At 71.7% G+C, this 57671-nt stretch carries 48 protein-coding genes (2 of these 48 cut by a window edge); 25 read left to right on the forward strand and 23 right to left on the reverse strand.

Going from position 1 to position 57671, the window contains the following annotated elements; all coding sequences use genetic code 11:
- Together POL25_RS36205 and POL25_RS36210 are read left to right on the forward strand one after the other, a co-directional pair.
- On the forward strand, nt 1-194 hold the final stretch of the coding sequence (locus tag POL25_RS36205; protein WP_272090920.1) for a receptor L domain-containing protein. 1270 nt of this gene lie to the left of the window's left edge; the window shows 194 of its 1464 coding nt (coding positions 1271-1464); its start codon lies off the left edge, out of view; it ends in the stop codon at nt 192-194.
- Between the two features lie 315 nt (nt 195-509).
- A complete protein-coding gene (locus tag POL25_RS36210) occupies nt 510-1505 on the forward strand; it encodes a leucine-rich repeat domain-containing protein (RefSeq protein WP_272090921.1) in 996 nt (331 codons plus the stop codon).
- Between the two features lie 51 nt (nt 1506-1556).
- On the opposite strand, the gene POL25_RS36215 is transcribed toward POL25_RS36210, so the two are convergent.
- Nucleotides 1557-2111: a hypothetical protein gene (locus tag POL25_RS36215; RefSeq protein WP_272090922.1), complete on the reverse strand. Its 555-nt coding sequence runs from the start codon at nt 2109-2111 to the stop codon at nt 1557-1559.
- Between the two features lie 186 nt (nt 2112-2297).
- Between POL25_RS36215 and POL25_RS36220 the strand changes: the two genes are divergently transcribed.
- Together POL25_RS36220 and POL25_RS36225 are read left to right on the forward strand one after the other, a co-directional pair.
- On the forward strand, nt 2298-3539 hold the full coding sequence (locus POL25_RS36220; RefSeq protein ID WP_272090923.1) for a nucleotidyl cyclase domain-containing protein: 1242 nt from the start codon (nt 2298-2300) through the stop codon (nt 3537-3539).
- Nucleotides 3540-3919: 380 nt separating this feature from the next.
- Nucleotides 3920-4777 carry a hypothetical protein gene (locus POL25_RS36225; protein WP_272090924.1) on the forward strand — a complete coding sequence of 286 codons (858 nt, stop codon included), beginning with the start codon at nt 3920-3922 and terminating at the stop codon, nt 4775-4777.
- A gap of 263 nt (nt 4778-5040) precedes the next feature.
- Here the strand turns inward: POL25_RS36225 and POL25_RS36230 are convergent, their stop codons facing one another.
- From POL25_RS36230 to POL25_RS36250, 5 genes are all read right to left on the reverse strand, one after another.
- On the reverse strand, nt 5041-6450 hold the full coding sequence (locus POL25_RS36230; protein WP_272090925.1) for a ferritin-like domain-containing protein: 1410 nt from the start codon (nt 6448-6450) through the stop codon (nt 5041-5043).
- Nucleotides 6451-6764: 314 nt separating this feature from the next.
- On the reverse strand, nt 6765-7820 hold the full coding sequence (locus tag POL25_RS36235; protein WP_272090926.1) for a DNA-methyltransferase: 1056 nt from the start codon (nt 7818-7820) through the stop codon (nt 6765-6767).
- Entirely contained in the window at nt 7817-8431 is a 615-nt protein-coding gene (locus tag POL25_RS36240) for an L-threonylcarbamoyladenylate synthase (protein ID WP_272090927.1), read from the reverse strand. The genes POL25_RS36235 and POL25_RS36240 overlap by 4 nt, the downstream gene beginning before the upstream one ends.
- Nucleotides 8432-8464: 33 nt before the next feature.
- Nucleotides 8465-9499: a class II fructose-bisphosphate aldolase gene (gene fbaA / locus POL25_RS36245; RefSeq protein ID WP_272090928.1), complete on the reverse strand. Its 1035-nt coding sequence runs from the start codon at nt 9497-9499 to the stop codon at nt 8465-8467.
- 108 nt (nt 9500-9607) lie between these two features.
- On the reverse strand, nt 9608-10981 hold the full coding sequence (locus tag POL25_RS36250) for an ArnT family glycosyltransferase (RefSeq protein ID WP_272090929.1): 1374 nt from the start codon (nt 10979-10981) through the stop codon (nt 9608-9610).
- A gap of 632 nt (nt 10982-11613) precedes the next feature.
- Here POL25_RS36250 and POL25_RS36255 point away from each other — a divergent pair.
- The 9 genes from POL25_RS36255 (at nt 11614) to POL25_RS36295 (ending at nt 29074) form a co-directional block, all read left to right on the forward strand.
- Nucleotides 11614-13047, forward strand: a complete 1434-nt coding sequence (locus POL25_RS36255; RefSeq protein WP_272090930.1) for an aminopeptidase P family protein — start codon at nt 11614-11616, stop codon at nt 13045-13047.
- A gap of 208 nt (nt 13048-13255) precedes the next feature.
- On the forward strand, nt 13256-14746 hold the full coding sequence (locus POL25_RS36260) for an Ig domain-containing protein (RefSeq protein ID WP_272090931.1): 1491 nt from the start codon (nt 13256-13258) through the stop codon (nt 14744-14746).
- A 90-nt stretch (nt 14747-14836) separates the two neighbouring features.
- On the forward strand, nt 14837-17455 hold the full coding sequence (locus tag POL25_RS36265; protein ID WP_272090932.1) for a methyltransferase domain-containing protein: 2619 nt from the start codon (nt 14837-14839) through the stop codon (nt 17453-17455).
- A complete protein-coding gene (locus POL25_RS36270; protein ID WP_272090933.1) occupies nt 17452-18591 on the forward strand; it encodes an FAD:protein FMN transferase in 1140 nt (379 codons plus the stop codon). The genes POL25_RS36265 and POL25_RS36270 overlap by 4 nt, the downstream gene beginning before the upstream one ends.
- 261 nt (nt 18592-18852) lie before the next feature.
- A complete protein-coding gene (locus POL25_RS36275) occupies nt 18853-21210 on the forward strand; it encodes a serine/threonine-protein kinase (protein ID WP_272090934.1) in 2358 nt (785 codons plus the stop codon).
- The gene (locus POL25_RS36280; protein ID WP_272090935.1) at nt 21207-23036 is read left to right on the forward strand and encodes an ATP-binding protein; all 1830 of its coding nucleotides are present in this window, start codon (nt 21207-21209) and stop codon (nt 23034-23036) included. Before POL25_RS36275 ends, POL25_RS36280 begins: the two co-directional genes overlap by 4 nt.
- 15 nt (nt 23037-23051) lie before the next feature.
- A complete protein-coding gene (locus POL25_RS36285; RefSeq protein WP_272090936.1) occupies nt 23052-23726 on the forward strand; it encodes a hypothetical protein in 675 nt (224 codons plus the stop codon).
- A 10-nt stretch (nt 23727-23736) separates the two neighbouring features.
- The gene (locus POL25_RS36290) at nt 23737-26325 is read left to right on the forward strand and encodes a hypothetical protein (RefSeq protein WP_272090937.1); all 2589 of its coding nucleotides are present in this window, start codon (nt 23737-23739) and stop codon (nt 26323-26325) included.
- Nucleotides 26326-26620: 295 nt separating this feature from the next.
- Nucleotides 26621-29074 carry an FG-GAP-like repeat-containing protein gene (locus POL25_RS36295; RefSeq protein ID WP_272090938.1) on the forward strand — a complete coding sequence of 818 codons (2454 nt, stop codon included), beginning with the start codon at nt 26621-26623 and terminating at the stop codon, nt 29072-29074.
- A gap of 79 nt (nt 29075-29153) precedes the next feature.
- Here the strand turns inward: POL25_RS36295 and POL25_RS36300 are convergent, their stop codons facing one another.
- Entirely contained in the window at nt 29154-30500 is a 1347-nt protein-coding gene (locus tag POL25_RS36300; protein WP_272090939.1) for a serine/threonine-protein kinase, read from the reverse strand.
- Nucleotides 30501-30579: 79 nt separating this feature from the next.
- On the opposite strand from POL25_RS36300, the gene POL25_RS36305 reads away from it, so the two are divergent.
- Nucleotides 30580-31197: an RNA polymerase sigma factor gene (locus POL25_RS36305; protein ID WP_272090940.1), complete on the forward strand. Its 618-nt coding sequence runs from the start codon at nt 30580-30582 to the stop codon at nt 31195-31197.
- Between the two features lie 13 nt (nt 31198-31210).
- Here the strand turns inward: POL25_RS36305 and POL25_RS36310 are convergent, their stop codons facing one another.
- Entirely contained in the window at nt 31211-31927 is a 717-nt protein-coding gene (locus POL25_RS36310; RefSeq protein WP_272090941.1) for a methyltransferase domain-containing protein, read from the reverse strand.
- Between the two features lie 147 nt (nt 31928-32074).
- On the opposite strand from POL25_RS36310, the gene POL25_RS36315 reads away from it, so the two are divergent.
- The gene (locus POL25_RS36315) at nt 32075-32491 is read left to right on the forward strand and encodes a hypothetical protein (RefSeq protein ID WP_272090942.1); all 417 of its coding nucleotides are present in this window, start codon (nt 32075-32077) and stop codon (nt 32489-32491) included.
- Nucleotides 32492-32606: 115 nt separating this feature from the next.
- On the forward strand, nt 32607-32825 hold the full coding sequence (locus tag POL25_RS36320; protein WP_272090943.1) for a hypothetical protein: 219 nt from the start codon (nt 32607-32609) through the stop codon (nt 32823-32825).
- Nucleotides 32826-33041: 216 nt separating this feature from the next.
- Here POL25_RS36320 and POL25_RS36325 read toward each other — a convergent pair whose 3' ends face one another.
- From POL25_RS36325 to POL25_RS36335, 3 genes are all read right to left on the reverse strand, one after another.
- A complete protein-coding gene (locus POL25_RS36325) occupies nt 33042-33764 on the reverse strand; it encodes a hypothetical protein (protein WP_272090944.1) in 723 nt (240 codons plus the stop codon).
- 183 nt (nt 33765-33947) lie between these two features.
- Entirely contained in the window at nt 33948-34838 is an 891-nt protein-coding gene (locus tag POL25_RS36330; protein WP_272090945.1) for a ribosomal protein L7/L12, read from the reverse strand.
- Between the two features lie 499 nt (nt 34839-35337).
- Nucleotides 35338-36348, reverse strand: a complete 1011-nt coding sequence (locus POL25_RS36335; RefSeq protein ID WP_272090946.1) for an AraC family transcriptional regulator — start codon at nt 36346-36348, stop codon at nt 35338-35340.
- A 91-nt stretch (nt 36349-36439) separates the two neighbouring features.
- On the opposite strand from POL25_RS36335, the gene POL25_RS36340 reads away from it, so the two are divergent.
- Complete coding sequence (locus POL25_RS36340; RefSeq protein WP_272090947.1) at nt 36440-37597, forward strand: FAD-dependent oxidoreductase; 1158 nt, start codon at nt 36440-36442, stop codon at nt 37595-37597.
- Nucleotides 37598-37811: 214 nt separating this feature from the next.
- On the opposite strand, the gene POL25_RS36345 is transcribed toward POL25_RS36340, so the two are convergent.
- Entirely contained in the window at nt 37812-38657 is an 846-nt protein-coding gene (locus POL25_RS36345; RefSeq protein WP_272090948.1) for a hypothetical protein, read from the reverse strand.
- A 188-nt stretch (nt 38658-38845) separates the two neighbouring features.
- Here POL25_RS36345 and POL25_RS36350 point away from each other — a divergent pair, with 188 nt between their 5' ends.
- Together POL25_RS36350 and POL25_RS36355 are read left to right on the forward strand one after the other, a co-directional pair.
- The gene (locus POL25_RS36350) at nt 38846-39871 is read left to right on the forward strand and encodes an aldo/keto reductase (protein WP_272090949.1); all 1026 of its coding nucleotides are present in this window, start codon (nt 38846-38848) and stop codon (nt 39869-39871) included.
- A 65-nt stretch (nt 39872-39936) separates the two neighbouring features.
- Nucleotides 39937-40383 carry a hypothetical protein gene (locus POL25_RS36355; RefSeq protein WP_272090950.1) on the forward strand — a complete coding sequence of 149 codons (447 nt, stop codon included), beginning with the start codon at nt 39937-39939 and terminating at the stop codon, nt 40381-40383.
- A gap of 54 nt (nt 40384-40437) precedes the next feature.
- On the opposite strand, the gene POL25_RS36360 is transcribed toward POL25_RS36355, so the two are convergent.
- On the reverse strand, nt 40438-40872 hold the full coding sequence (locus POL25_RS36360) for a hypothetical protein (RefSeq protein WP_272090951.1): 435 nt from the start codon (nt 40870-40872) through the stop codon (nt 40438-40440).
- Nucleotides 40873-41074: 202 nt separating this feature from the next.
- Between POL25_RS36360 and POL25_RS36365 the strand changes: the two genes are divergently transcribed.
- A complete protein-coding gene (locus tag POL25_RS36365) occupies nt 41075-41557 on the forward strand; it encodes a hypothetical protein (RefSeq protein ID WP_272090952.1) in 483 nt (160 codons plus the stop codon).
- A 267-nt stretch (nt 41558-41824) separates the two neighbouring features.
- Here the strand turns inward: POL25_RS36365 and POL25_RS36370 are convergent, their stop codons facing one another.
- From POL25_RS36370 to POL25_RS36380, 3 genes are all read right to left on the reverse strand, one after another.
- Entirely contained in the window at nt 41825-42421 is a 597-nt protein-coding gene (locus tag POL25_RS36370; RefSeq protein WP_444547410.1) for a class I SAM-dependent methyltransferase, read from the reverse strand.
- A 134-nt stretch (nt 42422-42555) separates the two neighbouring features.
- On the reverse strand, nt 42556-43272 hold the full coding sequence (locus POL25_RS36375; RefSeq protein ID WP_272090954.1) for a hypothetical protein: 717 nt from the start codon (nt 43270-43272) through the stop codon (nt 42556-42558).
- A gap of 163 nt (nt 43273-43435) precedes the next feature.
- Complete coding sequence (locus POL25_RS36380; protein WP_272090955.1) at nt 43436-43642, reverse strand: hypothetical protein; 207 nt, start codon at nt 43640-43642, stop codon at nt 43436-43438.
- A gap of 299 nt (nt 43643-43941) precedes the next feature.
- On the opposite strand from POL25_RS36380, the gene POL25_RS36385 reads away from it, so the two are divergent.
- The 4 genes from POL25_RS36385 to rbp all read left to right on the forward strand — a co-directional run bounded on the left by POL25_RS36385 (nt 43942) and on the right by rbp (nt 48513).
- Nucleotides 43942-45630, forward strand: a complete 1689-nt coding sequence (locus POL25_RS36385; protein WP_272090956.1) for a DUF1592 domain-containing protein — start codon at nt 43942-43944, stop codon at nt 45628-45630.
- A 2-nt stretch (nt 45631-45632) separates the two neighbouring features.
- A complete protein-coding gene (locus tag POL25_RS36390) occupies nt 45633-46994 on the forward strand; it encodes a DUF1552 domain-containing protein (protein WP_272090957.1) in 1362 nt (453 codons plus the stop codon).
- A gap of 402 nt (nt 46995-47396) precedes the next feature.
- Entirely contained in the window at nt 47397-47837 is a 441-nt protein-coding gene (locus POL25_RS36395; protein ID WP_272090958.1) for a hypothetical protein, read from the forward strand.
- A 292-nt stretch (nt 47838-48129) separates the two neighbouring features.
- Nucleotides 48130-48513, forward strand: a complete 384-nt coding sequence (gene rbp / locus POL25_RS36400; protein WP_272090959.1) for an RNA-binding regulator — start codon at nt 48130-48132, stop codon at nt 48511-48513.
- A gap of 138 nt (nt 48514-48651) precedes the next feature.
- Here the strand turns inward: rbp and POL25_RS36405 are convergent, their stop codons facing one another.
- The 6 genes from POL25_RS36405 to POL25_RS36430 all read right to left on the reverse strand — a co-directional run bounded on the left by POL25_RS36405 (nt 48652) and on the right by POL25_RS36430 (nt 55358).
- The gene (locus POL25_RS36405) at nt 48652-49833 is read right to left on the reverse strand and encodes a hypothetical protein (RefSeq protein ID WP_272090960.1); all 1182 of its coding nucleotides are present in this window, start codon (nt 49831-49833) and stop codon (nt 48652-48654) included.
- A 135-nt stretch (nt 49834-49968) separates the two neighbouring features.
- The gene (locus tag POL25_RS36410; protein ID WP_272090961.1) at nt 49969-51321 is read right to left on the reverse strand and encodes a lamin tail domain-containing protein; all 1353 of its coding nucleotides are present in this window, start codon (nt 51319-51321) and stop codon (nt 49969-49971) included.
- 50 nt (nt 51322-51371) lie between these two features.
- Nucleotides 51372-52676 carry a TolC family protein gene (locus tag POL25_RS36415; RefSeq protein ID WP_272090962.1) on the reverse strand — a complete coding sequence of 435 codons (1305 nt, stop codon included), beginning with the start codon at nt 52674-52676 and terminating at the stop codon, nt 51372-51374.
- Between the two features lie 29 nt (nt 52677-52705).
- Entirely contained in the window at nt 52706-53902 is a 1197-nt protein-coding gene (locus POL25_RS36420) for an HlyD family secretion protein (RefSeq protein ID WP_272090963.1), read from the reverse strand.
- Between the two features lie 2 nt (nt 53903-53904).
- Nucleotides 53905-54588, reverse strand: a complete 684-nt coding sequence (locus POL25_RS36425; protein ID WP_272090964.1) for a DUF4956 domain-containing protein — start codon at nt 54586-54588, stop codon at nt 53905-53907.
- Nucleotides 54585-55358, reverse strand: a complete 774-nt coding sequence (locus POL25_RS36430; protein WP_272090965.1) for a polyphosphate polymerase domain-containing protein — start codon at nt 55356-55358, stop codon at nt 54585-54587. Before POL25_RS36430 ends, POL25_RS36425 begins: the two co-directional genes overlap by 4 nt.
- 711 nt (nt 55359-56069) lie before the next feature.
- On the opposite strand from POL25_RS36430, the gene POL25_RS36435 reads away from it, so the two are divergent.
- Entirely contained in the window at nt 56070-57347 is a 1278-nt protein-coding gene (locus POL25_RS36435; RefSeq protein WP_272090966.1) for a CotH kinase family protein, read from the forward strand.
- A gap of 3 nt (nt 57348-57350) precedes the next feature.
- Here the strand turns inward: POL25_RS36435 and POL25_RS36440 are convergent, their stop codons facing one another.
- Nucleotides 57351-57671, reverse strand: partial view of an alpha/beta fold hydrolase gene (locus tag POL25_RS36440; RefSeq protein ID WP_272090967.1) — the 3' end only. It continues 813 nt past the right edge of the window; 321 of the gene's 1134 nt are visible here — the last part of the coding sequence; its start codon lies beyond the right edge, outside the window; the stop codon is at nt 57351-57353.

Raw genomic sequence — 57671 nt, forward strand, 5'->3', positions numbered from 1 at the left:
AAAACGACGCCCTGCAGTCGATCGGCGCGCTCCCGCAGGGCATCGGGCTCGAGTTCCTGTGGGCGTTCAACAACCCGATGCTGCCGACTCCCATGCTGGAGGACTACGCCGCGGAGACCATGTCCGACCCATCCTTCTCCCTGTGCAACAACGGCGGCGCGCCGGCGGCCTGCTTCTGCGTCATCCCCCCGTGACGGCCGCGCTGGGCCGAGCCGCACCCGACGCAGAGCGCTCCGACCCCGGCATCGCACTCGCCTTCACCGCATCCCCGCCCCGCGTCAGGTCCGCCGTACACGAGGAGCGCCGGTGCGTGCGCGCCACCGTGACCGAGCTCGACGCGTTCGCTCGCGACGACCCTCTCGGTGAGACCGAGCCCGCCGGCCTGCGACGGGTCGACCGCGAGACCCTTCGCACTCGCGCTCGCGCGTGCCGGTCTGCGGGCCCGCGGCGGCATCCGCCCCCCCCGACGCCGCTGGCCTCCCACGCGCCGATGCACCATCCTCGAGCGAATGGCGACCCCGCGCGCGCTCCTTGGTTTGGGACTGTTTTTGTTCGGCTGCCAGAACCCCGGCGGCGAGACGGGCACCGGAGACACGGACGCCACGACTTCGACCTCGACGGTCCCCGGCACCGAGTCGGGCTCGCAGACCGGCGCCTCCGCGTCGGAGACCAGCGCTCCGACCAGCAGCACTTCGACCAGCGAAGACCCGACCCCCACGAGCGGCGAGGTCTCGACCACCCTGGTCTCGACCACCGTCGACACCTCCACCACCTTCGCCTCCACCACCGACGACACCTCCACCACCGAGCCGGGCACCACCGGCACCATGATGGGCTGTGACGAGCCGGTCGTGTTCGAGGGCACCCTCACCATCACCGAGGCCACCGATTTGGCCGGCCTCGAGTGCATCGTCGAGATCACCGGCGACCTGCATGTCCAACACACCCTGACGCTGGCCTCGTTCGCCGAGCTGGGCAACTTGAAGCTCGTCGGCGGTTTGATCGTGTTCGAGTCGAACGCCCTGCTCCCCAACCTCGACGGCCTCAAGAGCCTGGAGAGAGCCCAGGGGCTGATCTTGATCAACAACCCGCAGCTCACCAGCTTCGACGGGCTGGAGTCGCTGACGCAGCTCGGCAACCTGAAACTCGAGTCCAACCATGCGCTGACGAACGTCAAGGCGCTGACCAACCTCGAGATCCTCGAGAGCCTCGAGGTCGGCGTATGCGGGGGTGATGGCAACGACGCGCTGGTCGATCTCCAGGGCCTCGAGAACCTCACCGCGCTCGACTCCTTGACCTTCGACAGCAACGACGGCCTGAAGTCGATCGACGCCCTGCCGCACGACATCGGCCTCACCTGGCTCGCGGCCCACAACAACCCGCAGCTGCCGGCGGCGATGCTCGAGGCGTACCTCGCGGAGACCATGCTGGACCCGGAGGATCAGCTCTGCGGCAACGCCGACATGCCGCCGCCGGGCCTGTGCGGCTGCACCATCCCGCCGTGAGCCGCGCGCGGGCGACGGACGCGAGGCTTCCCCGCGTCCGCGTCCCCCGAATCACGGCACCTGCACGTATACGTAGTCGTGCCCCGGATGGTCGGCGTCGCTGCCGGCCGCCTGATGGCAGGTGACGCACACGCTCATCGCCGGTCCGGCGTCGCCGAGGCCGTCGGCCACGATCCCGTCGGCGTCGTGAGGCGCCGGATGATCGGACGGTACCTCCTCATACCAGTACCAGCTGCCGCCGTCGGTCCCTGGTTTCACGTGGCGGTAGACCGCGTAGCCGATGATCGCGGCCCCGTCGGCGTCGTACAGCTCCTTCACCGCCGCCGACCCGACCGGGTACTCGCCGTCGCCGTGCATCGCCAGCGCGTCGTTGCTGCAGATCCGCTGCTTTCCGTGCGGCGACACCCCGATCGTCGCGTCGTGGGCGCTGGCCTCGCAGGCCGCCCATTGTTTGTAGTGGCCCTCCGCCAACCATTCGCGCATCGCCACCTTCCCGCTGGTCGGCGGCACCTGGGCCGTGTCGTCGGGGCTGTCGGTCGTGCTGCTGCCGTCGTCGCCGCAGCCGGCGAGCAGCGCGAAGGCGATGAGACATGTCCAGATCTTCATGAAGTCCTCCTGTCGAGATTGCCGCGCGACCTCCGGGTCGCCGAGCACCAACGGGGAGCCGCGCCTGGTGTTACGCGAATTCTCCGGCGCCAGAAGAAATCACGGCCGGATGCGCCGGCGCGACCGCGCCCCCTTCGAGCGCTTGTCAACCTCGCGCCGCCTTGCTAACCCACCAGGCGGTCCGCCTTGGTCACCCCGATCGCCCGCTACGCGCCTGCCCTCTTCGACCTCGCCCAGGACATCGTCGGCGGCCTCCCGCTGCGCCTGCTCGAGCAGTGGTGGGCCAGCGAGCAGACCGAGGCCGACGCGCTGCGCCTGCTCGCCGCCTGCAGGGTCACCGGCTACAACGTCGTCTCCGACGCCGCCGGCCTGACGCGCCTGACCGCCGAGCGCGGGTTGATGGAGATCCTCGCCATCATCGATCAGCCCAAGGCGATCGTCCACGATCACGGACTCGCGCTCGGCGGCGAGAGCGTCGGGATCTGGGCCGCCGACAACACCCAGATGTTCTACCCCGCCGCGCTCGCGCCCGAGCGCCTGCTCGCCTCGCTGCTCGCCGTGCAGGACCAGGTCGCCCGCCGCTGCGCCATCAAGATCGGCCTCGCCGCCCACTTCGGCGAGTTCTACGGCGCCGGCGGCGGCCTGTACGGCGACGCCTCCGACGCGATCGAGGCGTTCGCCGAGGACCACGTCGCCGGCGGCGAGATCGTCGTCAGCCAGGCCGTCGTCGCTCGCCTGCCGCCCGCGCACGGCTTCACCCTCGCGCCCATCGGCGACACCGCCGCGCTCGAGCGGCTGTGGCGCGTCGTCGACGGTCCGCGCCTGTCCCTCGAGACAGCAACGACTCGGCGCTACCCGATCCCCTACTCGGACGCTTTTTATGCCGACCTCGTGCGCTTCGAGGGTCGCCTCGGCGATCCGGAGCTCGCGCGCGAGATGACCGCCAAGTACACCCGGCACAAGGTCGTGGTCCTGATCGAGCGTCACGCCCAGGACGCCGAGAGCCAGGCGATCGCGCTGTTCACCAACCTCTCGCTGTCGGCGCGGATGAAGGACGTCGGCCTGCGTCACCTCGACGGCGACCACGGGGCCGAGGTCAAGGTCAGCGGGCCGCTCGGGATCTACACCTTCGACGATCCGGCGCGCGCCCTGGCGTTCGCCCGCGGCTTCCGCGGCGAGCTCGCGGACGCCGGCATCGATTGCCGGATCGGCGTCGACCAGGGCCCCGTGCTGGTGTTCGACCTCGCCGGCGGCGGCAAGGACATCGCCGGCATGCCGGTCAACATCGCCTCGAAAATGGCCCAGGACTGCGGCGAGTGGGGCAAGCTGTACCTCAGCGATCGCGTGCACGCCGGCCTCGAAGTCCCCGAGTTCCGCGAGCGCCGCTTCACCGTCTCGGGCCTGCAGCTGCGCGCCTTCGAGGGCTGACGGGCCGCGCCGCGCGGTCGCCGATCTCACCCGCCTGCTCGGCGACGCCGACCCCCCCGTCCGCCGCCAGGCCGCGCTCGCGCTCGGCAATTGCGGCGCCGCTGCGTAATGTGCAGTGCCCGCATTGACCGACCTCGCCGCCGATCTCGATCCGCAAGGCCGACGAAGCGGTCGCCAAAACCGCAGCGTCACAACTGTCACGATAGCGGTCACCACAATCGCCGCGGCCGTGCGCAGCGTGCTCCCCGCCACGCCGCAGACCCGCCTCAAACAGCCCTATTCTCCGGATTTGCGGCCTTCCAGCGCCGACGTCCGATCGCGGTCCGATGGGCCGAAGCGGGTCCGATCGAACAATCCAAGCCCATGCTATTCAATATTCCATGTTCATCTCGACACGTATTCACCTCTGCATCGTCGCCTCGACGCTCCTGGCGTGCACGTTCCAGAGCAAGCTCTACGACAGCGCGAGCGACCCTGCGAGCTCCGACACCGAAGGCGAGTCCTCGCAATCGCCGGGCGGCTCCGACGGCGAGAGCACCTATCAAGGTACCACCGACGAACCGGCCGCGACGGAGCCCGAGCCGGCCACGGCCACGTCGTGGGTCGGGACCACCGACGCGGGCTGGACCTCCACCACCGACCCGACTTGGACCTCCACCACCGGCTTCTCGACCGACAGCCACGGCGAGACCACCGCCGCCGTGACCACCGAATGGGAGACCGGCACCACCGGCGTCTCCTCCTCGTACACCACCTCAGCGCCGGAGGAGCCCGTGCCGTGCGAGGGCGAGGCCGAGCCGATCGACGCCGAGGTGCTGGCCTACCTCGAGTCGCAGATCGCCGCCGACCCGGACAGCGCCGGCACCACCGGCGAGGACGACGACCCGAACCTGCTTTACGTCCGCTTCTCGAGCGAGACCCACAGTTGCGCCGACCCACACGACCGCATCGGCTGCGGCCAACAATGGGAGCTGTCTGTGCGGATCCCCAGCGCCTTCCAGGCCCCGGGCCTCTATGCCCTCTCGTGGCCCGGCGTGTACGCCTTCGGCCTCGAGACCGACACTGACCAGGGCGGCGACAACTGTAGCAGCGGCGGCAGCGAGGCCAAGGGCACGCTCGAGATCATCGCCATCGACGGGGACAAGGTCGTCGGCCGCCTGTGCCACGTGAAGTGGTCGGGCTTCGGCAATGACTTCGCGCTCGACGGCAAGTTCATCGCCCCGCGCTGCCCCGAGTGAGACGCGGCGACCTGCGGGCACGCGATCCTGTGATTCGCGTGTCCGCGCCGATGGCCGTGTGGGCATCCAGACCGCGCAAGATCTGGCGTTGGTGGCTCTCGAAGAGGCGCGGCGCTCCACGGCAGCGAATCACGGCACGCTCGTCAGGCCGTGGGCCTCGCCTGCCGGTCCCGGGACGGTGAGGCCGTGGCCATCGAGCGCAGCTGCTCGCCAGGTGTTGACGCTGCGCGTCAACGAGCAGCGGCTCTGACGTGAGCGCGGCTTCAGGCCGCCGCTGCTGCTGCCTGATCGGCGCGGCCGAGCAGCGCGTCTGCGGCCGGACCGATCACCCCGATCAGCGCGTCGCGGCACAGCGTCACCTGCTCGTCGGGCATCAGCCGCCCGTGCGCGCGCAGCAGCTCCGGATCGGCGTCTGCCGGCCACGGGCGGACGCCGACCGGCTCGCGCAGGGCCGCGGCGAACGCCTCGCGCACCGCCTCGCGCACCGCGGGCGAGCGGCCGAGGGCCCACTGCACGAACCGCCAGGCCAGCTGCGAGTGGCGGCCCTCGTCGACGGCGATCTGCCGCAGCACGCTGCGGACCACGTAGTCGCTGGTCTGGAACGCGGCGACCTGGGCCAGCAGGGCCGCCAGCGTCTCGCCGACGCAGCCCTCGCGCACCGCCGCGGCGGCCAGCGCCGGCAGGTCGCTGTCGCCGAGCGCATCGGACATGTCCAAACGGCCAGGTCCCATCGGGCTGCCCGCGTACGCGCCCGCCAGCGCGTAGCAGGCGCGCGCGTGTGCGATCTCGTCGGCCATCGCCCGCTGCGCCCCGTCGACCAGCGACGCCGGCGCGCCGATGGCCAGCAGCTGCAGCGCGAAGCGGGCGAACGAGGCCACCGACGCGTGCTCCTCGGCCGCCGTCGCGCCCCACAGCTCGGCCAGCGCGGCGCGGGTCGGCTCGTCGAGGCCCGTGAGCGACGGCAAGATCTGACCCTGCCAGTCGCTGCGGCGCAGGCTCGGCGCCACCCGGCCCGCGCCCTCGACCATGAACGGCCGGCCCTCGCACACCATCCCGTCGCCGTGGGCGACGAAGTAGCAGCACTGGTCCGGAGCGGCCGGCATCGGGTCCGGCCCGCACTGCACGGTCAGATCGGTGTAACTGCAGAACGGGTCGCCGGTGGCCGCCGCGTTGGCCCAGCTCTGGCTGCACGCCTCGTCGCAGGCGGCGCAGTCGGCCAGGCCGTCGGGCACCGGGAAGCACACGTACTTCTGCATCAGCCCCGGCGGCGGCGGCTCGCACGTGAACTCGCCCGGCTCGTCGGTGGTCCCGGGCTCGCCCGTCGTCGTCGTCGTGCTCGTCGTCGTGCCGCTGGTCTCGCCGGTCGTGCTGGTGGTCTCCTCGCCGGTGATCGTGTTCGGCGTCGTCGTCGTGCCCGGCGCGGTCGTGGCCTCGCTCGTCGAGGTCGTCACGCCCTCCGTGGTGGCCGTCAATTCGCCCGGGTCATCGGTCGTGCCGGTGAGCGGCCCCGACGTCACTGCGCCGGTGGTCGAAGTGGTCGAGCTGGTCGAGGTCGATTCGGGTTCGGTCCCCGCGTTCGTCTCGCTGCTCGCGCCCCCGCAGGCGGCCACCAGCCCCAGCGCCGCCATCAGCTCGACATAGAAGGCGCGGGTCACGGCAAAGTGGGAGCGCATGCGGGAAACCTAGCCAAGCCCTGCCGGGCACGCCACCGGGCTCATGCGATTCGCGCCACCACCCGCGCCCCGTGTTCGCCCGCCCTCCGTCGATCACATCCGGTGCCGTGAAGCAGGCCCACGAAATGCGGCGCTCGTCACCAGTTCGCGCAGTTGCGCGCACCTGTCCCTTCGGACATCCGAGTGGGCCCGATCGCAACGCTCGCATGGGTAAAAGCAACGTGTTTCAACCGACCTCGTCGGCAGTCGCCGGGGCCGGCACCCACGTTCGCGGGCCCGATCTCTCCGGCACCTCGCTCGTCGCCGCCAGCGAGCTACGCGGTCGCGTCCGTCGTCTCGCACGCGGACGGCGTCGCGTCCGGCGCTCGGATAGCTCTCGTCGCTGCGCTCGCGTCACTCGCCTCGTCCGTCGCGGATGTCGCGGCCGTCACATCCGTCGCGGCGATCGTCTCCGTCGTGGCGAGCACCTCCGTCGCGGCGATCGTCTCCGTCATCGCCTCGCTCGCGACGCCGGACCCGATCGTCTCGAACGTCGGCGCAGCGAACGCCAGGCGACGGCGCATCACCTCGATCGCCTCCGGGTTCTGGTCGACCAGCACCACGTCGCGACCGTGGCGCAGCGCCGCCTCGCCGAAGCTGCCGCTGCCGGCGAAGAAATCGAGCAGCAGCTCGCCCGGGCGCGAGTGCACCTGGACGATGCGCTCGAGGATCTTGAGCGGCTTCTGCGTCGGATAGCCCGTCTTCTCGCGGCCTTGCGGGCTGACGATGGTCTGCCACCACACGTCGGTCGGCGTCTTGCCGCGGGCCGCCTTCTCCGGCCCGACCAGGCCCGGGGCCATGTACGGGATGCGGTCGATCGCCTCGTACTCGAACGTGTAGCGCGCGGGATCGCGGGCGTACCACAGGATGTTGTCGTGCTTGGCCGACCAGCGGGACTTCGAGCGGCCGCCGTAGTCGTACGACCACACGATCTCGTTCATGAAGCACTCGCGGCCGAAGATCTGGTCGCAGGCGATCTTCGCGTAGTGGACCTCGCGATAGTCGAGGTGGAGGAAGAAGCTGCCGTCGGCCGTCAGCAGCCGGTGCGCCTGCTCGAGGCGGGGCCACAGGAACTCGAGGTAGTCGTCGAACACGTCGGCGTAGCGGCGCTCGCCGAGCTTGATCGTGCGGTAGCGCTGGCCCTTGAAGCCGGTGCGGTCACCCTCGGCGTCGCGCACCGTCTTGAGCTGCGCCCGCCGCTGGGTCTGGCCGGTGTTGAACGGCGGGTCGATGTAGATCAACGAGAACCCGCCCGCGGGCAGGTCCGGCAGCACTTCCATGTTGTCCGCGAGCACGACCCGCGCGCGCGGTCGCGCCGCCGCGTCGCTCACGGACGGAAGTCCCCTTTGCCCTCGCGCAGCACCTCGATGTCGTCGCCGATCATGCGCAACACCGTCGACGGGTCGGGCCACTGGGGGCCGACGTCGACCGCCACCGCGATTTCGCGGGAGTAGCGGTTCTCGAGCTCCTCCGCGTCCTCGAGCTCGGGCGCGGTGTTCTCGCCCGGCGTCACCGAGCCGTTCAGCAGCGGCTCGCCGAGCTCGCCGATCAGCATGCGGCACACCAGGTGGTCGGGCACGCGCAGGCCGACCTCGTGGTGGCGGTTGTGCATGCTCTTCGGCACCTCCGACGTCGCCTGCAGCACCAGCGTGTACGGCCCCGGCAGCAGGCGGCGGACCAGGCGGAAGTGCGAGTTGCCGAGCACGCCGAAGCGGCCGACATCGGCCAGCCCGGACACGATCATCGTCAGCGGCTTGTGCGAGCGCTCGTCGAGCCCCTTGAGCCGGCGGATCGCCGCGATGCCCTTCACGCTCGACATGGCGCAGCCGAACGCGTACCCCGTGTCGGTCGGGTACACGATCACTTGCCCCTTCTTCAGGGCATCGACCGCGGGCTGCAGCTTGCGCGGGTTTGGGCGCTCGGCGTCGACATGTACCCGCATCGTTCGGTCCTGCAGCTCCTCGGTGGTGGAGGTCTAGCGCCCAAACAGCGACGTGCCAGTCGAGCGGAGATCCGCGCACGCCTGCTTGATGCGCGCCTGCATGCTCTTCTCGGCCGCCTTGAGGTACGAGCGCGGGTCGTAGTGCTTCTTGTTGCCGACCTCGCCGTCGATCTTGAGCACGCCGTCGTAGTTCTTCAGCATGTGGTCGGCGATGGGCCGGGTATAGGTGTACTGGGTGTCGGTGTCGATGTTCATCTTGACGACGCCGTACTCGAGGGTCTCGTGGATCTCGCTGAGCTCGCTGCCGGAGCCGCCGTGGAACACGAGGTCGAAGCGGGCCGCCTCGCCGAATTCGCGCGCCACCGCCCCCTGACCGTCCCGAAGGATAGTCGGCTTGAGCTTGACGTTGCCCGGCTTGTACACGCCGTGGACGTTGCCGAAGGTGGCGGCGAACATATAGCGGCCGCCCTTGACCTCGCGCAGCGCCCGCGCCACCGCGACCATGTCTTCGGGGGTGGTGTAGAGCTTCTCCGCCGGCGCGTGCTCGTTGTTGACCCCGTCCTCTTCGCCGCCGACCACACCGGCCTCGACCTCGAGGATGACGTCGAGCTCGGCGCACTCCTGCAGCAGCCCGTGCGCGACCTTCATGTTCTCGCCGAGCGGCAGCTCCGAGCCGTCGAACATGTGCGACGAGAACAGGTTGGGCAGCCCGGCCGCGCGCCGGCGGCGGGTCTCGGCCAGCAGCGGGCGCAGGAACTTGTCGACCTTGTCGGCCGGGCAGTGGTCGGTGTGGATCGCCACGTAGTGCGGGTGACGCTCGGCGACCCGGTGGATGAATTCGGCCAGCGCGATGGCGCCGAAGGCCATGTCCTTGACGCCCTGCCCCGACGCGAACTCGCCGCCGCCGGTGCTCACCTGCAGGATGCCGTCGCTCTTGGCCTCGCTGAACGCCGCCAGCGCGGCGTTGATCGTGCTCGACGAGGTGATGTTGATCGCCGGATAGGCGAATTTGTTCGCCCTGGCGTTGTCGAGCATGCGGCAGTAGGTGGCGTAGTCGGCGACGGGCATGGTTCCTCCGGGCGTGGCGCGGCCAAGGGGTAACACACTCTCGCGCCGCGGCACCGCGAAAACCGCCGCCGCCGCTCGCCCGCGCCCGTGAGCGGGCCTTCGCCCCCCTTACGTTGCCGCCCTGGCCGAACGTCGGGCACGCCACGCTCGCCACGCCGGCAGCGCCACCGCGACCGCGTAGAGCGCGAGGATGATCGACACCGGGTCGTACGGCGTGCGCAGACGCGGGTCGCCGAAGAAGATCGCCGCGATGATCATCGCCCCTACCAGGCAAGCCGCCAGCACCGCCAGCGCCGGGTCGCGCCGGATCCCCCGCAGCGCCAGCCCGATCCCCACCAGCGACGGCAGCAGCACCACCGTGTTGAAGAAGTAGCGGTACACCTCCGCCACCACCAGCGTGCGCGCGTGGCCCTTGCTGGTCTCGGGCCACTGCCCGGCGATGAACCACTGCAGCATCATGTTGACGAAGCTGTAGCGGGCCTGCTCGAGCACCCCGGTGGCCGCGTAGCACTTGCGCTGGATCTCGCGGTGCACGAACGGGTCGCCGATGTAGCCGACGAAGCGGATGCTGTCGCCGCCGAGCGCCGGTCGCAGCGCCAGCGGCGACCACTCGGGGACCCAGTTCTTGAGCGTGCGGAAGCCCGGCAGCGTCACGCGACGGCCATTGCTCTGGTCGTCCTTGCGGTCCGCGGCCTTCTTCTCCTTCTCGGTGCGATACGCCTGGGTGTTGATGTTGTGGCATCGCCCGGCGGTGAGGTTCATGTTGGCGTTCTCGGCGATCCCGCCCCAATAGCCGGTGTGATAGTGGAAGCGCCACAGGCTGAAGCCGAGCGCCAGCACCAGCGGCGTGCCGACGCCGACCAGGTGGTGCCAGCGGACGTGCTTCAGCCGCCGCGCGTTGACCAGCCACACCAGCAGCACGAACACGTAGAACACCGCCGCTTGCGGCCGCAGCATGAACGCCAGCGCCGAGGCCACCCCCGCCGGCCAGGCGCGCTTCCCCTCCTGGAAGCACACCACCAGCCAGTACAGCGACAGCAGCTGGAAGCACAAAAACGGCGTCTCCGACAGGAAGAAGCCGGTCGTCGAGAGGTTGGGGAACCACAGCAGCGCCGCGATCCCGGCCGTGCGTGCCTGCCAGCGCTCGCGCAGCACCCGGCACGCCAGCAGGTACGCCAGCGGCACCGACACCGCCCCGAGCAGCCCCCACAGCAGCGCCCCCGAGACCATCGGCGCCGCGGTGCCGAACAGCCGCAGCGGCGCCGCCAGCAGCATGTGCGTCCCGTACGCCTGCCACGCCAGCGTCCGCGTCGGCGCCGGGATGCCCTTGTCCGCCAGCGCTACGGCTCGCTCCATGTACAGCCGCATGTCGCTGTACAGGTAATTCCCCGGCGGATGCACCCACAGCACCCAGACCAGGCGCGACAGCAGCGCCAGGCCGAACAAGATCCACAACAGACGCCGCTCCGGGGGTTGGCCCACGCGCGCGAGGGTACTGGCCGGCGGGGCCCACGGGAAGAGGCCGACGGACGATGCCTGAATCCGCGCGACGATGACGAGACTTATCTCATGACATCGCAGTCCTAGCATTGGGGGAACGCGGCCCCGCGCGCTGCAGAGCATTGCCGGCGCGGCCACGGCACCAACCGCAGTTGGCAGCACCACATTGGAGTTGCGCCCGATCCTCACAATGGTCAGACGGGCGAAACTCCTTGAAGCCGGGATCGCCGGGTGCTTTTATGAAGACATCGCAGCAAGCGAATCATAGCAGCGCCGCATTCGTGCAATCTCGGATCACAAGAGCCTCTCGCCCCGCGATTCGGGCGCGGCCGATCGCTCGCAGTTCCGCCGCCCGCTGTCGCCACGGACCCCGATTCACCTGAGCGACGCAGACCAGGCTTCGCCCGCTATGGTCGCTCACCATCACCCCACATTTTTTAAAATACCGCGACTACGTTTGCACAAACCTCGCAGCAGCCGTCGCCTCGGCGATTCACTGCGGTGACGATCGTCCTGCAGCCTGCCGACCTCTCGGTCGGCCCGCCGATCGTTCGAGCGCACCTCGCGCGGCGCCCCACTTCATCAACCCTTTCCGCCTGAGGTAAGCTCCCCGCATGTCCGTCCTCGTCCCGCCGCAGCCGGCCGCCGTCTACGTCTCGCGGCGTGCACGACTCTCTCGCGCCCTCGCCGGCGAGCCCGCGATCTTCTTCGCCGGCGATCTCGTGCCGCGCAACTACGCCGCCAACATCTACCCGTACCGCGCGCACAGCCACTTCCTCTACTTCACCGGCGTGCACTGGCCGGGCGCGGTGCTGCTCGGCAGCGGCGACGGCTGGGAGATCTTCGCCGCGCCGCCGGCGCCCGACGATCCGCTGTGGATCGGTCCGAGCGCGACCTGGGACGACCTGCAGGCGGCCACCGGGGTGCGAAAGATCCGCCCGCTGAGCGAGCTGCGGACCGCCCTCGACGGCCTCCGCGGCGTCGCCACCCTGCCGGCGATCCATCCGCGCACGCGGGCGCGGCAGGCCTCGCTGCTCGGGCGGCCGTGGGGCGCGCACGACGAGTCCGAGGCGGGCGCCGTGGCGCTCGCGGGCAAGGACGCCGAGCTCGCCGACGCGGTGATCTCGTTGCGCCTGCAACACGACGGGCCGGCGCTCGAGCTGCTGCGGCAGTCCGCGGAGGCGGCGCGCGCGGGGCACCTCGCCGGCATGGCGGCCACCCGACCTGGGCGGCGCGAGGCCGACGTGCGGGCGGCGATCGAGGCCGAGTTCGCGGCCCGCGGCATGAGCCCGGCGTACGGCAGCATCGTCACCGTGCACGGCGAGGTCCTGCACAACGAGCACAGTCATCACCCGCTGAAGGCCGGCGATCTCCTGCTGGCCGACTGCGGCGCCGACTGCCACGGCTGGGCCAGCGACGTGACGCGGACCTGGCCGGTCTCGGGCGCGTGGAGTCCGACCCAGCGGGCGCTCTACGACGTGGTGCTGCAGGCCAACCTCGACGCGACGGCGATGGTGCGTCCGGGGGTCCGGTACCGCGACATCCACCTGCGCGCCGCGCTGACGCTGGCCCGCGGCCTGGTCGACCTGGGGATCTTCCACGGCGACCCGGAGGGTTTGGTCGAGCGGGGCGCGCACGCCCTGTTCTTCCCGCACGGCGTCGGGCATCTCCTCGGGCTCGACGTGCACGACATGGAAGATCTCGGCGACCGCGCCGGCTACGCCGCCGGTCGAGCCCGGAGCAGCCAGTTCGGCACCTGCTACCTCCGCCTCGACCGCGACCTGGCGCCCGGCATGCTCGTCACCATCGAACCGGGGTTCTACCTGGTCCCGGCGATCCTCGACGACAAGGCCCTCTGCGCCCCGTTCGAGGCCGATCTGGACCGCCAGCGTCTGGCCGCCTACGCCGACGTCCGCGGGATCCGGATCGAGGACGACGTCCTGTGCACCGAGGCCGGCCCGGACGTCCTCACGGCCGCCATCCCCCGCGACGCCGACGCCGTCGCGACCCTCGTAGGCGCCGCCGGAGCGTCCCGGGACGCCGCCTGAAATGCCGCCCCGGGCCGCTGCTCGGCCGTACGGCCGCGAATCGGCCCCGCCGCGCGCCCTCGCCCCCCGGCGGTCGCCCCCTTGCTGCCGGGCCCGCCGGAGGAGGCTGGGGAGGATGCGCGGTTTGTTTGCCCTGGCGCGTAGTCAGCGCTAACTCCTCGTGTTACTTTGCCCCGGCGCCCCTCGCAGGCGCCCCTAGGAGTCGACGATGCACCTCCGCCCCCTCGTCCTTACCACCGCCTTCGTCACCAGCGCTCTCGTCGGTTGTTCGCGCGAAGAGTTCGCCCCCTGGGGTTTTGCCGAGGACGTCTCGCTCGAGTGTTCGAGCCCGGCGCGCGGTCAGGTCGGAGTCCCGTACTCCTACACGCCCACCGTGGTGACCGGCGTCTCGCCCTTCGAGTTCTCGGTCGACCCGACCACGCCGCTGCCGGCGGGCCTGTCGATCGACGCGGCCACCGGCGCCATCACGGGCACCCCGACGGCCGAGGGCACCTTCCCGCTCAAGGTCGTCGTCGTCGACAGCCGCGAGGCCCGGTCGGTCGTCACCTGCGGCGACATCATCATCGACGCCGGCGCCGGCATCGACTGCCGTGACGAGAGCGTCGCCCCCGGCGACATCCCCGACGGCTTCGTCGGCTACGCCTACAACTTCCAGGCCACCGCAATCGGCGGCCGCGAGCCGTACGGCAGCTGGACCGACAACGGCACCCTGCCCGCGGGCCTGACGATCGACGCCGCGACCGGCCTCGTCTCGGGCACCCCCGAGGCCGCCGGCATCTCCAACGTGACGCTCACCGTCACCGACGCCGAGGGCCAGGAGATCGCCAGCGAGTGCGGCGTCCTCGAGATCCGCGACCCGATCCAGGTCGACCCGGAATCGCTGCTGGCCGCCTATCCCGACGGCTGCATCAGCTACGGCGAGGACCTCGACGGCCTGATCGCCAAGGGCATCGTCATCCCGGTCAAGGACGCCACCGCCAACCCGACCTGCGCGCTGGTCGCCGGCCGCGGCAACGGCAGCCGCAACTTCGACGCCGACGCCAACACCCCCGACAGCTTCCCGCCGGGCATCGCCGTCAGCGCCGACACCTGCGAGCTCTCGGGCACCATCGACACCAAGCTCCGCTTCGGCGCCTACGCGTGGATCACCACGATCGAGCAGTCGGGCACCAAGGCGTACCTGCCGTACTGCGCCCCGCAGGACGTCCAGGCCGGCACCGCCTACGGGGTCGAGCGCCAGGACACCGGCACCGACAAGACCCTGGCGCCGGGCCACATCGTGTTCGACGTCGACGGCAGCCCGCTCGAGTTCACCTTCGGCAGCGACGTCCCCGACCCGCAGGTCACGGTCACGTACAACGAGGCCTGCGGCGGCTCCTGCTTCTACGCCTACATCTTCTCGTACAACGCGCTGTCGGCGACCGCCCAGGTCAGCGCCGGCCCGTCGGCCAAGTTCCCGGCGATGGGCTTCGACGGCTTCACGCACGCGATCCGCGTGACCGAGAACGACGAGACCTTCCTGCGCAACTACGGCGAGCGGGCCTTCGTCGCCAACATCAGCTTCGACTACTGCATCGCGCAGAACGAAGACGACTGCGGCAACAACGAGGCCGACCCGGCCGCCAAGGCGGCGCTGATCCGGGCCAACGGCGACGGCAGCAACTACGAGTTCGGGCTGATCGTCCTGCCCAAGAACTGAGCCCCTCGCGGCCGACGCATCCATCCCTTGAGCACACAAGACAGTCGCGGCGGCGGAGCCTCGGGGCTCCGCGACCGAAGGGTCGCCCGGGTGCTCGACCGCGAGATCTCGCCGGTCTGGCACGACCGTTTCGCGCGGCTGATCGTCCGTAACCTGCCCAACCTCCCCGAGGTCCTCGCGCTCGACATCCACTGCGGGACCGGGCGCGGCACGGGCGAGCTGCTGCATCGCCTCGGCGCCGGCGCGAAGATCCTGGCGATCGACCCCGACGAGGGCGCGCTCGAGCTGGCGAAGACGCGGATCCGCGCCGAGTGGAAGAACCGGGTCTACTTCAAGTCCGGCCACTTCGACGACGTCACGGCGATGGCCGACGACAGCTACAACCTCGTCGTCGCCAATCTGGTGCTCGGCGAGTCGGTCGACCTCGAGCCGGCCCTGGGCGAGATGATCCGCGTCGGCAAGATCGGCGGCCGGATCCTCGCCACCGTGCCGCTGCACGGCACCTGGGAAGAGGTCGAGGACATCTTCGCGGAGATCTTGCGCGACGCCGGGATGACGGCGGCGCTGCGCCGCCTGGAGGCGCTGCGAGCGATCCGCCCCACCGGGCCGCAGCTCGGCAAGATGCTGCGCAACCTCGGCGCGGTCGAGGACGACTACGTCATCGAGCACGAGCGCTTCCAGCTGCTGTTCCCGAGCGGCCGTGAGTTCCTGTTCGCGCCGGTGATCGAGCACGGTCCGCTGCAGATGTGGAAGGCCGTGATCGGCAAGGACGGCGCCCCGCAGGAGCTGTTCTGGCGCCTCAAGGAGGCGATCGACACCTACTACGCCGGCCACGTCCTGGCGGTCACGGTGCACGCGGGACTCATCCACGTCGAGGTCGCCAAGGGCACCGCGCGGCCGGGTCCGCGGCTCGCGGCGCGGTTCTGGCGGCACTACCCCGAGCTCGACAAGCTGTGGGGCGGCCTCGCCGTCGGCTACGCCCGCGTCTCCGACCCGATCCTCCCGTTCAGCGACGCCGACGTCAGCGACTTCGACCTCGACATCGACATCGACGAGTCCGACCCGCGGCGGCGCACCGGCGCCATGCGGGCCCTGCGGCAGACCGGCCGTCAGGCGGCCGTCGAGACCCCGTCGCCGGAGGACTTCGGCCTGCGCTTCCGCCCGCGCGACCCGACCGAGGCCTCCGAGATCCGGGCGCTCGACGCCGAGACCTCGGGCCTGCGCGCCCGCGTGCCCGGCTCCGAGGCCTCGGGTCTGCGCGCGCTGTCGCAGCTGCGCGACACCGAGATCTCGGCGGTCCGCCCCGCCAGCTCCTTCCGCCGGATCCCCGTCGCCGCCGACGAGGACGATTTCTCCGAGCTCAACAGCTTCGACACCCGCTCGCACAAGGCTGTCCCGGCGGCCAGGTCGCCCGCGCCCGCCGCCGAGCCCGACGAGGACCTGTCGCGCCTCGCCGAGACCGAGGACGACTTCTCCAACCTCAACGACAGCCCGCTGCTGCCGCGGCGCCCGATCTCCTCGAGCTGGCGCCGCTCCTCCGAGTCGTCCTCCAGCCGCCCCGTCCCCACCGACCTCCGCGGCGACAGCGAGAGCAGCGCCCACCGGGCCCTCGCCGAGCTGTCCCTTCGGCCAGGTGACTCCGCCACCGCCGGCCGGCGCCCGAGCGGCCCGATCCCCGTGGCTCGCCGCGCCGAGGCCTCAGCCAGCCAGGCCCGCCGCCCGACCTCCGGCCCCTCGGCCGAGGCCTCCGGCAGGCGCCCGCTCGGCAACACCGAGTCCTCCGTCTCTAGCCGCTTGCCCGACGCCGCCGAATCCGGCAGGCGCCCGCTCGGCAACACCGAGTCCTCCGTCTCGAGCCGCCTGCCCGACGCCTCCGGCTCCGGCAAGCGCCCCCTCGGTCCCACCGAGACCTCCGTCTCGAGCCGCCTGCCCGACGCCTCCGGTTCCGGCAAGCGCGCCCTCGGTCCCACCGAGACCTCCGTCTCCAGCCGCCTGCCCGACGCCTCGAGCTCCGGCAAGCGCCCCCTCGGCACCACCGAGACCTCTGGCCTGCTCGCCGGCGCCTCCGGTTCCGGCAAGCGCCCGCTCGGTCCCACCGAGACCTCCGTCGCCAGCCGTCTGCCTGACGCCTCCGGCTCCGGCAAGCGCCCCCTCGGCACCACCGAGACCTCCGGCCTGCTCGCTGGCGCCTCCGGCTCCGGCAAGCGACCCCTCGGCACCACCGAGACCTCCGGCGCCAACCTGCTGGCCGACGCTGCCGCTTCCGGCAAGCGCCTGCTCTCCGACTCCGCCTCCGGCAAGCGCCCCTTGCCGGACCTGCGCAAGCCGGAAGCCGAGGCCGCCGATAGCGAGACCAGCGGCTCGCGCCCTGCCGCCCGGCCGACGGCCCCGCCCGAGGCGAGCCGGCCTGCGCTGCCCTCGTTGCGCCTGCCCGACCCCAAGCCGACCAGCGCCAGCTCGAGCGGCAGCATGTTCCGCCCGCCGACCTTCAAGTCGCCGGGCGAGGAGAGCCTGCCGCCGGTCAAGCACGCCTTCCGCCCGCCGGGCCCGGAGAGCGTCGACGAGGAGGAGCCGGAGGAGATCGACGAGCTCGAGCCGGTCGACGAGTTCGAGCCCGACGACGAGCCGGTTTTCGCGGCCCCGCGCCCGCCGCCGCCCAAGGCCCCGCCGCCGCGCCCGCCGAGCCTCAGCCCGGACAAGAAGAAGTGACGCGGCGAGCGCTGGTGGCCCTCGCCGCCCTGCTCGCCTGCGGCCAGCCTCAAGGGACAGGTCCCAACAAACCTGCCCCGAGCGACATGTCCTCAAAGACAGCCCCGGAGCCGGCCCCCGCGCCGGAGCCGGAGCCCGAGCGCGCGGCCCCGCCGGTGCGCAAGGACGGCACGATCTACGCCGAGACCCAGCAGATGGGCACCCGCGTCTCGATCAACGTCCACGTCGGCGAGCGCGCCCCGGCCGAGGCGGGCGCGGCGATCGAGGCCGCGTTCGCGGAGATCGAGCGTGTCGAGCAGATCATGAGCGAGTGGCGGCCGAGCAGCGAGCTGTCACAGCTCAACGACGGCGCCGGCGGCCCGCTGCGCCCGCTGAGCGTCGATCTCTTCGACATCCTGCAGCGCAGCAAAGAGATCGCCCAGGCCACCGGTGGCGCCTTCGATCCGACCTTCTACAGCGTCGGCCAGCTGTGGAAATACGACCCCGGCAGCCGCCCGCCGACGCGCGAGGCGATCCTCGAGAAGCTGCCGCTGGTCGACTGGCGCTCGATCGAGCTCGACCCCGCCACCCGCAGCGGTCGCCTCGCCAAGCCCGGCATGAAGATGGGCCTCGGCGCGATCGCCAAGGGCTACGCGGTCGACCGCGCCTCGACCATCCTGCGCGAGCGCGGCTTCCCCGATCACATCGTCGAGGGCGGCGGCGACACCTTCGTCTCCGGCACCAAGGCCGGCAAGACCTGGATGGTCGGCATCCAGCGCCCCGACGGCCCCGGCTCGATCGCCGCCATCCCGGCCCGCGACCGCGCCGTCGTCACCTCGGGCGACTACCAGCGCTTCATCGAGTTCGAGGGCGTCCGTTACTCGCACATCCTCGACCCGCGCACCGGCTTCCCCGTGCCCGAGGATCGCAGCCTGCAGAGCATCACGATCCTCGCGCCCAACGCCACCGACGGCGACGCCTACGCCACCGCCGTCGCAGTCATGGGCGTCGACGCCGGCCTCGAGTTCATCACCTCGCACCCTGGCCTCGACGCCGCGCTCATCACTCGCACCGGCGAGCTCCGCGTCACGCCCGAGCTGGCGAAGATCCTCGTCTACCCGCAAGACAAGCCCGCTCCGCCGCCGCCGGCCCCGTGATCGCCCGCGCCGGTCATGCCGGCCCGGCGATCTCCCGCGAGCGCCCGCGACTCGTATCGCTGTCATCCTCCGGCTCCGCCCAAAGCCCCGAACTCGCGCGGGCCGGACCTGCCGCAGCGACAGCATTTTCGCGCCGGCGAGCCTGCGCCCGTGGCCGCCGCGGGCTCGCCCGTCGCACCCGCGCGAAACCGCACAGGCCATCGCACCTTCGATCGACGGCACCTCCGTCGGCGCCGGCAAACTGGCCTAGACTCGTATCCAGTGACCGAGCACGGCCGTCGCAGCGAGTCCGACGGGGTCGACGAACCCCCGGCCGGCGCGCGTCCGGGCGCAGCGGGCTCGGCCGCCACCGCACCTGTCTCTTCGGCCAGCCCCGTCCACGCCGGCACCGATCCTGTCCTTTCGGCCAGCTCCTCCGACATCACCGAACCTGTCCCGGCGGCCAGCTCGATCGACGCCACCGTCGGCACCATGCTCGAGCCGGAGCAGGACCCTGGCGGCGGCGAGCGCACGCGCGTGCGCCTCGTCAGCGGCCGCGTCGTGCCCGGCACTCGCTATCGCCTGGTCCGCTGGCTCGGCGAGGGCGGCATGGGCGTCGTCTACGAGGCCGAGCACGTCGACATCGAGCGCAAGGTGGCGCTCAAGGTCCTGCGCTACGACCTCAGCCGGCGCGCCGAGATGGCCGCCGTGTTCCGCGCCGAGGCCCGCGCCGCCAGCCGCACCGGCCACCCCAACATCGTCGAGATCTACGACTTCGGCGAGCTCCCCGACGGGCGGCTCTTCATCTGCATGGAGCTGCTCGACGGCAAGGACCTCGTGCCCGCCACCGAGTCCGAGGTGCGCCCGCCGGCCGAGGTCCTCGCCATCTTCCGTCAGCTCTGCAAGGCCCTGGGCGCCGCCCACAAGGCCGGCATCGTCCACCGCGACATCAAGCCCGAGAACATCATCCTCGTGCGCAAGGCCGGGCGCGACGGCGTCGTCAAGGTCGTCGACTTCGGCATCAGCGCCGTGCTCGGTCAGGAGCGGCGCGGCAAGATCGCCGGCACCCCGCACTACATGGCACCCGAGCAGATCCGCGGCCTCGCGTTCGACGGTCGCCTCGACATGTACGCGGCCGGCTGCGTCGCCTTCGAGCTGCTCACCGGCAGCCCGCCGTTCCCCAACGAGGCGCTCGAGGAGGTCCTGAACGCCCACGTGCACCAGCCGCCGCCCTCCTTCCGCCAGGCCCGGCCCGACCTCCAGCTGCCCGCCGCGCTCGAGCAGGTCGTCCTGCGCTGCCTGTCCAAACAGCCAGACGAGCGCTACGCCGACATGCACGAGCTCGAGGCCGCCCTGTGCGAGGCGCAGATCGCCTGCGGCATGCGGACCGCCTGGGACGACCTGCCGCTGCCCGAGTGCGCCCCCGAAAGGCTCGAGCGCCTGCGCGCCCGCATGCCGAGCCCGCAGGCCGTCCCGCGCCGGTGGCTGTGGCCCATCGTCGCGGGCGCCTCGCTCGTCGCCGCCGGCGTCGCCATCGCCGTCGCCCTGCGCACCCCCGACCCGCCCGCGGCCGAGCGCTCGCGCATCGACGCCCTCGCCGAGGAGGCCCTCGTCGCCGCCAGCCAGACCCTCTACGTCGCCCCGCCGCCGGACCAGCCCGACGTCCCGACCGCCTACACCAAGGTCCTCGAGCTCGAGGCCATCGGCGGCCCCGCTGCCGGCCTCGCCGACGCTCGCGCCGGCGAGCTGCGCGGCCAGTTCGCCGCCGGCCTCGTCAACCTCGGCGACAAGTACTGGGAGGTCGCCGGCGCCCGCCCGTTCGCCGTCGAGTATTACATCTGGGCCCGCGCCTTCGACCCCGATCATCGGCGGGCCATCGAGCGCAGCGGCATGACCCCCGGCGCCTTCACCCTGTTTCAGGAGAAGGCCCGCAGCGGCAGCTGGTCGCTCGGCGAATTGCAGGCCCTCGGACTCGTCAGCGCCCTCGCCGACGACGACGCCGAGCGCCGGCAGAAGCGCACCCTCGTCGCCCACCAGAGCGCCTCGCAGCTGTCGATCAGCCAGCACCTCGACCTCGACGCCGGCCTCCGCGGCGCCGGCATCGAGCTGCCGCAGAAGCCCGCCGCCAAGCGCTCCGAGCCCGAGCCGCCGCCCGTCGAGCCGCCGCCGCAGCCCGAGCCCGCACCTGTCCTCGAGGACAGCCCCGCCGAGATCGCCGACGCCCCACCCGTCGCCGACGTCGAGCGGCCGAAGAAGGCCACCCTCAAGTCGAACCGCGACCCAGCCAAGGCCAAGCGGCTGGCCGACGACGGGGTCATCGCCCTCAAGGCCGGCCGGCGCAACGACGCCGAGAGCCTGTTCCACCAGGCCATCTTCTACGACAACCGCAACGCCCGCGCGCTGATGGGCCTGTCGGACATCTACTTCGACACCGGCGCCAAACAAAAGGCCGTGCAGTTCGCCGAGCTCGCCGTCGAGGCCGCGCCGCAGTCGAAGTCGTACCACCTCAAGCTCGGCGACGCCTACTTCGTCGTCCTGCGCTACCGCGACGCCCTGACCCATTACGAAAAGGCGCGCGACCTCGGCGAGGACGGCGCTCAGGGCCGCATCGACAAGGTCAAGAAGCTGATCGCACCATGAGCACCCCCGAGATCCTCGCCACCCAGGTCGACCTCTTCGGCCTCATGACGGTGCTCGGCGAGCACCTCTATTCGACCCCTTTCGTCGCCCTGCGCGAGCTGGTCCAGAACGCCCACGACTCGTGCGTGCGCCGCCGCCTCGAGGACCCCGCGCCGTTCACCCCCGAGATCCGCGTCACCTGCGATCCGGCCGCCGGCACCCTCTCCGTCAGCGACACCGGGGCCGGCCTCACGCGCGACGAGATCGTCCGCTACCTCGCCACCATCGGCGCCGGCTACACCCGCAAGCTGCGCGAGCAGCACGGCAGCGACGACCTGATCGGCCTGTTCGGCCTCGGCTTCCTCTCGGCCTTCGTCATCGCCACCCGCGTCGCCGTCACCACCTCCTCCTATCAATCGCCGGACACCACCCTCCTCTATCAATCGCGCAGCGGCGAGCGCTTCAGCATCGAGCAGGCCCCCGCGCGGCAGGTCGGCACCACCGTCACCCTGCACCTCAAGGACAACTTCCGCGAGCTCGGCGACGAATCGGCCCTGCGCGCCCGCCTGCTGCACTACTGCGCCCTCCTGCCGCTGCCCGTCTTCGTCGGCGACGACGAAGTCGCCGTCAACGCCCAGCCCGCCCCGTGGCGCGCCGGCGATGCGCACCCGGCCCGCGCCCGCGCCCTCCGCCTCGAATTCGCCCGCCGCCTCGAGCGCCGCTTCGAGCCGCTGTGCACCCTCGACGTCGGCCCGCGCGAGGGCACCGACGTCCGCGGCCTGTTGTGGATCCACGACGCCGCCACCTACGGCACCTCCGACAACCGCAACCTCCACGTCTACGTCCGCGGCATGCTGCTCGACGACGACGCGCGCGAGCTGTTGCCCCCATGGGCCGGCTTCGTCAGCGGCGCGATCGAGTCGGCCAAGCTGACCCCGACCGCCTCGCGCGAGGACCTCCAGCGCGACCCCGCCTATCGGGCCGTCGCCGCCGCGATCGCCGAGGCCCTCGTCGACGGCCTCAAGCACATCGCCGAGCACGAGCCCGAGGCCTGGCGCCGCGTCCTCCTCCGCCACAACGAGGCCCTGCTCGGCGCCGCCCTGTGCGACGACCGCTTGTTCGAATTGCTCGCCGACGAGCTCACCGTCCCCACCAGCGAGGGTGACCTGCCCGTCGCCCTCGTCCAGCGGCGCGGCCAGGGCAAGCTGTACGCCAGCCTCAGCCCGCGCGGCGGCTTCGAGGAGGTCCTGTTCCGTGCTCTCCGCGTCCCCGTCGTCGTCGGCACCCGCTACGGCGCCCTCCCGTTCGCGCGTCGCCACGCCGAGCGCCGCGGCGGCGCCGTCATCGAGCTCGGCACCGCCGCCGGCAACCGCCGCGTGTTCCCCCCGGCCGACCTCTCCGCCGACCAGCAAGCTTTCCTTTCGAACATGCTCACAAGGCCAGGTCAACGCCTGATCGCCGCCCGCTTCGCCCCCGCCGAGCTCCCGCTCGTGCTCGTGCCCGACCGCGAAGCCGAGCTCAAGCGCCGCGTCGAGAGCGACGAGGCCGCCGGCCGGATCGCCAGCGGCGCGCTCGGCCTCATGCGCATGTTCACCGCCAAGATCGACGCCAGCGTCGACGCCGACCTCTACGTCAACCTCGACAACCCCGCGATCGCTCGCCTGCTCGAGCAGCGCGCCGGCATCGACGCCGGTCACCCCGGCGTCAAGCTCCTGCGCGCCCTCGTCGCCTTCGTCGCCGGCGCCAGCGAAGCCGCCGCCAACGAGGCCGACGGCCTCCACACCGCCCTCGCCGAGTACGGCCGCGCCGTCTGCGAGCTCCTCGACACCCCCCGCCCCGCACGCTAACCTGCGCAGCGGACGATGCAGCCGCATCCGCAACAATCGCCGCGCAGCAGCGACGCCTGGACCGCGGACGACGCCAAGCCGAAGCGGCAGCCCAAGCCGGCGCCCACCAAGAAAAAGTCGTCCGCCAAGCAGACCGCCGCGAAGAAGACGACCCGCGGCAAGAAGCCGGCCTCGAGCAAGAAGAAGAAGTCGGCCGCCAAGCGATCGAGCAAGCCGACCGCGACCCAATCCCGCGGCGCCAAACAGCCCCAGGCGCCCCTCCCCGGGCAACTCTCGAGCAAGCCGGCCACCGAGCCCCGTCGCCCCCGCGAGGCGACCCAAGTCGCCGCTCTCGAGCACAAGCTCGGCGAGCTCGAACGCCAACTCGCCGAGCTCGAGCCGCTGCGTCGGCACCTGGAGAACCTCGAGCACCAGCTCGCCGAGCTCTCGACCCGCGTCGCCGAAATGTCCGCGGCTCGTGCCGAGCCGTCGCTCGGCGGTGGCGAAGAGATCCAAGAAGAAGACCCGTATCTCCGCTGGCTGGGGCATCCCTCCATCGAGCAGTACATCGGCCAGCACGTCGCGCTCCACGCCACGCGCGGCGTCGTCGCTCATGCCGACTCGGTCGCCGCCGTCGTCGAGTCGGTGCGCGCCCAGGGCATCCCTCTCGACGACGTGTGCCTTGCGACCGTCCCGGCGCTACCTTTTTAGTTCTGCGCTCATGGATCCCCGCCACGGTACCGCCCACCGGTTCACGACCCGTTCCTACGGCGGCTTCGGCCGCATCGCGCAGCCGCTGATCCGGGTCCGCTTGCGCCGGGACGCCTCTCGCGGCTGGTCCAGCGCCATCGAGGCGCTCGTCGATACTGGCGCCACCATCACGCTCGTGAGCAGCGACTTCCTCGCTGCCGTCCCCGATCTCGGGCCGGCCATTTTCGGCCCCGAGTTGGCGTGGCAGACCGCCGTTCACGAGCGCGAGAGCTGCCGCGCCATCTCACTCGACCTGCAGCTCGGCCACGAGCGCGACCACCCGTCGCTCGTGCTCGAGCGGGCTCACGTGTACGTCACCTCGAGCCGGCTCGTCGCCCCGATCCTGCTCGGCCAGCGCGGTGTGCTCGAGCGGGTCGGTCTCGTCCGGCGGATCCCCTCCGCCACTGTCGACGACCATCACGACCGCGTCGACGCCCTCGCTCCCGAGGCGCTCGCCCTCGCCAAGGCCGCGGGTCTCCCGTGGGTCGAGGTCTTCGTGCGTCACTGGCACCTGCAGAGCCGCGTCCTGCACCGCTGCCAGGGCGACATGGCCCTCCGCGAGGCTGTCGCCCTCGTCGACTACGCCCACGGCGAGGCTGCCCGCGGCTGTCCTCAGGCCGTGTGCACCGTGCAGGACCTCGCCGCCTGTTACTCCCAGGTCGACGGCCCCGGGTGGGCACGCGAGCGGGCCGACGTCTCGCGCGAGACCCTCGGTCGCATCGACCCCACCTGGCCCTGCTTCACCTGCATCAGCTGTGAGCACGCTGCCGCCTTGCGCGAGCAGGGCGACCCCCAAGCCGCCCTCGATTTCCTCGAAGCCCAGCAGAAGCAGCTCGTCGCTGTCGGCCAGGGGCGCGAGCGGACCTCGCTCCTGCCCGAGCGGATCTCCGACCTCATCTTGCTCGGCCGCATCGAAGAAGCCCTCGCCGTCTGCCAGGACGCCATCGCCAACGGTCGGCGCGACGAGGGACAGCGGCGGGCCCGGCAGATCGACCTCACGCGGATCTACGCCCGCCTCGGCCGCCGCGACGACGCCATCCGCCACCTGCCTGCCCTCGAGGACATCCTCCCCACCCCCAGCCATTACGAGCCCTACACCGACGCCCTCGTGCACCTGGTGAAGCTCGACGCCTGGCCCAACGACCTCGCCCTCGGTCGGCTGCTCCAGCGGTTTGTCGCCCGTCTCCGGCTCAACGGCTCCAACCGCCTCCCGTTCGACATCGCCGCCGCCGCCGCCCTCCTCGCCATCGAGCGCGGCAGTCCGGCCGTCGCCGCCCTCCACCTCGCCGCCATGGAGCGGTTCGCCGCTCGCCTCAACCGCCCTGCCGGCGCCCCCGAGCGCGTCGCCGCCCTTCGCCTGTCTCTCGAGACAGCCCTCGCCCAGCCGCGCCCTGACGGCTCCGGCGACACCGACGACCCCGAGCAGCTCCTGCGCCGCTGCCTCGACGCCGGCCCCGCGCCTGACCTCGAGCGAGCCCGGCATCACGCCCTGCTCTTGCTCGACCTCGGCTTCGCGCTCGAGGCCGCCGACCTGCTCGAGCGCCACGTCGACGCTCACCCTGACGACGACGACGCCGTCGACCTCCTCGAGGCCGCCTATCGCCACGCCGAGGACGACGACCGTCACCGCGCCCTCGGCGAGCGCCTGCTCGCCAGCGACGACCCTGCCAGGCAGCGCCGCGGCCGGTGGGTCGCCGCGCGCCGGCACACCCGCGCGCGCGACTGGGACGCCGCCAATCGCCTGCTCGAGCGCCTCGCCGCCGACCCGGCCGACGCCCTCGCCGCTCGCCTCGCCCACGCCCGCAACGCCTACCAGCAGCGCGACTGGCCCACCCTCTTGCGGCTCCTCGACGAGGCCCTGCAGCTCCAGCCCGACCTCTCGCCCGGCGCCCACGACTGGGACCGCATGGTCGCCGCCACCCTGCTCGGCGCCTGGGATCGCGTGCGTCACAGCGCTGCTCGCCTCGACATGCCGATCGACGGCGAGGGTCCCATCGACCAGCGCTGGGAGCTGTGCCGGATCCGCGTCGAACACCCCAGCGGCAAGCGGCAGGACCTTTTCGCCGCCCGCACCGGCCCCGTGACCGCGCGGATCCTCCAGGTCTCCCGCATCGACCAGCCGCAGCGCCTCTACGACCGCATCGTCTTCGACGCCGCCCCGGTCGGCGAGCAGGAGGGCGACGACCGCCCCGTCTACGTCTACGCCGAGGTCGAACCGCTGCAGCGCGCCGACTACCGCGCCTTCGCCATCGACGGCGCTCACCCTGGCGAGCCCGTGCTCACCGAGCTGCGGCAGGTCGTACAGGCCCACCGCGGCAGCTTGCAGGTCCAGAGCGGCGACGCTTACCGCCTCACCTCGCCCGCTGGCGACGAGCGGCCCGGCCTCTACGCCTTCACCGCCTTTGGCCCCGACACCGACCTCCGGATCGTCTCCGACGAGCTCGCCGCGGTCGTCGGTGCCCTCGACGACCCGCTCGTATGGCCCGAGCTCGCCGCCGCTGCCGGGGACGAGACCCGCGCCGGACAGCACCGCGAGCTCGCCCGCGCCTGGGCGCTCTGAGCCGCGCCCTCGCGCGATCCTCTCGCGCGCTTCGCCCCGACACGCCACTTCTCGGCGCGAGCGTGCACACCGGCCAATGCTGCGACTCGTCGCGCGATCTCGCCGCGCGCGGATACGAGTCCTCATGCCATCGCCGTCGCCGTCCTGCGACGCCGATATGACGAATCTGCGGCCGCTGCCCGCTCGTCCCGCGCGAACCGTTGCGCGTCACCGCGAGCAGACCTCGGAGGATCTCGCCGGCGCCCGCGGGCCCTGGGCTATCATCCCTCCCTTCTCTCGCTCGATCGGTAGACTCATGGCCCGCGCCTCACGAACTCGCCTCTCGCTCCTCTCCTCGTCCGTCCTGCTCGCGGCTGCCTGCGGCGACGATTCGCGCCTCGACACCGAGGGCGGCGCCGCCGGCACCCAGGGCACCCTGCCCATCACCATCGGTCCCACCGAGGCCACGGCGGGCAGCGACGGCACCGTCACCGGCGGCCCCACCGAGGGCGGCACTGGCACCGCCTCTGCCACCGCCACCGGCACCGACACGAGCGTGCCGACCAGCGGCACCGACAGCACTGCCAGCGACACCGGCAACACGACCTCCGGGACATGTTCCGAAGACCAGCTGTGCAGCGGCGTCTGCTGCGGCGACGGCCAGCTGTGCGACAACGGCCAGTGCGTCGCCGACTGCGGCGGCCCGCCCCCTTGCGGCCAGGCCAAGGAGTGCTGCGGCGACGGCCAGCTGTGTTACCTCGGCGCCTGCGTCACCCCAGGGTCCGCCTGCAGCGACCAGGCCTGCGTCACCAAGCCGACCCAGGACACCTGCGACGACGGCTTCATCTGCGACCCCAACCTCGGCCTTTGTCTGCCCAGCCAGGCCGACCCGACCTGCCAGTACATCCCGCCGGCCAACGTCTTCAAGCCGACCCCGCTGTTCACCTGGGGTCGTCGCAAGGTCATCGCGTGCAACGCCGACGTCGACTGTCAGGTCGCCGAGGTCTGCACCGACAAGGTGTGCACGCCGACCTGGAATCACCTGATCCCCCAGGACGACGACATGCCCAATCACTACCAGAGCTCGTCGATCCCGATCGTCGTCGACCTCAACGACGATTGCGTGCCCGAGGTCATCTTCAACACGTACACCGGCACCAATATCACCGCCGACGGCGTCCTGCGGGCCATCCGCGGCGACACCGGCGCCAAGCTGTGGACGGTCACCGACCCGATGTACCGCACCAACAGCACCTCCAACATCGCCGCCGGCGACATCGACATGGACGGCCGGGCCGAGATCGTCGCCAGCGGCGCCGGCAAGTACCTGGTCGCCATCGACAGCGACGGCACCCCGCTGTGGCGCTCCGAAAATTTCGCCGGCACCAACTCGAGCGGCTCGGTGGCGATCGCCAACATGGACAACGACGGCCCGCCCGAGATCCTGTTCGGCCGCGCGATCTTCAGCAACACCGGCAAGCTGCTCTACGAGGGCCCCGGCAACCAGGGCCAGGGTATGAACGGCCAGGGCCCGATCTCCTGCGTCGCCGACCTCGACGGCGACAGCCGGCCCGAGCTCATCGGCGGGCGCACCGCCTACAAGACCACCGGCACCGTCGCCGGCGACGACTTCGCCGGCAGCGTGCTGTGGACCTCCAACGTCGCCACCGACGGCTTCTGCGGCGTCGCCGACTTCGACGCCGACGGCAAGCCCGAGGTCGTGCTCGTCACCATGGGCACCCTCCGCGTCCTCAACGGCCAGACCGGCGTGCAGATCGCCACTGCCAACATTCCCCAGCAGGGCACCGGCGGCCCGCCCAACATCGCCGACTTCGACGGCGACGGCGTGCGCGACATCGGCGTCGCCGGGTCCGCGCGTTACACCGTGTTCCAGTTCAACGGCATGGCCCTCAGCCAGCTGTGGACCGCCGCCACCGAGGACGACAGCTCGCAGGTCACGGGCTCCTCCGTGTTCGACTTCGACGGCGACGGCCGGGCCGAGGTCGTCTACAACGACGAGGCTTACATCCGCATCTACCCCGGCGTCGAGCCCGACTGCGCCATGAACCCGCCCGGCCCCGGCTGCAACAAGAACATGACCGACGCCGAGGTCCTGTTCCGCGACCGCAACTCCTCGCGCACGCGCACCGAGTACCCCGTGATCGCCGACGTCAACGGCGACTTCAAGGCCGACATCGTGTTCGCCACCAACAACGACAGCCAGGCCTCGATCGTCACCGACGCCGGCATCGAGGTCTTCAAGGATTCGCTCGACAACTGGGTCTCCACTCGCCCGGTGTGGAACCAGCACTCCTATCATATCACCAATGTCGGCCTCGTCGGCGAGATCCCCACCGTCGAGGACAACAACTGGAGCTCCTTCAACAGCTACCGCAACAACGTCCAGGGCGCCGCCGACTTCTGCGCCCCCGACCTCGTCCCTTACGACCTGACCTTCGACGCCCAGGTCTGCGCCACCGGCCTCAAGCTCTCGGTGTGGGTCGCCAACCAGGGCTGCCTCGGCGTCGGTCCCGGCGTCAACGTCGCCTTCTACGAGGAGACCCTCGGCCTGCTCGGCGTCGTCAAGACCCAGGGCCCGCTGGTCGCCGGCGCCGCCGAGCAGGTCACGATCGAGTACCCCGGCATCTTCGACTCCGTCAGCGTGTGGGCCGCCGCCGACGACGACGGCATGGGCAACGGCGTCCTCAACGAATGCGTCGAGGACAACAACAGCTCGCCCATGGACAAGGTCTGCATCCCGCCGGGCTGACCGATCCGCGCAAGTAGCCTCGGCGCCGACAGCGGCGCGATGCTGGCGACCCTCGACACGACCACGGAGGCGACGCCGATCAGGGCGGATCCGACACGCTCGGGTGCCGGGCCGCCGCCAGGGCCGCGCGGCAAGCCGCCAGCGCCCCGTCGCGCGCGTCGAACATGGCGAAGCGCTCGCGCGGCTGGACCGCGCCGACGATCAGCGTCGCGGCCATCACCTTGACCGGGTCGCCGCCGGCAAGCAGGGCGACGAAGACCAGGTGGGGGTCGGCGAACAGCTGGACGATGTGGCGCCGGATCTCGGGGCCCGGCATGTTGGCCTCGTCGAGCTCGACGAGCAGGGTGTACGGCGCGCCGTCGCTGGTCAGGCGCGTCATCTCGGCGCGCATCACCTGGACGCTGAATTCGCTCGGCAGCGGGATCTCGTGGTAGCGGATCACCCCGGGCTCGAGCAGCGCGATCCGGGCGCGGATCGCCCCCACGTCGGCGATCCCGCGCGGGGCGGCGCCCGGGTCGAGCGCGCGCAGCAGGTCGGCCATGCTCGCGTGCCGTCGCCCGGGCTCGGGGTCGAGGCCGCGGACGATCGCCGCCTGCAGCCAGCCCGGCACATCGCTGTCCTCCGGGACAGGTCCGACGTCGCGCCCGCGGATCGCCCGCAGACGCGCCTGCAGGTCGCGCGACGGGAACGGCGGGGCGGCGTACAGCGCCTCGTACAGCGCGACGCAGAGCGCGAACTGATCCGCCGCCGGGCCGCCCGGGTCGCCGGCGAACAGCTCCGGGGCCATGTAGCCGGGGGTCCCGGCCAGCCCGCCCCCCGACGCCTCGCCGACCCGCCGCGCCAGGCCGAAGTCGGCCACTCGCACCCCGCCGTCGCGCCCGATCAGCACGTTCTGCGGCTTGAAGTCGCGGTGGCACAGCCCGATCGCGTGCGCGGCCGCCAGCCCGCGCCCGGCCGCGAGGAACGTCTCGACGATCGCCGGCCACGGCCGCCGCGTGCCCGCGAGCCACTGCGCGAGCGTCTCGCCGTCGACGTGCTCCATCACCACGAACAGCCCGCCGCGGCCGTCCGGCAGGGTGTAGGTGCCGACATCGTGGACCGTGAGGACGTTCGGGTGCGACAGCCGGGCCATCGCCTGCGCCTCTCGCAGCAGCAGCTCCGGCGCGGCGGCCTCGCGGTCCTGGCGCATCAACTTGATCGCTACCCCACGCTCGAGCCGAGGATCGTGGGCGAGGTAGACCGCCCCGAACCCGCCGACGCCGAGCAGCCGCTGCAGCTGGTAGTGCCCGAGCATCACCGGCCCGGCGGCGCCGAACATCCGCTCCTCGACGTGGCGCAGCAGCAGCGCCGCCTCGACCGGATCACCGTCGCCGAGGCCCGTCAGGGCGAGCCCTGTCGTCGTCGTCCCGGCGGTGGTCGGACCCATCGCGCCCAGCGTATCAATCTCCGGCGGCGCGGCCGACCCCGGCGCGCCGTAGAGATCGCGGTTTGCTAACCTCCGGCCCGTGACCGACGACGCCGACCTACTGGCCCGCTGGCGCGCGGGAGATCCCGCCGCCGGCAGCGCGCTCGTCCGCCGCCACGTGGCGACGCTCGCCCGCTTCTTCCGCGGCAAGGCGGTCGACGTCGCCGACGTGGTCCAGCAGACCTTGACCGCCTGCGTCCAGGCCAAGGGCCGCGTCCCCGACGGGCTCGAGTTCCGCGCCTACCTCCTCGGCATCGCGCGGAACGTGCTGCTGCACGATCTCCGGCGCCGCGGACGCAAGCCCGAGCCCCACGGCCTCGACGACCTCCCCCTCGCCGCCCCCAGCGCGCTCTCGCCGAGCCGCGCCGTGGCCGCCCGCGAGGAGCGGCGCCTGCTCCTACGCGCCCTGCGTCGGCTGCCCTACGACCTGCAGTGGCTGATCGAGCTCCACTACTGGGAGGGGCTGCGCCAGGACGACGTCGCCGCCGTGCTCGAGGTCCCGCCTGGCACGATCAAGAGTCGGCTGTCGCGGGCAAAGAAGCTGCTGCGCGCCGAGATCGAGGCGCTCGCGGCCGATCCCGCGCTGCGGGCCTCGACCGTCGACGACCTCGACCGCTGGGCCCGCGAGCTCGCCGCGCTCCGCGACGACGAGCCCTGAGCGCGCCGCGACCTCAGGTCGCGCGGCCGAACACGAAGAGGTCGGTCGGGACCAGCGCCGTGTGCCCGCCGGGCAACGTCAACGTGGTGTGGATCGAGCCCTTGCCCTGGGCGATCGGCGTCAGCCCGGCGAGCGCGAACAGGCGCGTCAGGTCTCCGCGCTGCAGGGCGGCCGGGCGGATCCCGTGCCGCAGCACCTGCTGCAGCCCGGGCGGCGGCCCGCCGAATTCGGCGAACAGATACTCGAAGTAGGCGTCCGCGGCCGGCGACAGCTCGCACACCAGGGCGCGCCCGCGGTGGCCGAGCAGCGCCCGCAGCCCGGCCACCGCCTGCACGCGCGCGGCCTCGTCCAGTTGGTGAAAGACGGCCCGCACGTACACGTTTGCGTCGCCGATCCGGCGCTGCAGGGCGGCCGCGGCGGCGGGGTCGAGCAGGTCGAGGACGACGAACTCGAGCCCGGGTAGAGGCTCGCCGGCGAGCGCGATCGCCAGCCCCGCTGCGGACACATCGGCCCCCACGACGCGAGAGAATTGCCGCGCCAGCGCCCGGGTCTGGGTCCCGTGGCCGCAGCCGAGATCGACGATCGGCAAGGTCCGATCGAGGTGGGCGCCGAACCGGCGCAGGTCGTCCTCGACCCCGACCTCCGGGCGGCTGTCCCAAAAGACCTGCCCCGTCGCGTCGGTGTCGCTCCAGTAGTCGTCCCACAGCTTGGCGTAGTCCGCGGCGCTCATCGGCTCTCCTCCTGCCCGCACGTGGCGGGCCTCGCTGCAATTCCCGCCGCCGCCAGAAGGTTCACGCGAACCCCCAGAAAATTTCCGTGAACCAAACGGCGCGCGCGGGAATTCCTCGATCGACCCACCTTCAAGGAGTCCGATCCGATGTTGAAGCTCGAAGCGCGCGAGTACGGCCCCGACAGCACCCCCGCCGAGATCGAGGCGATCCAGGCCCGCCTCTGCCTGATGCTCCCCCGCGTGGTCATGTACCGCGAGGCGCCCGTCCCCAGCCCGTTCCAGATCGGCGTGTTCGGCGAGAAGCTGCGGCGCATCACCGCCGACCTCGCCGCCTACGACATGATCATGGACCTCTCCGAGGCCAAGCCGCCGGGGGGCCGCTGCCGTGAGGCGCTGCGCGAGCTGTTCGCCGCTGAGCACAAGCTCCAGCGGGTGGCCGTGTTCACCGGCGGCAACTTCATCATCAACAGCGTCGCCAAGCTCCTGCTCAAGAACTGCGGGGTCCGCAACCTGACGATGTGCAAGGACGAGGCGGAGGCGCTGTCGACGATCGGCGCGCGATGACCGCGGACCTGTCGCCCGCCGCAGGCCCAGGCCCAGCGGCGGGCTCGTCGGCCCGCCGAGTTTCTTGTCCCACACGCGACCTGCCTACAAGGAGGCACTCCCCGGAGCTGCCCCAATGCCAGAGCTGACCGCCTCCGAGGACAAGGTCGCTTTCTCGCTCGACAACCGCCAGGTCTTCTTCCTGTTTTTCGGCCTGTCGGTGGTCGGATGCTTCGTCTTCGCGCTCGGCGTGATGGTCGGGCGCCGCAACGAGGCCGGCCTGGCCGACGCCCAGTCGGTCGCCCGTAACGACGCCCGCGCGGTGCTCGCCGAACCCGAGCCGCTGCTCGCCTGATCGCGTGCTTCTGGGCGATGCGCGCTCGACCTCGTGCGTCCCACAGCGTGGTTGCAGACAGGTTCGCACCCCTGAAACACACGTATCATCAAGCAGCATTCACGCCCGCGCCGAGGGGCTCCCGAATGGTCATAGGGGCCATCGCTAACCCCGACGGCCGCGTCGGACCGAAGACCATCGCGGCGCTCGACGCCCGCGACCCCCGGGCCGCAGACATCACTCGTCCGAGGGCAACGTCCGCTCCCCCGCCAACGCCACGAGCGCCGCGAAGACCCGCCGTTGCTGCGCCTCGTGGTTCTCGCTGCGGCCTCGCCACCGCGCCCGCCCGCCGACCCATCCCGCGATCGCGCCGGTCGAAGTCAGCGCCCCCAACAGCAGGAGCAGCAGCGCCTTGATCACCACCCCCTTCAGCAGCACGACCGCGAACACCCCGGCGAAGAAACCGGCGAGGCCGCCGAGGAACGCGCTCGCCACCGTCACGCTCGCGTCCATGCGTTCTTCAAGGCGCAGGGTCGTGCGGCCCGCGTGCTCGACCACCGTGAAGTGCATCCAGCGCGCCGGGTTGGCCGTCGTCGACCAGATCCGCGCCCCGGCCTCGTGCTTCAGCTGCCCCGGGTCGCCGACCGAGCGCCGCAGCACCTCGATCATCTGCGACAGCGTCGCCTCGTCGACGCTGCCGTCGACGACCTCCTCGAACATCAGCTCCGTCTTGCCTCCCGCCCACCACACCGGCCGGTTGCGGTCGCCCTGGATCGCCAGCTCCCCGGCCGCGCGCGCGACCAGTGCCTTCGAGATCCCCAGCTCCTGCACGACCTCCTCGATCTCCCCCTGACTCATCGACCGCGCGTCGGTCTTCTCGCCCTCGCGCGCGTGCAGCTCCGCGACGCGCTTGAGGATCTGGCCGACCTCGCGGTCGTCGTAGCGGCGGTCCCCGGACATGCCAGAACCCTAGCATCCGCCCACCAGCGTTGCGCATGCAACCACGCGGCGATCTCGGCGCGACGGCCTGGCGAGCGCGATCGAGAGCGGCGATCGGGCCGGACCTTTGGCAGCGCGAGCTCGAGGCCTGGCCCTGGGGCCATCGTTCCGCCCTCCCGGCGTCGGACAGATTGCGCGCGGCGATCAGCGCCGCGCCGGGCCGCGCACATCGACGCTCGCGCCGACGGCCGTCAGCGCCCGCGCGAGCACCCACACCTCGGTCCAGCTCAGGCCGTCCTTGAGCATCACGTCGGTCGACTCGGCCAGTTCCTTGGCCTCCTGGAGCCCGAGCGTGGTGGCCTGGCGGATGATCCTGATGACGGGGATCCTGAATCCCCCGTTGGACCGCAACACCACCCCGTAGCCGCGCTTCGGCTCGGGCAACCCTGGCTCGCTGCTCACCTCGCCGGGCGGCACCGGCTTCGACGAGCTGCTCGCTGCGCCGGGCGGCACCGGCTTCGGCGAGCTGCTCGCCGCACTCGGCGGCACCGGCGTCGGCGGGTTGCCTCCCGCGCCCCACGTCACCGCCGCCGACTCGCCGCTCACCGCCCGCTCGGGCGGCGCGCTGCTCTCGTGGGCGCGAACCTCGACAGTCGCCCCGGCCTCGAGCAACTCGTCGCGCAGCGCCTCCGCCTCCTCTTGAACGATCTGCCGGCGCACCAGGCACGGCGCGTCGTCGACCAGCTCGACCGCCTCGCGCAGTCCGAAGCCCATCATCCGCTTCAGCGCGCGCACCACGTGGATCTTGCTGGCGCCCTGTGCTTGCAAGTACACGTCGAAGAACGCGGGGCCATGGGCCCGCAGCTCGACGGTCGCGCCTGCGGCGACCAGCGCGACGCGCAGCGCCTCGGCCAGGGCGGGCGCAAGTCGAGTACCCATCGCGCTCGGCGTGCGCGCCACCAGCTCCGCCGCCGCCGCCGCCTCGAGGGCCATCCTCGCTCGCAGCGTCTCGATGACTGCCGCCGGGTTCGACCCCACAGCTTGCAGGATCACGTCCTGCAAGACCCCTTCGCCCGACTGGTCTCCGACCGTCATCCCTCGACGATACTCGAATCACCGCCAGCCCCGAACGGGCAACCTATAAGCACTCGCAGCGGCGATCCTCCTCGGCTGCATCCCGACCCTCGCCCACGACGCTCCCTGTCGACCTGTCCCCGCGGCCAGGCAGCCCCCGACCTCCGCCTCTTCCACCCATCGCGGCTCCAGCAATCCGCACCTGATCTTTGCCAGCTCACCCCTACGGTCGCCGCAATACCAATGGACCGTAAGGCAGCGACACCTCGGTCAATCCTTCCATCACCCCGCGCGCACGCGGTCGCGCCGCCGAAGGCGCGACGATCAGCACGCGACCGTCGTCGGTTCGCGCGAGGATCTGCGGGCCCCTGCCGCCTCCATCACCCGCGCCCCACGTTGTCATGACCATCGAGCTCCGGAACCATCGTCAGTCATGAAACAAGCCAATTCATGGGACAGACCCTTCAGCCCGTCGCCAGCCTCCCGCTCACATGCAAAAACAGCACCTCGCCCCGATTCGCTACCCTGCTTCGCCGCGCCGGCGCCAGCCTTGCGGCGTCTCGCCGGTCCAGCGCTTGAACGCGCGGAAGAACGGCGCCGGCTCGGCGTACCCGAGCAGCACTGCCACCTCCGACGCGCTCAGCGAGCGGTCCGCCAGCAGATGCACCGCCCGCGCGTGCCTCGCCTCCTCGACCAGCCCCGCGAAGTTGGTCTGCTCGTCGAGCAGTCGCCGGTGCAGCGTCCGCTCCGACACCCCCAGGCGCTTCGCCACCGCCTGCAGCCGCGGCTCGCCCTCCGCCAGCGCCGCCCCGATCTCCCGCCGCACCCGATCGGCCCATGAAGCGTCCGCCGGCAGTTGGGCCAGCATCGACTCCGTGCGGCGGGCCAGGTAGCCGAACAGCTGCGGATCGGCGCGCGGCAGCGGCACCTCCAAAATTTCCGCCGCGAACCCGATCTGCAGCAGCGGCGCGTCCCAGGCCACCGGGCAGGCGAAATGCGCCTCGACCTCGCGCGGCTCCGCCGGTCGTGACAGCGGCAACGCCACGAACGCCGCCCGCGTGCCCGCCCCCGCGATCCCGCCCATCATCGTCACGATCGACGCCGCCTGCGCCAGCACCGGCTCGCGCAGCTGAGCGAACGCCGGCACCATCGCCCGCACGAACACCACGTAATCACCGGCCGCGTCGCGTCGGCGCTCGAGCTGCGGCACCAGGCCCGGGTACAGCACCGCGCCGACCCGCTGCTGCCACGCCAGCGCGTCGCCGACCGTCGCCTCGTGCTGCATCGCGTAGCCGATCACGCCCAGCCCGGCGATCCCGAGCCGCGCCCCGATCTGCAGCCCGTCGCCGCGGCGCGACAGGATCTCCCACATCTTCAGGTGCGGCCCCAGAGGCACCCGCGCGTCCGGGTCCGTCAGCGCTGACGGATCGATCCCCGCCTCGCGCACGATCGCCGCCGCGTCCGCCCCCAGCCGCTCCGCCGCCGCCAGCACCTGGACCGTCATCGCCGCCAGCACCGAGGGGCCCGTCATCGCCGCGGATCTTCGACGATGGCCGGCAAAGCCACAAGCTTGGCGGCCGCGGTCAAGGCGGCCCGCGCCCGCGCGCCGCATCCTCCTCGCCATGAACCTCTCGCAGCTCCACGTCCTCGTCGTCGGTGGTGCCACCGGCGGCGCCGCCACGGCCCTCCTCCTCGCGCGCGCCGGAGCCCGCGTCACCCTGCTCGAGAAGGTCGCCCAGCCGCGCGCCGTCGGGGCCGGCATCGCCCTCGCCGAGAACGGCCTCGCCGTGCTCGAATCGATCGGCCTCGGCCCGGCGATCGCCGCCAGCGGTCGCGCCGTCGACGCGCCCGCGGTCGTCGACGCGCGCGGCCGCATGATGCTCGCCCCGCCGCGCCCGGCCCCGCGCGTCCGCATGCTCCGGCGCAGCGCCCTGCAGGGCCTGCTGCTCGACGCCCTCGCCGCCGAGCCGCGCGTCGAGCGGCAGTTCGGCGCCGAGGTGATCGGCGCCGAGCGGGACGGTCGCGTGCTCGCGCGCATCGACGGCCGCACCGTCGAGCACCGCGCCGACCTGGTCGTCGGCGCCGACGGGGTCCATTCGCGGATCCGCAGCGCCGGCCGGTTCGGCGCCCGGGTCCGCCCGCCCGGCATCCCGTACCTGCGCGCGCTCGTCGAGGTCGACGCCGCCCAGGGCGTCGAGGCCTGGACCGGCGCGGGCATCTTCGGCAGCTTCGCGGTCGACGGCGGCACCTATTTCTTCGCCTCCGCCGGCACCCGCGCCTGCCGTCGCGCCGTCGCCGAGCGCGACCTCGACGGCCTGCGCCAGGTGTGGGCCCGCGCCTATCCGGCCTCGGTCCCCCTGCTCGCCGCGGTAAGGCGATTCGACGACCTCATCTTCAACCGCGTCACCCGCGTCGACTGCCAGCAATGGGTCGACGACCGCCTCGTCCTGCTCGGCGACGCCGCCCACGCCATGGCGCCCAACCTCGGCCAGGGGGCCAACAGCGCCCTCGTCGACGCCGCCGTCCTGCTCGACGAGCTGCGCCGCGCGGGCACCCTCGCCGCTGGCCTCGACGCCTACCAACAGCGCCGCCGCCCCGCCGTGCACAAGGTCGCCCGCGCCGCCGCCGGCCTCGGCGCCCTCGCCGAGCTCACCAACCCCGTCGCCCGCTGGCTGCGCGACCGCCTGCTGCTCCCCGTGGCAACCCGCCTCGGCGGCGACGCCACCCCGGTCGTCATGCAGGAGCTCCCCGCCACCCTGCTGGCGATCGGCCGCGCCTGACCGCCGAGTCGCAAAACATGTCCTCGAAGACATTCCCTATCGAACATGTCCTCGATGGCATGCTCTTACCGACATGACCTTTCGAGCATGCCCGTTCGTACAGGCATACCCGGGCGGGCCCACGGCGGGTACCAGTCGACTTGAGCCGAGGTCCGGCGCAGGCGAACCTCGTCACGCTCGCTCGCATCCGCATCGGGTCGCCTCAAACAGGCTGTCACCCGCCGCGCGGCCCCGCCTGCTTCACCGCCTTCGCCCAGCCTCTCGGCGCCGGCGGCTGCCCGCGCAGATACGCCTCCCACGTGCTCGTGTCGTCGAAGCGGTAGCCCGCCCACAGGCTCCACGCGTCCGTGTAGCTGACCTCCCCGTCGTACTGCCCGCGCAGCGCCGCCGGCTCCTCCCCGCGCGACCACGGGGCCGGCAGTAGCCCGTGGGCCGCCAGCAGCACGGCCGCCTGCGCGTACGTCTCGCCTTCCAGCGTCTCCGCCTTCCCGTCGCGCACCGCCTCGAGCACCGCCTCCCAGCTCGTCGGCGCCGGCCCCACCGCCGCCAGCCACTCCGTCAACGTCCCCTCGGCGCGCCGCCTCGCGCACCAGCGCGCCCAAAAATCGTACTTACGCGCCCCGTAGCGGAACTCCGTCGCCGGCAGGCGTTCCCCGCGGCCCGCCCACGGCGCCGGCGGCATCGACCCGTGCAGCCGCTCCCACGCCACGATCGCCACATCGTCCGCGATCACCCCCGCCGCCTCGAGCTCTGCCCGCAGCGACCCGTCGTCGTCGCGCGGCCGCAGCTCCGGCGCATACGTCGACACCGCCGAGCGCGTCCATGTGCGAGGCGCCGGCGCGTGCCTTTTTAAATACGCCAACCGCCAACCGCGATCGCTCGGCGCCCGCGCCAACCACTCGTGCCATATCTCCGCCCAGCTCTCCCCGTAGCCCATCCGCCAGCCGATGCTGCTATGCGGGATCTCGGGCCAACGGGCCCACGGCGGCGCCACATCGCCCTGCGCATCGCTGGCCTCCGCGATCGCCCGGGTCAGGAATGCCTCTTGATCGAAGCTCACCCGGGCGAGCATACGACCTCGGCCGCGAGCCGTCCGCGCATCTCGCTCGCACGTGCGATTCCCGGGTCGGAGCGCGCCGGACGAGCGAGCTTTGCGCGGGGCCCTGCGCCACAATTCGGGCCAGCCTGCGCCGGTCGCCGCCTGAGCCTGGTCAGGTCCGCGCCGCTTCGGTGTTATGCCTCGCCATCATGGAATACCGACGACTCGGAGCATCCGGTCTCAAGGTCCCCGTGCTGAGCTTCGGCACTGGCACCTTCGGCGGCGTGGGCAAGCTGTTCAGCGCCTGGGGCGACACCGACGTGTCGGCCGCGCGGCGGCTCGTCGACATCTGCCTCGACGCTGGCGTCACCCTGTTCGACAGCGCCGACGTCTATTCGGCCGGCGCCGCCGAGTCGATCCTCGGCCAGGCGATCAAGGGTCGGCGCGACCGCCTGCTGATCTCGACCAAGGCCACCTTTCGCAGCGGTGAGGGTCCCAACGACGTCGGCAGCTCGCGCTTCCACCTGATCCAGAGCGTCGAGGCCGCGCTCAAGCGGCTCGGCACCGACCGCATCGACCTGTTCCAGCTCCACGGCTTCGACGCCGTCACCCCCGTCGAGGAGGTGCTCTCGACCCTCGACGACCTCGTGCGGGCCGGCAAGCTGCGCTACGTCGGTTGCAGCAATTTCTCCGGCTGGCACCTGATGAAGTCGCTGGCGGTCGCCGACCGCTACGGCTATCCGCGCTACGTCGCCCACCAGGCCTATTATTCGCTGATCGGCCGTGAATACGAGCACGAGCTCATGCCGCTCGGCCTCGATCAGGGCGTCGGCGCGGTCGTGTGGAGCCCGCTCGGCTGGGGTCGGCTCACCGGCAAGATCCAGCGCGGCAAGCCGCTGCCGAAGGACAGCCGCCTGCACGGTTCTGCCGAGTTCGGACCCCCGGTCAGCGACGACCATCTCTTCCGCGTGCTCGACGCCGTCGAGGAGATCGCCCGCGAGACCGGCAAGACGGTGCCGCAGGTGGCAATCAATTGGTTGCTGCAGCGGCCGACCGTCGCCACCGTCGTGCTCGGCGCCCGCACCGAGGAGCAGCTCGAGCAGAACCTCGGCGCGATCGGCTGGAATCTCTCGCCGGAGCAGGTTGCCCGGCTCGACGCCGCCAGCGACCAGACGCCCGCTTACCCCTACTGGCACCAGCGCGGCTTCGTCGAGCGCAACCCTCCGCCGGTCTAGCGCGCCGGCGCCCCGGGGCAAACATGCCCCGCGACCGGGCGGGGCGGACGTGCGAGCATCCCCGCATGCAAGAGTGGCTCTACCGCGCGAGCAATGCCAAGGCCGACGCCGCCAAGACCCAGACCATCGTCGACGACTTCGGCTTCATCTGCCGCAGCGCCTACGCTGACGTGGCCAACGCGCAGATGATCGCCAACGTCGCCAAGGTCGACTTCGGCGACATCATCCACCTCTACTTCATCGACGGCGAGGGCGGCGGCCGCTCGCTCGGCGCCTACCGCGTCGTCGGTCCCCACAAGCACCCGCGCGGCGCCCTGTTCGGCGCCGCCGTCCCCAAGACCAAGCTGCGCACCGTCGCCGACGACGAGCTGCGCGACGTCCTGCGGCCGGACTACGCCGTCGACCCGCGCATCGGCGAGTTCTGCGGCTGGCCCGTCATCCGCGACGAGCAGCCCTCGCCGAGCTACGTCAAGGACCTGTTCTCCGGCCGCAACACCCTCGTCCCGCGCTGACGGCAGACCTTCGGCTCGAATCCCCCGGCCGCGCGGCGCTCCGCCGCGCGCTTCTCACATGTCCGTAGCGACATGCCCGACGGGACATGTCGCAACGGACACATCATCTCTCCGTCCCCGCGCCTGCAAGTCCGCCAGCACCTTCCCCGCCCACCTCATGAACGCCTGCCCTCGCGCCGCCGTCGGGTCGACCTTCGCCTCCACGCGCAGCCACGCCGCGTCGGTCCGCAGCGAAAAACTCAGCCCTGTCCCGTCGCTGCTCGGCATCGTCGCCGCGAACGCCTTCGCCCCGCGCTCCGCCTGCGCGGCCGCCTCGGGCGATCCGAAGCGCAGGCCCACGTGGAGCGGCATCACCTGCGGGCTGCCGGAGGCGCCCATCGTCGTCGCCAGCGTGAAGCCCGTGCTGCTGGGCGCTGTCGTGGCCACCGTCCCGTAGTCGCGCAGCCCGGCGCCCCACGCCCCCAGCGACCGGTCGACCGCGGCCACCATCTTCACCATCTCGGGGCTCGGCGGTCCGCTCGCGCCCCGGCCGCCGCCTCGCTGACCCTGGCGGCGCGCCGACGTACCACGCCGCTGCGGCGCGTTATCGCGCCGCGTGCGTCCTGCCGCATCGATGAGGCGCCGGTGAACACGAGTTCACCGCCTTCGCCTCGATCTGTCGGCCGGTTCGTGTCGCTAACAGGACCCGCTTATGCCTGCGCCGAAGCTTTTGCTCGTCGTCCCGCCCGCGACCGTCCTCGCCCACGCAGCCGCTCGATTTCCCGCCGATCCCGCCGCTCGTCTTCGTTTTCGCGCCGACGCCGACCAGCCCGATTGCTTCTACATCGAAGTCCACTCCGGCGCCTCGCCGCGCGCCTATCGAGTGTGTGTCTCGCCTGCTCCTGGCGGCTCGCAGCTCGAGTTTCCGCCCGACCTCGGTGACGCTGCCAGCGCCGTCACCGCCGTCTTCGTCGTCGGCCTCGTCGCTGCCACCTGGCACAGCCTCGGCTTCCTCTCCTTGCTGCTCGCTCTCCCCTCCGCCGTGCTCCTGCGCGTCGCCGCCGAATCGGCCGCCAGCCGGGCCGAGCAGAGCGAGGTCTTCGCCGCCCTCGTCACCGCCTTCGAGCCCCTGCGCGGCCCTGGCTTCCCGTACCGCGCCGTCCGCGACACCCGCCCCCTGCGCAGCGGCGCCTGACCTCGCTGGATCCGCGCCGGGGCGGCGGCGCTCGTATCGCCTCCTGCCAGCATTCGATCCGCGTGATTTTTTCACAGCTCATCCGCGCCTTCGCACATCGCGGGCCCGGACCCACAGCACGTCTATTTTCCTCGATGCGAGTCATCCGGCGGACGACCTCGAGCGGCGCGCATCGGCCCATCACACCTCGATGTCCCCTGACGCGAATCATCACACCGCGGCCGGCTCGACCGCGACTCCCCGCAATCACCACACCGCCGCCTCCGCTCATTCGCCTGCCACCCCCGACACCGCCACGAACTCGCGCTCGCTGTCGGAGTACGCCAGCTTCTTCGCCCACGTCGTCGGCAGCTCGCCCACCGCTGCGCGCGCGATCGACCGGGCCGTCACCACGAAACCGGCCCGCGCGTACGCCTGCACCAGCGCAGTCGCCCGGCCTTCGCCGCCCAGCCCTGGCAGCGCCTGGACCGCCAGCGGATCGCCGGGTCCGTAGCCGAACACCACCTGCACGGCCGCTCCTGGCTTGCACAGCCCGCGCAGCCGCGAGAGCCCGTCCGCCTCCGGCAGCGCCACCGCCCGCAGCAGCGAGCCCCACGGCAGCAGCACCGTCAGCGCGTCCGCCAGCCCGGCCAGCTCGCCCGGCGCCCGCTCCAGCGGCAGCACCCCGAACAGCGCGTTCGTCAGCCCGCCGCGGGCCGGCTTGGCCGCCGCCCGGCGCGACGGCTCGCGCAGCCCCTCCGCGCTCGCGTCGATCCCGATCACCAGCGTCGACGGCTCGCAGCGCGCGCGGCGGAGCGCGAACGCCCCATCACCTGTCCCGAAGTCCAGGTGCACCGCGCGGTGACGGGCCGCCAGCTCGGCCAGTCATCAACGGTCGACCCAGTGTTCTTTTTTGCCTTCGACCCGGTGCATCGTCGCCCCAACCGCCTCGCCTCGCGCCCTATTCCGGGCCCTTCGACCCCGCGAGTTCGGCCCACCGGCCACGCGGTGTGTCCCCGCTACGACGACTCGTTGCCCGTCGACCCGAGCCGCAGCCCGCGGCACGCCAGCACCAGCTTCGCTCGCTGCGAGCCCTCCGCGCTGGCTTCCACGCGTTCGACGTCGATCCCCGCGATCTTGAATTCCACCCGCGCCAGCACGGGTCCGGACTCGGCGGCCAGGTACTCGAGCGCGCCCTCGCGATCGACCAGCGACTCCGCCGCCTCCCAGTCCGCCTCGCCCTCGATCGCCAGCTTGACCCGCTGCAGCCCGCGGCGGCCCAGCGTGATCGTCAGCGCATCGATCTCGGCCACCGGTTGCGGCGCGGGTCCGTGCAGGTGCACCCGGCAGCCTGCGATCGTCGGCGGCTCGCCGCGCGCCTCGGCCCTCGCCGCGCCGCCCTGCATCTCCGCCTTCTTCGCCTCGACCTCGATCCACAGCGCGCCCACGCCCTCGGCGTCGACCGACGGCAGACCTAGCTCGACCACTCGCGCCCCGGCGAGCGCCAGCCGCTCGACCTCGCGCCCCTCCTCGTCGAACGCCACGATCGCCGCGTCGCGCCGCTCGTCGTAGAGGCTGCCCTCGACCCACTCCCAGAACAGCGGCTCCGGCTCGATCAGCAGCGCTCCGTGCCGCTCGCGGAGCCACGGGTTCACGTCGAAGAAACCGTCGCCCGGCGCCCGCACCCAGCCTGCGTGCAGCGTCTCGTCGAGCTCCAGCGCGTATCGCTTCGCCATCCGCCCCGCCTCTCGTGGCCAGGGTACCACGCTCTGCCGCGGGCGAGCGCGCGCCCGCGTGCTCCATTCCGCGCTGTGACGGCGGACCGGGCCGCCGGCTAGTGCCATTCGCGCCCGGACTTCCACTTCCGCATGTCCCGAGCGACATGTCCGAACAAACCCATCAACCGCGACGCGGCTTCTTCTCGATCACCCGGAACGTCACCCGCACCTTGCCCGGCCCGAGCGAGCGGCGCGCGTCCATGGCCAGGATCTGCCCCTGTTCGGCCTCGTGGGCGGCCCGAAACGCCGTAATTTGCGCGTCGAACTCGGCGTCGCTGGTGAACGCGAAGTCGTGGTTCAGGGTGATCTTCTCCGGCTTCTTCGGCACCCGTCGTCCTCGCGGCGAACGTAGCCGCCGGCGTAAAACCGCGCAAGCACCTTGCCCGCGATCACGCGCTGCCGAGAATCGGGCCGCTGCGGCGTACACCGGGGCTGCGGTCATGACAATGCATTTCTCACGGTGTTATCAATCGCCTCGCGGGCGGTCGCTGCGCGATCGTCCGGCGAATGAACGAATGTCCGGACTGGCGCCGCGGCGGACCGTCTGCGCCGGGCGATCCCGCCGGCCTCGGCCGCGATGCTGCAGCGCACAGCCTGCCGGTCCGCATGCCCGTCAAGGATCGGAGCATGAGTTTCAGTCGGATCGTAGTGTGGGCGATCGTGGCCGCCGCGGCGGGCGGTTGTCAGAACGGCGACGGAGGCGACGGAGCCACCACCGAGGGCAGCGACAGCGACGGTACCACCGACGGCGTCGCGGTCGAGACGGAGGGCGGTGAGGCGGCCGAGTGCAAGGGCATCGAGCCTGGGCCGTCGCCGATCCGCCGCATGAACCGGCGCGAGTACGACAACACCGTTCGCGACCTCCTCGGCGACGACTCCCGGCCGGCGCAGAGCTTCCCGACCGAGGAGGAGGCGCTCGGGTTCAACAACAACGCCGACGCGCTGGTCGTCACTTCCTTGCTCGCCGAGGGCTACCTCGGCGCCGCCGAGGACCTGGCCGAGGCGGCCGTCCAGGACCTGCCGGCGCTGCTGCGCGGCTGCGACGTCAAGAAGGACGGCGAGGCCACCTGCGCCGAAAAATTCATCACCGAGTTCGGCCGCGTCGCTTATCGGCGGCCGCTGACCGCCGATGAGCTCCAGCAGCTGCTCGCGGTCCACCAGGCCGCCGCCGACGAGTTCGACTTCGCCACCGGCGTGCGGCTCACCCTCACGGCGATGCTCCAGTCGCCGCATTTCCTCTACCGCGTCGAGTTCGGCGCCCCGATGGAGGGCGACGACGACGTGCTGCGGCTCGCCCCGTACGAGCTCGCCTCGCGGCTCTCGTACTTCCTGTGGGGCACCATGCCCGACGCCGAGCTGTTCGCGGCGGCCGCCGAGGGCCGGCTGCTCGAGCCCGACGACGTCGCCGAGCAGGCCACGCGCATGCTCGCCGACGCGCGGGCGCGGGCCACCGTGCGCGACTTCCACGGGCAATGGCTCGAGCTGCGGCGCATCGAGGAGCTCGAGAAGGACGACGACGCCTTCCCCGGGTTCGACCCCGACCTGCGCCCGCTCCTGCGCGCCGAGGCCGAGGAGTTCCTCGACCACGTGATCTGGAACGACCGCGGCGACCTCGACGCCATGTACCTCGCGCCCTACACCTTCCTCAACGGCGAGCTCGCCGACTACTACGGCCTCGACGGCCCGAGCGGCGACGGCTTCGAGAAGTTCGAGCTCCCGCCCGGCCGCGGCTCCGGCTTCCTCACCCAGGGCGGCCTGCTCTCGGTCCTGGCCAAGCCCAACCAGACCTCGCCGATCCACCGCGGCAAGTTCGTACGCGAGCGGCTGCTGTGCCAGGTCGTCCCGCCGCCGCCCGACAACGTCGACATCACCCCGCCCGAGGTCGACCCGAACCTGCCGACGCGCGAGCGCTTCAAGCAGCACTCCGTCGACCCCGCCTGCTCCGGCTGTCACGGCATGATGGACCCGGTCGGCTTCGGCTTCGAGCACTTCGACGGCATCGGCCGCTGGCGCGACATCGAGGCCGGCCAGCCCATCGACGCCACCGGCGAGCTCGTCGGCGGCAACACCAACGGCACCTTCGACGGCGTCGGCGAGCTCGCCTCCTTGCTCGCCGGCTCGCCCGAGGTCGAGCGCTGCATGACCGTGCAATGGTTCCGCTACGCCTACGGCCGCGCTGACGCCAAGGAGGATGCCTGCACCGTCGACGACCTCACGCAGAAGTTCGCCGGCTCCGGCAGGCGGATCCAGGACCTCATCGTCGCGCTGACCCAGAGCGAAGCCTTCCTCTACCGCCGCGCCCCCGAAGGAAAATGATCATGCGACCCTCCACCCTCAATCGTCGTACCTTCCTCCGCGGCGCCGGCGGGGCCTGCCTCGCGCTGCCGCTGCTCGACATCATGCACGGCTGCGACAGCCCGACCGCCGGCGTGCTCCCGCAGCAGTTCCGCGGCAAGGGCGGGCCCAAGCGGTTCGTCGTGTTCTGGACCCCGAACGGCACCATCATGAAGGACTGGCGGCCGAGCGGCAGCGCCGACGCGTACACCTTCGGGCGGATCCTCCAGCCGCTCGAGCCGCACAAGCAGGACGTGCTGGTCCTCGACGGTGTCGACGAGCTCTCCGCCTACAAGGGCCCCGGCGACGCCCACCAGAAGGGCACCGGCCAGGGCCTCACCGGCACCGAATTGCAGGAGGGTGATTTCGCCGGCGCCGACGGCCTCTCGGCCGGCTGGGCCGACGGCATCTCCGTCGATCAAGCGATCGCCGACGCCATCGGCAACGACACCAAATTCCGCTCGCTCGAGTTCGGCGTCCACGTCTACGGCGCCAACGTCGGCTCGCGGATCTCCTACCGCGGCCCCGCCCAGCCGATCCCGCCCGAGAACGACCCCACCGCCGCCTTCGACCGCATCTTCGGCGACCTCGAGAGCGACCCGGCCGCCCAGGCGCGCAAGATCGCCGAGCGCAAGATCGTCCTCGACGCCGTCGCCGACGACTACCAGCGCCTGATCAAGAAGGTCGGCGCCGCCGACAAGATCAAGCTCGACGCCCACCTCGCCGCCGTGCGCGACATCGAGATGCGGCTCGAGACCGGCAGCACGATCGGCGGCGCCTGCCAGCCGCCGGTGCTCGGCGACATCGCGGACCCGAGCAAGGTCGGCAACATCCCCGCCACCGGCAAGCTGCAGATGGACCTGCTGGCGATGGCGCTCGCCTGTGACTTGACCCGCGTCGCCTCGCTCATGTGGATGAACAGCGCCACTGCCAAGCCGTTCCCGTGGCTCGACATCCCCGAGGGTCACCACGAGCTGGCGCACCGCGGCGACGGCGACGCCGACGCCCAGGAGAAGCTGACCCTGATCAACATCTGGTACTGCCAGCAGTTCGCCTACCTGATCGAGCGGCTCAAGGCGATCCCCGAGGGCGACGGCACCGTCCTCGACAACACCCTGCTGATTTGGGTCAACGAGCACCAGAAGGGCAACGACCACGACCGCCACGAGATCCCGTACGTCCTCGCGGGCAAGGCCGCTGGCGCCATGAAGCCCGGGCGCTGGCTGCAGGTCGAGGGCGACGTCCCGCACAACAACTTGCTCGTCGGCTGCATGAACGCCATGGGCCTCGAGGCCACCACCTTCGGCAACCCGAAGTATTGCAATGGCGCGCTCGGCCTCGCGTGAGCACCTCCGGCGGTGGCGGTAGAGCCTCCGCCACCGCGCGCGGGCGGACCGCCCGGGCGCGGCGGCTCTGTCCGCCATCCTGGTGCGCCCGCGGTCCTCACCTGCGCACGCGAATCGGGCCTCTCGCGCGCAGATCGCCGGCGCGCGAGACACGGGCCCCCCTGCGTGCTACCGTGGTCCGTCTTGTTCACGAACTGCGACGGACTGCGGCGAAGAAGCCCCGAATCGTCGCATGTTCGACAAATTCACGGTCTGCTCGCCGCACCGGCGCCGCCTGACGGCCCTGGCCGGGCTCGACCGCAGGGTTCGCGCGGACGGGCCGGTCGTGAGCGACCGCCGGCGCGCGGCCTGGGCCGAGCTCGTCCCTGCCCGGCACACCGCCCGCGCGGGCAGGCCTGAGCGATGCAGATCAACGGACTCTCACTCCCTGGCGCATTGACCCGGGCGATCGGCGAGCGGCGGTGGCGCCGTCCCGCGGTCGAAGCCCTGCGCCGCGTCTTCCGCGAGAGCCCGGTCCGGGTCCAGCTCTACGACCTCGAGGCCATGCAGGCCGCCAACCAGCGGTGGTTGGCCGAGAAGGATCCCGCCTACCTGGGTCACTCGGACGACAAGAAGCCGCCGGGCAACATCGACCCCGCGACCTCGCTGCTGCTCGGGCATCTCGGCCCCCACATGCCGTTCGCGCTCGACTATCGCGTCTCCGGCGAACGGCCCCGGGTCCTGTACCTCCACTCCGGCGGCGACCAGTGGATCACCGTCGCCGGCGACATCGAACAACTGCTGGCCCGCCTGCAGCTCGACAGGCCGCCGACCGACGACGACGAGACCCCGCGCGTGCGCTAGCGCGGCGGCCCGCCCGCGGTCCCCTCGCGCACGCTCCCGAGGACCTGGCCGCGTTGCCATCGCCGCGGTCCCGTGCTATCTCCTCGCAGTCATTCGTTTCTGGCGCACTTGCACGCTCGGGCCTTTGGTCGACTTCGCGTCGCCCGATTGTCATGGGGTTCATTTCCGGCGACGTTGATGGAGCAGCACCAGACCTTGCTGCGATCTTCGTTCGAGCGCAGGCTCATCGACCGAAAATTTCCCAACACCGGCGCCTCGCGCCGAGAGCCCGATCCAAAGACGAATCACGACAATGGGTAACCGACTCTTCGTAGGCAACCTCTCCTTCCAGATCACCGACAGCGACCTCCAGCAGGCGTTTCAGCCGTACGGCGCGGTCAAAGAGGTCAAGCTGATGACCGACCGCGAGACCGGGCGCTCGCGCGGCTTCGCGTTCGTGGAGATGACGAGCGACGCTGACGCCAAGCGCGCCATCGAGGCGCTTCACGGCGCGTCCCTCGACGGCCGCCCGCTGCGGGTGTCCGAGGCGGAAGACCGTCGCTCGGGCGGCGGCGGCGGCGGCGGTGGCTACGGCGGTGGTGGCGGCGGCGGCGGTTACGGCGGCGGCGGCGGTGGCGGCGGTTACGGCGGCGGCGGCGGTGGTCGCAAGCCGAACCGTGGCGGCGACCGCTACTAGGCATCGAGTCGCTGCGCCCGTCAGGGGCGCAGCGTGATCGTTTCGCCGTGCGAGCCCTGGCGACCTGATCGAGGTCTCCCTGGTTCGCCGGCGTGGCAGCGTCCATGACGCTGACCGAGCGCCGGCGCCTCGCGGACCTCAGTCGTCCGCGGAGCGCGTGAGCGTCGGTCCAGCGCCGGCCACGACATCGATCGCCGGGTCGACGCCGAACAGCGTCGCGTGGTGGATCCACCACACCCAGCACAGCATGCCGAACGGCAGGTACCCGAAGTACCCCAGCAGCGGCATCTCGTACACGTGCAGCACGTTCACGTACGGCACGTCGTACTTCCAGAAGTTGGGGTTCTGCGGCGTGCCGTAATAGTTCCACATCTCGCCGACCAGGTAGTTGAGCGCGCACGCCAGCCCGATCAGCACCACCGGCGCCCAGTTGCCGCGGCGGATCGCCGAGAAGGGCGTCCACCCGCCCGCCAGCGACACCGACGTCGAAAGCACGACGAGCGGGCTGAGCCACAGCAGCGGGAACAGCGGCGCCGGCCACAGCACCAGCGCCGCCAGCGAGCCGACGCCGACCCATGACAGGCGTCGCACCGTCGCGCGCGACAGCTCGACCCGCGGCCCGCGCTCGAACCGGGCCCGCAGCGGCGCGATCGTCGTCAGCAATTGATAGACCACGAAGATCGACGGCAGCACCGTCGTGAACGCCAGGCCGAACCACAGCAGATAGCCGGCCTGCGAGAAGATCGCGTCGTTGGGGTAGTACCAGTTCGAGCGCGTGAAGTAATTGAGGTACTCGAAGAAGTACCAGCACACGCACGAGGTCGCGGCGATCGCCAGCACCGCGCCCGGCCGGCGCGACACCAGTGAGGCCCCGCCGGTGCGGCGATAGACCACGCCGTCGAGCGCGAGGATGAAGCCCCACCACAGCGGCACGAAGCTGAACGGCACCAGCGGCGCGGCCGCCTGCGGCAGCTCGCCCCACATCAGCGCCCACGAGGCCATCGCCAGCAGCGCCCCCGGCACGCACCACGGCGGCAGCCGGACCGGACGCACGCGCGGCCCCTCGCTCGGCGCCGGCGGGGCGAAGCCGAACCGCTGCGGCGCCGCCAGGAACGAGAGGATGCCCAGCGCCAGCGCCACGCCGAGGCCGAACACCAGCCCGCTGAAGCCCGGCACGTCGGGGCTCTTAGGCGGCGGGAACGTGCCCCAGGTATCCGGCATGTCGCCGTGGACCAGCAGGCGGGTGGCGAGCGGCGTCGCCACCAGGGCGAGCAGACCGAGGACGAGCGGCAGCTTGCGGACCTTCGCGGACAGCGTCACCCGCGACCCATACCACGCCCCTCGCCGCCCCGCGACCGCGCGCGAACGCACCGCGCGCAGGCGCGAGCGAACACAGTCAACAATGACCCGAAGGACATGCCCTTTCGAGCATGTACTTTCGAGCATATCAGCGCCCTACTTCGAGTTGGCGGCGCCGAACGTCGGCTTGCAGCCCGACGACCAGCTGCCTGCCGGCCCGTCGGCGATCCGGCAGAACGACAGCGCGGCCTGGTCGGCGCCGTAGGACACCTGCGACACGGGCGTGAGGTCGGGCTTCAGCAGCGTCACCGTGTCGCCGTTGGAGCTGAGGCCGAAAGGGTGCTGGCCGGCCAGATCGCCCTTGGCGACCACCATGAACTGCCCCGGCATCAGCTTCGCCCCGGCGGCGAACACCAGCTTCTCGAGGTCGTCGACGGGGTCGTAGGTCGCGTCGAACGCCTGGTCGGTGAGGATCCACCCCGCCATGTCGAGCGGGTCGGCCCCGGCGTTGAACAGCTCGATCTCGTCGTTGGTCGACTCGAGCTCGTTGATCGCCGCCGCCAGGTCCGACATGCACATCGAGGTGTCGAGGATGCACTGCGGCGTGCAGGCCATCGCCCCGCCGGTGAAGCCCCGGTCGGCGCACTTGGCCGCCCCGACGTCGAGGCCGTCGCAGGGCTCGCCGCCCTCGCGCACCCCGTTGCCGCAGATCGTCAGCGCCTCGGTGTTGGCCGCCCCGAGGGTCTGCTCGCAGTGACCCCACGAACCTGTCCCATCGGGCAGGCGGCACCACGACACCATCGCCGTCACCCCCTCGACCGTCAGCGCGTCGATGACCGCGTCGTCGCCGTCGACCAGCGTCAGCGTCTCCTCGCTGCTCGAGCTGATCCCGAACGGCAGGTCGCCCTCGCCCGACATCACGTCGAGCTCGACCAGCACCATCCGCTCGCCGGGCATCAGCGTCGTCCCCGCGGGGAACACGTAGGTCTTGTCGGCCGGCATCGTCGAATCGTCCGACAGCCGCCAGCCGGACAGGTCGGCCGGCGCCCCGCCGGCGTTCAGCAGCTCGATCGCGTCGCCCTTGCCGGCGTACGGCCCCGACTCCGCCCCCTTCGAGGTCAGCTCGTTGAGCGCCACCAGCCACTCGGCCGGCTCGCCCACGCAGTTCGAGACGTCGAGCGACAGGCAGTCGGGCGCGCACGCCAGCGGCCCCGAGAAGCCCGGGTCGACGTCGGCGCACGACATCCCGCCGAGCTCCGCCCCGTCGCACAGCTCGTCGCCCCCGACGATCCCGTCGCCGCACGCCGGCGCGCCCGGCCCCTCCGAGGTCACCGAAGGCCCGTCGCCGCTGCTGCTGCTGCCGTCCGGCCGGTCGCCGCCGCTGCTGCCGTCGTCCGGCGAATCATCGGTGGCGGAAGCATTGTTCATACCGCCGCTCGGGTTGCAGCCGACCAGCGCCGGCCCCGCGATGCACAATAGTGACAGAGACACCCCTACGATTCGCCGCATGACTCACCCGTTGTTTTTTGCTGAGATTGGGGACGTGAGACTGATTCGCTTCAGCGCGACAGCGGCGCCCCGACCGCTGCCTCCAATTCGATGAGCGCGTCCCGGCGCTCGAAGCGGGCCGCCAGGTGCAGCCGCCGCGCGGCGACCCGACGCGCCTCGACCTCGAGGACCTCGACCACGTCGAGCGTGCCCGCCACCAGCGCCGCGTCGGCCTGGCCCGCCGCCGCGTCAACCTGCGGCAGCAGGTCTTGCTCGATCTCGAGGACCCGCGCGTCGGCCCGCTGCGCCCGCGCGATCGCCTCCGCGACCTCGCCGGCGATCGCCGCGACCTCCGCCCGCTCCTCGACCTGTCGCTGGCGGATCGTCGCCTTGGCCGCCTTGATCTTGCCGCGGTTCAAGCTGAACAAAGGGACATCCACCGCGAACCCGACCCCGAACGACGACGGCGTCGCCGGCCCCGGGCCGAAGAAATAGTTGACCTGCGCCCAGCTGATCCACGGCGCCGCCGCCACGCGCGCCAGCGAGATCGCCGAGCGCGCCTGACCGACCCGCGTCTGCGCCGCCCGCAGCTCCGGGCGCGACCGCAGCGCCTGCTCCGTCAGCGCCGTCGGGTCGAGCACCATGTCGGCGATGTCGAGCTGGGCCCGATCGACGCGGACGCGAAACGCCGGCCCCGGCCCGACCACGCGCGCCAGTTCGGCCTCGGTGCGGGCCAGCTCGCCGCGCAGCTTGCGGACCTCGTCGGTCGCCTCGGCGCGGGCCACCTCGGCCATCGCCAGCGCGACATCGGTCGCCACCGCGCGGGCCACCCGGGCCTGCAGTTGGCGCCTCCGCTCCTCGCACAGCGCCACCGCCTGCGCGACCTCCTCGAGGTCGGCGGTCAGCCACGCCAGGCGCGCGAACAGCCGCTGCACCCGCGCCCGCAGCTGCCTGCGCGCCGCCGTGGCCGCGTCCTGCGCCCCGGCGGCCGCGTGGCGGGCCCCTTCGACGCGGGCGCGCACGCTGCCGGGGCGGGGGATCGGTGCACGCAATCCGAGGTTGAAGCCGAGCCGCCCGGGCGCCGAGTCATCGACGCCGACGTTCGACACCCGCACGCTCGGGTTCTCGATCTGCCGGGCCGCGAATACCTCCGTCGCCGCCACCTCGGCCCGCGCCTCGACCACCGCCAATTCAGGGTTGTTGGCCAGCGCCAGCGCGTAGGCCTGCTCGAGCGTCAACGCGTCGCCGGCCGCGAGCGTCGCCGCCGTCGTGCCGGGCAAGCTCCCGCGCGGCGGACCGACCTGCATCTCGCGCCAGGTCGCGATCGCCCGCTCGGGCGAGACCGCCGGCGCGCTCGCGCAGCCGACTGCCGCCATTGCCGCGACCAGCGCCCAGCGCCCGCGAATCATGGCACCTCCGGCGCCGCGGCGCGGCTCGGCAAGCTCGCCTCGACCAGCGGCGCCGCCAACACCTGCTCGGTCACCGGCTCCGGCGCGACCGGCTCCGCCGCGCACGGCGACGGCTGGCCCAGAAAGCTGACCGTGAACGCCTGCCCCGGCAGCAGCGGCGCCGCCTCGTCGAGCGCGACCGTGACCTCGCGACCCCACTCCGGCACCCCCGGGTTCCGGCGGCAGCGGGCCGGCAGCTCCCCGATCTGCGGCCCCAGCCCCGTCACGTGGGCGCCGACCGCCGGCCCGCCGGTCCCCCGCGCGCGCACCAGCGCCGCCTCGCCCACGCGCACCCGCCCGGCCTGCGCCTCGCGCAGGCACACCACCACCTCGTCGTCCTCGCCCGGCCCGCGGCCCATGATCGTCAGCACCGGCGCGTCCGGGCCCGCGACCTCGCCGGCGCGCACCACGATCTCCGTCACCCGGCCGTCGGCCGGCGCGCGCAGCACCGTCTGCTCGCGCCGCACTGCCAACAATTGCTCGCGCCCCGCCAGCACCGCCAGTTCGGCGCGGACCGGACGCAGCGCCAATTCCGTCGCGTCGGTCGGCAGCGCCGCGCGCCGGGCCCGGGCCACCGCCGCCTGGCGCACCAACTCGGGCACCAGCGAATCGGCCGCCTCGACCTCCTGTCGCAGCGCCGCGCGCTTGACCCCGAGCGCGTCGAGGTCGCGGCGATCGGCCATCCGCTCCTTCACCAGCCCGGCCAGCGCATCGAACTGGACGCTGACCGCCCGCAGCTCGGCCGCGCGGACCTCGCGATTGCCACGAGCTGTCCGCACGGCCAGCTCGGCCGCCGCCACCGAATCCTCGATCTCGCGCGCCTTGTCGTCCTGCTGCAGCGCCGACTCGCTGCGGACCGCCCCGAGCGACGCCTCCAGCCGCGCGCGCTCGGCCGCCAGGATCGCCTGCTCCGCCGCGAGCTCCGCCGTGTCGAGCACCGCCACCACCTGCCCCGCGCGGACCGGCTCGCCTGGCTTCACCTCGACCGTGCGCACCCGGCCGGGCGACGTCGCCTGCACCGCGTATTCGACCCCGAGCGCGAACCCGACGGCCTGGCCCTCCGCGCGCACGTCGAGCCACAGCCCGCCGGCGCCGGCCATCGTCCCGGCCCAGACCACCCACGGGAGGATGCGAGTCCTGATATACCCAGACATGGCTAGATCTCCACTGTCGGCTCTTGCAGCAGCAATGAGACGTCCTGGACCCCCGGCAGCTCCTCGAGCGCGCGCACGAGCGCCGTCCGATGCCGCGGATCGCCGAGCCGCACCTGATAGGCGTGCTCCATCGCCTCGCCCTGGGCCACTTCGCGCAATGTCACGAGCGCGAGGAAGCGGCTGTGCAGGCGCAGCAATTTCATCACCGGCGCCTCGTCGGCCCCGATCGGCAGCTGGAACCGCAGGAGCCCGTCGAAGCGGCGCTGGCTGCCGAACTCCGACAGCGTCAGCAGCCACACCGCCAGGCAGAACAGCGCCGTCCCGCAGAACGCCGCCGCGTGGGCCCCGAGCCCGGCGGCGATGCCGGTGCCGAGGCCCGCGAACACGAAGATCATGTCGCGAGGGTCGCGCAGCGCCGTGCGAAAGCGGACGATCGCCAGCCCGCCGGCGATCCCGAGCCCCGCGGCGATGCTGTTGCCGATCGCCAGCATCAGCATGCAGGCGATGATGCTGCCGAGCACGATCGCGTGGACCAGCCCTTGCGAATACGACATCCCGCGGAATGTCCACACGTACACCGCCCCGAGCGTCTGCGTCAGCCCGAAGGCCAGCAGCAGCGCCAGGGCCGCGCTCTTGAGCGCGAACGGCTCGGCGTCGCCGGCCGTCAGCAGGTCGAACGGGTTCATCGCCAGCCTCCTGCGAATCGGTAGGTCCGCGCGTCGGAGGCCCCGTAGAACGCCTTGATCGAGGTCCCGTACTTCGAGAACGAGCGCCGCGTCAGGTCGAGCCGCTCGACGATGTTGTGCAGCCACAGCGGCACCTGCGTCGTGAACTTGAGCTCGAGCACCGTCAGCGACTCGGGCGACCGCTGCGTCGCCCCGTCGTCGAGCGCCCGCCAGTTGTGGGCCGGCGCCGTGAACGTCCACTTGTCCATCACCTGCGCACGGATGCGCGTATCCATCGTCACCCGCACGTAGTCGTCGACGCGGCTGAAGTACGGCTCGCGGTCGTAGCGGACCAGCGTGAACGGCCGCAGGTGCAGCGTCCGCTGCAGCGCCAGGAACCGCTCGACCGCCGCGAGGTCTTTGCTGCCCACCTCTGCGGGGATCGGCGCCGCCGGGTCGGCCAGCAGCGCCGCCCAGGCCGCGCGCGACACCCGGCCGCGCGTCTTGGTGATGACATCGTTGATGCGCCGCTTGACCTCGAGGAACACCGGGCTCCCGGGCGCCTCGGCGTAGCCGCGCACCCGCACCTTGATCCGGTCGACCTGCTCGTGCTCGTTGGCCCAATAGAGGCCCATGAGCGGCGAATCGAGGTACAGGCTCTCGATCGTGTAGCGCCCGCCGGGGCTGCGGGCCGCGTACGGGTCGATGTCACAGAACGGCCGGATCGCCGCGCGCAGCCGCGCCGCGGTCGCGCCGTCGATCAAGTACTTATATTCGCGCCTCTCGATCACGTTTGCCGTCACCACAGACATGACTGTCACCCTTCGTCGTCGCCGCGCCCCACGGCGCGCCATTGTGATGAATCGCCGCAGCGATCGTTCGGGCCGGGGACGCCCGCCAATTCACATCCGTCCATCCTAGGACCGCTTGTGCACCGAGACCGTGCGCTCGAGCATCGGCGGTCCCGATCGGGCCGCACACCGGGCCGGCGACGCGCTTCACGGCGTCGGCCGCGGCCCAGTCCCTCGCACGCGCAGCGCCCGCCCCGTCCCCCCCTCGCGGACCCCGACGCCTCCGTGGCCGAAATCTCGGCCCTGGCGCGCTCCCGCGCCCCGGCCCGCGCGATCACGCCAACCGCCAAACCTCCGCAGGGACGGCTCCAGCGGCTCCCCCGCCGGCTTCCGCCCGCCGCCGCCCCGTGACGCGGACCACCCCGCCCGCGCCCGCCCCCCCGTGACCGGCTCGACACCCACACGCCGGCCTCGTGGCGCCCTGCGGACAATGGTTCCACGCTTGCCTCGTCGTTCGCGCGGCCTCGACTCCGGTCCGGCGATCCGTAGATCCGTGACGCGCCGCCCTTGAATCCCTGGCCGCGCTGTTCACATTCCTCGAGCATGCGCTGCTATTGGACGAGCCTCCTCGCGATCCTCACAGTTACCGGTTGTCCCGCCAATGACCCCCCCGCCGCGGCGACCGACGGCAACGGGGACACTGACGCCACCATGGAGACGTCGAGCACCGGTTCGGTCGGTACCACGACCTCGGCCGAGATGCCGACCACCGGCACCGAGACATCCGGCGAGCTCACGACCACCGGCGACCCGTCGACCAGCACGGGCGGCGACGAGACCACCGGCGCCGTCGAGCCGCCGCCGGCGTGGCAGCCGAAGGGCTGCCCGGAGATCTACGCCCAGGACATTTTGCCCACCTTCGAGATCGAGCTCGACCCGGCGGAGCTGGCGGGGCTCGTGGCCGAGTGGGAGGCCGGCGACGACAACAATACGCCCGACCACCCGGTCGAGCAATTCAAGTACCAGGGCGAGGTCATCACCTATGCCTCGATCCGCCTGCGCGGCAACGCCACCTGGTGGCCCGGCCAGGGCAAGATGCAGTTCGAGATCGGCTTCAACACCTACGACAAGAAGGGCCGCTTCCGCGGCCTCAAGAAGATCCTGTTCGACGCCGCCGAGTATAACCGCGCCTTTTTGCGCGACCGCATGGCGATGCACATCTTCCGCGACCTCGGCCTGCCCGCGCCCTGCGCCAACAACGCCCGCCTGCTGCTCAACGGCGAGTACTACGGCCTCTTCACCAGCATCGAGAAGGTCGACAGCGAGTTCATCGAGCGCGTGTTCGAGTTCGACGAGGGCAACCTCTACAAGCGCGGCGCCGGCTGGGAGAAGAAGACCAACGAGAAGGACCCCGACGACAGCGACATCGAGGCGCTCACCGACGCCGAGACCCTCGCCGACCTGGAGCCGATCCTCAACATCGATCAGGCCGTGCTCGAGTGGGCCGCCGAGGCCGTCATGCCCGACAACGACGGCGCCTGGGCCGGCGGCCTCAACCTCTACGTCTACAACGACCCCAAGACCGGCTTCAACATCATCCCCTGGGACAAGGACGCCACCTTCGATCGCGTCGAGCCTGACGTCGATCCATATACCTATATCAAGCCCAACGACAAGGGCCGCCCGCTCTACGACATCGTCACGGGCGACCCGGCCTGGTTCGCCGCCTACGTCGAAGCGCTCGCCCACGTGCGCGAGGTCGCCTACGACGTGAACGTGCTGCACGCGCGCATGGACGCCTGGACGGCCCAGATCGAGGAGGCCGCGCTGACCGACTTCAACAAGCCGTTCACCAACAAGCAGTATTACTTCGGGGTCGAGACGATGCGTCAGTTCATCACCGACCGCGCGGACTACCTCGACGATTGGCTGGCCTGCTGGCAAAACGGCGGCGAGAAGCAGGGCACCGGCCCGTGCGTCGAGCCGTGATCGTCACCGCTCTTGCCAGTCGATCGGCACCGGCTCGAACCACCCCGGCGGATAGCCGTAGTCCTCGCCGCACTCGTCGATCACCCCGAACGAGCGCGCGCCTGCTCCCGTCACCTCGTACGTCGAGCCGACCAGCAGGCTCGCGCTGCCGGCTTCGAGCTCCGCCGCCCAGCGCGGCGTCGCCGACACCACGTGCGGCATGAACACCTCGCTGTTGCGGACGCAGCGGGCGCGTAGCCGCTCGAGCGCCGGCAGGCGCAGCACCTCGCGCAGCTCGGCCAGGCGGGCCGCCGCGATCGCTCGCCAGTCGGCGTAGCCGAGCAT

The sequence above is a fragment of the Nannocystis bainbridge genome, assembly GCF_028368995.1.
Taxonomy (GTDB): Bacteria; Myxococcota_A; Polyangia; order Nannocystales; family Nannocystaceae; genus Nannocystis; species Nannocystis bainbridge.

What these genes read in the sequence shown, in the direction of transcription:
- POL25_RS36350 (WP_272090949.1), top strand. Translation starts at nt 38,846, where the DNA reads ATGGAATACCGACGACTCGGAGCATCCGGTCTCAAGGTCCCCGTGCTG.
- POL25_RS36355 (WP_272090950.1), top strand. Translation starts at nt 39,937, where the DNA reads ATGCAAGAGTGGCTCTACCGCGCGAGCAATGCCAAGGCCGACGCCGCC.
- rbp (WP_272090959.1), top strand. Translation starts at nt 48,130, where the DNA reads ATGGGTAACCGACTCTTCGTAGGCAACCTCTCCTTCCAGATCACCGAC.
- POL25_RS36260 (WP_272090931.1), top strand. Translation starts at nt 13,256, where the DNA reads ATGCACCTCCGCCCCCTCGTCCTTACCACCGCCTTCGTCACCAGCGCT.
- POL25_RS36310 (WP_272090941.1), bottom strand. Translation starts at nt 31,927, where the DNA reads ATGAGCGCCGCGGACTACGCCAAGCTGTGGGACGACTACTGGAGCGAC.
- POL25_RS36420 (WP_272090963.1), bottom strand. Translation starts at nt 53,902, where the DNA reads ATGTCTGGGTATATCAGGACTCGCATCCTCCCGTGGGTGGTCTGGGCC.
- fbaA (WP_272090928.1), bottom strand. Translation starts at nt 9,499, where the DNA reads ATGCCCGTCGCCGACTACGCCACCTACTGCCGCATGCTCGACAACGCC.
- POL25_RS36360 (WP_272090951.1), bottom strand. Translation starts at nt 40,872, where the DNA reads ATGGTGGCCGCGGTCGACCGGTCGCTGGGGGCGTGGGGCGCCGGGCTG.
- POL25_RS36395 (WP_272090958.1), top strand. Translation starts at nt 47,397, where the DNA reads ATGCAGATCAACGGACTCTCACTCCCTGGCGCATTGACCCGGGCGATC.
- POL25_RS36240 (WP_272090927.1), bottom strand. Translation starts at nt 8,431, where the DNA reads ATGCGGGTACATGTCGACGCCGAGCGCCCAAACCCGCGCAAGCTGCAG.
- POL25_RS36390 (WP_272090957.1), top strand. Translation starts at nt 45,633, where the DNA reads ATGCGACCCTCCACCCTCAATCGTCGTACCTTCCTCCGCGGCGCCGGC.
- POL25_RS36340 (WP_272090947.1), top strand. Translation starts at nt 36,440, where the DNA reads ATGAACCTCTCGCAGCTCCACGTCCTCGTCGTCGGTGGTGCCACCGGC.
- POL25_RS36410 (WP_272090961.1), bottom strand. Translation starts at nt 51,321, where the DNA reads ATGCGGCGAATCGTAGGGGTGTCTCTGTCACTATTGTGCATCGCGGGG.
- POL25_RS36280 (WP_272090935.1), top strand. Translation starts at nt 21,207, where the DNA reads ATGAGCACCCCCGAGATCCTCGCCACCCAGGTCGACCTCTTCGGCCTC.
- POL25_RS36335 (WP_272090946.1), bottom strand. Translation starts at nt 36,348, where the DNA reads ATGACGGGCCCCTCGGTGCTGGCGGCGATGACGGTCCAGGTGCTGGCG.
- POL25_RS36215 (WP_272090922.1), bottom strand. Translation starts at nt 2,111, where the DNA reads ATGAAGATCTGGACATGTCTCATCGCCTTCGCGCTGCTCGCCGGCTGC.
- POL25_RS36290 (WP_272090937.1), top strand. Translation starts at nt 23,737, where the DNA reads ATGGATCCCCGCCACGGTACCGCCCACCGGTTCACGACCCGTTCCTAC.
- POL25_RS36365 (WP_272090952.1), top strand. Translation starts at nt 41,075, where the DNA reads ATGCCTGCGCCGAAGCTTTTGCTCGTCGTCCCGCCCGCGACCGTCCTC.
- POL25_RS36225 (WP_272090924.1), top strand. Translation starts at nt 3,920, where the DNA reads ATGTTCATCTCGACACGTATTCACCTCTGCATCGTCGCCTCGACGCTC.
- POL25_RS36330 (WP_272090945.1), bottom strand. Translation starts at nt 34,838, where the DNA reads ATGACGGTCGGAGACCAGTCGGGCGAAGGGGTCTTGCAGGACGTGATC.
- POL25_RS36300 (WP_272090939.1), bottom strand. Translation starts at nt 30,500, where the DNA reads ATGGGTCCGACCACCGCCGGGACGACGACGACAGGGCTCGCCCTGACG.
- POL25_RS36295 (WP_272090938.1), top strand. Translation starts at nt 26,621, where the DNA reads ATGGCCCGCGCCTCACGAACTCGCCTCTCGCTCCTCTCCTCGTCCGTC.
- POL25_RS36255 (WP_272090930.1), top strand. Translation starts at nt 11,614, where the DNA reads ATGTCCGTCCTCGTCCCGCCGCAGCCGGCCGCCGTCTACGTCTCGCGG.
- POL25_RS36415 (WP_272090962.1), bottom strand. Translation starts at nt 52,676, where the DNA reads ATGGCGGCAGTCGGCTGCGCGAGCGCGCCGGCGGTCTCGCCCGAGCGG.
- POL25_RS36375 (WP_272090954.1), bottom strand. Translation starts at nt 43,272, where the DNA reads ATGGCGAAGCGATACGCGCTGGAGCTCGACGAGACGCTGCACGCAGGC.
- POL25_RS36325 (WP_272090944.1), bottom strand. Translation starts at nt 33,764, where the DNA reads ATGTCCGGGGACCGCCGCTACGACGACCGCGAGGTCGGCCAGATCCTC.
- POL25_RS36425 (WP_272090964.1), bottom strand. Translation starts at nt 54,588, where the DNA reads ATGAACCCGTTCGACCTGCTGACGGCCGGCGACGCCGAGCCGTTCGCG.
- POL25_RS36320 (WP_272090943.1), top strand. Translation starts at nt 32,607, where the DNA reads ATGCCAGAGCTGACCGCCTCCGAGGACAAGGTCGCTTTCTCGCTCGAC.
- POL25_RS36285 (WP_272090936.1), top strand. Translation starts at nt 23,052, where the DNA reads ATGCAGCCGCATCCGCAACAATCGCCGCGCAGCAGCGACGCCTGGACC.
- POL25_RS36230 (WP_272090925.1), bottom strand. Translation starts at nt 6,450, where the DNA reads ATGCGCTCCCACTTTGCCGTGACCCGCGCCTTCTATGTCGAGCTGATG.
- POL25_RS36315 (WP_272090942.1), top strand. Translation starts at nt 32,075, where the DNA reads ATGTTGAAGCTCGAAGCGCGCGAGTACGGCCCCGACAGCACCCCCGCC.
- POL25_RS36385 (WP_272090956.1), top strand. Translation starts at nt 43,942, where the DNA reads ATGAGTTTCAGTCGGATCGTAGTGTGGGCGATCGTGGCCGCCGCGGCG.
- POL25_RS36435 (WP_272090966.1), top strand. Translation starts at nt 56,070, where the DNA reads ATGGAGACGTCGAGCACCGGTTCGGTCGGTACCACGACCTCGGCCGAG.
- POL25_RS36210 (WP_272090921.1), top strand. Translation starts at nt 510, where the DNA reads ATGGCGACCCCGCGCGCGCTCCTTGGTTTGGGACTGTTTTTGTTCGGC.